This is a genomic window from Pseudomonas fluvialis (genome assembly GCF_014207935.1).
Lineage (GTDB): Bacteria > Pseudomonadota > Gammaproteobacteria > Pseudomonadales > Pseudomonadaceae > Aquipseudomonas > Aquipseudomonas fluvialis_A.
In genome coordinates this window covers 681,622-735,807 of record NZ_JACHLL010000001.1, presented here as the reverse complement: position 1 = coordinate 735,807, position 54,186 = coordinate 681,622, and the positions used below count along the sequence as shown (strand labels likewise).

Below are 54,186 nucleotides of genomic sequence, written 5' to 3'. Positions count from 1 at the left end.
CAAATACAGATTTTTACCGGGCTTAAGGTTGTCCATGATGAGCGAACCAGTAGGCTTTCGACCTATGAGTAACTGGTCTCCAACCTGTAGATGCTGAAGACGTGATGTAAGCGGACCATCTGCAACCTTGATGCTGTAAAACTCAAGGTGATCTTCATAATGCGCGCTAACTACGCTGTAAGCCCGCATCAACGGTTTGCCTGCAACTTCCAGCCCGATCATGACGAACTGACCAGTTTTGAATCTCAGGCCGGGATCACGGGTCGTGGTGAAACTGAACAAGGTGTCATTCCAGTGGTGAACACTGAGCACAGTTTCAGGGGCAACAGATGACATAGCAGGCTCCTTTATACTTACCCACCCGTCATGTTCATGAAACGAACAATTTGGGGGGCTTCATTGAGATCGAAATAATGGCGTTCGGGCTTAAGCAAAATTGCCTCCCGAATTTTTACTTTCAGAGTTTCTAGATCATTAGGGCTTTCACGCACTACACGACGTAAATCGACGGAATTCTCGTTACCCAAACATAACAACAACCGCCCCTCTGCAGTTACGCGAACTCGATTGCAGCTACTACAGAAGTTGTTGCTGTGTGGTGAGATAAAACCGACAGAGATAGGACTGTCATCCATGCGGTGATAGCGCGCAGGACCACCGGTAGTCTCAGTAGTTGGAGTTAGCGGAAACTCTTGCGAGACGATTGCTCTGATTTCATCACTTGAGACAAAACTTAGCTTTCGATCGTGCTCACTGATTGAGCCAAGAGGCATCTCCTCAATAAATGAAATGTCCAATGACTCGCGTCTAGCAAACCTTACAAGGTCTAGAACTTCGTCATCGTTACGCCCACGAAGAACTACCACATTCAGCTTTATACGTTCGAAACCAACTTGCTGTGCAGCGCCGATACCGTCGAGCACGCGTGATAGGCTGCCAGTACGGGTCAATTCTGCGAAACGCTTCGGGTTTAAGCTATCGAGACTAATATTAATACGATCCAGCCCTGCGGCTTTTAACTCATTGGCATAAAGACCTAACCGGTCACCATTGGTAGTCAATGCCAACTGTTCAAGCCCAGGCAGATCGGCAAGTTCCTTAACCACCCAAGGCAGGTTAGGATCTACCAGCGGCTCCCCCCCCGTTAGTCTTACTTTACTAACTCCAAGAGCCACAAATGCAGCACCGATCTGGACCAACTCCTCCTTCCTCAATGTTTTAATTCGAGGAAGAAATTGCATTTTTTCAGGCATGCAATAGACGCAGCGAAAGTTGCAGCGATCCGTCACTGACAGTCGCAGATATGTTATTGGACGGCCAAAGCCGTCCTGCAACAACGCCGCCGAGCCCATGTCAGGCTCCGTTACGATCAAGCTGGGTTAATTTCCCCTTAACACCAGTCCATTGCTCGTGCTGGGCAAGTGCAGGCTTTTTAACGTTGATCTGCTTCCAATTGGGATGGACAGACAGTTGAGCGTTTAGCCGTATAAAGTCCTTCTGATCCTCCGGCACGTCATCTTCCGCGCGGATGGCGTCTACCGGACATTCGGGCTCACATAAAGCGCAGTCAATGCACTCGTCAGGGTTGATTACTAGGAAATTTGGCCCTTCGTAGAAGCAGTCAACAGGACAAACTGCAACGCAGTCTGTGTGCTTGCACTGGATGCACTCCTCCAATACTACAAACGTCACAATTAACCTCCAACACTATGCTTGCTGTTATTAGCCCTTGGTAGACACTCAACTAAAAATGAATAACCCAATGAGCTGTATCTAATACAAATAACTCTCGTACAACTTTGTAGCCTGATGATCAGTTGCACTCTGCATGCGGGGTGACAGCTCTTTGCGAGTAAGCCTCATGCCAAGCACTCCGACATGCTTTCCTCCACTCGATATATGCACCACCCCTTTCGAATGAAGGGGCGCGATGGCTCGGAGATGCTGGCCGCAAGACACATGCTCACCACATAAGTCGCAGCGCATTTCATTGTGCATATCAGGCTGAAAATGATGCTCGCGATACTGCATTACTCGACCTCTATACCCGGTCAATCGACCTTCAAGTCTGCTTAAACAACCCGCGAGACGAGTCTGACTCAACGCATAGTCAAACGATCGTTTGGCGAACGATCGTTAGCCTATAGCTCAAATTTATCCCTGTCAAAGGGTGAAAGTATTTTTTTGCTAAGCCCCGCTACGTGCCGAATGCAGAGAACCAGTGGCCTACCGACCGGGCTGCCTGCTGGCAGCAGTAAAGCATGGGCGCACCTCAGGCGTTCGGGACGATCCGCCCTCAACGACCCACCTGCGTATGAGGATTGACAGGGCGCCAAAAATCAGATTATCGTTTTACCGAACGATCGTTCTGCAAACAAGAAGAGTCACCCAGAGGAGTCATCCCGCATGCACACCGAGAAAACCGCCTGCATACTTTGCTCACGAGTCTGTGGCTTAACCGTGGACATCGAGGATGGCAAATTCGTCAAGATCAAGGGCGATGACGAGCATCCAATTTCGAAGGGCTACATTTGTCAGAAAGCAGCTCGTCTTGAGCATTACCAGAACCACGATGATCGCCTGAAGCATCCACTCAAACGCCAGGCAGATGGGAGCTTTACCCAGGTGACCTGGGATCAGGCCCTTTCTGAGATTGCCGAAAAACTAAATACGATTAATAAAGAATCAGGCGGGGATGCATTTGCCCTTGTTGGGGGTGGCGGTCAAGGCAATCACGTTGGCGTACTTTATGGGCAACAACTGCTTGGGGCTATGGGGAGTCGCTTTGTTTACTCCTCACTGGCTCAAGAAAAAACTCCAGACTTCTGGGTTAATGGACGCTTGTTTGGTGAGCAAACTTGCCACACCACAGAAGACATCGAACACGCTGACTATGTGCTGTTCATCGGCTGCAACCCCTTCCAGTCCCACGGCATCCCTAATGCACGTGACACCCTGAAAGCGATCAAGAAAGACTCAAACCGCACCATGGTGCTGGTTGACCCGCGCAAGTCTGAGACAGCCAAGCAGGCCGATATTCATCTTCAACTTCGTCCAGGAACAGACGCATTTCTGCTTTCTGCGATATTGGCAATCATTGTCCGTGAAGACTTGCATGATCGCGATTTTCTAGCGAAGCATTGCACGGGCTTTGAAGAGCTAAAGAAAGAGTTGCTCACGCTTCCAATTGAGGAGTACGTGCATCGCGCCGACGTGCCGTTAGAGGACGTATATCGAGTTGCTCGCGGCTTTGCTACTGCAAAGACGGCCTGCGTGCGGATCGATCTAGGTCTCCAACAGACTCTGCATTGCACGCTGAACGCGTACCTAGAAAAGTTGCTGTACTTGGTCACAGGCAATTTCGGTAAGAAGGGTGGCAACAATCTGCACACCTATTTGATCCCCCTTCTTGGCAACACTGACGAACGCAAAACCGTCAAGGGTAAAAAACTAAAGCTGACCGCTCATCATAAAATGATTCCCATTGCAGGCCTATATCCGCCAAATATCTTGCCGGATGAGATCGAACACGGTGGTATTCGTGCAGCCTGGGTCGACAGTTCCAATCCATTGATGACCGCAGCTGACACCGCAGCCTATGAGCGTGCGTTCAATAAACTTGATCTTTTGGTTGTCGTCGATATAGCACTAACTGAAACCGCTCGACTAGCTCACTACGTGCTGCCGGCTGCCTCGCAGTTTGAGAAGTGGGAAGCATCCGGCTTCACCCTGGAATTTCCCAACAATTTCTTTCAACTGCGTAAACCACTCTTCGAGCCTCATGGCGAATCACTACCAGAGCCTGAGATCTACACCCGCCTGATGGTGAAGATGGGCTTGATTCCAGATCGCTTCCCAGTCCTTGAACGGATTGCCAAGCTGGAGCCGAAAGCCACTGGCCATCAACTTTTCTTAGCGTCGTTTGCAGCAGCATTGTCTCTTAAGAAATCTTGGATGAGGTATGGCGCATCGATTCTCTACCGCACGCTGGGTAGGGCGCTTCCTGATAAGGCGGCCGCGGCAGCAATTTTCTTCCCATTAGCCTTGGAGTATGCAGCCAAGTACCGTGAAGCCGTACTTCGCGCAGGATTCGAAGGTAATCGATTTACACTAGCGGCGTCTCTGTTTCGGGCTATTCTGAGCCGGAACTCCGGAACCATTATCAGCGAGCATGAGTTCGAGGATGTTTGGACTCTTATCAAAAATAAAGATGGCCTAATCCATTTGCATATCGATGAAATGCTTGCTGACCTGAAGGATTTGAGAGTGGAGGCGCAGCCTTTCACTGATCACCCTTTCATTCTGATGGCCGGCGAACGACGCAGCTATAACGCCAACCAAATATTCCGCGATCCTGATTGGCGCAAGGTAGATAAAGATGGCGCCATGCGTATGCATCCAAGCGACGCTCAAACACTGAATATTACTCATGGTGAACGCGTTATTTGCAAGTCTTTAATAGGACAGATTGAAGTCACAGTCGAGATAGATGATAGTGTTAGGTCGGGAATGGTGACACTGCCCCACGGTTACGGCATGAGGTTCAAAAATAGCGATCCTATCGGCCCTCAACTTAATATTTTGACAAGTGGCGATCACTGCGATCCATTTACAAAAACACCGTACCACAAACACGTTCCAGTAAATATTATTAAGACAAATACTGCTCTTTCCCGCGCAACTGCTTGATTTTGGCAGGCGGAGAGTGGCAGCCCACGACGCAGCCACTTTCCTGCGCTTTTTATTCTCTCATTAAGACATCCTTGATTGTGAATCTGGATGAGACGAGCTTAGGCAGATCCAGCAACATACAAAACATTCAGACCGCAATAATCTGAACGGTTGCGCTTGAGCGATAAAAACAGATACGTCCTGAGGTTTCAACGATGCATGCTGACTTTTGGAAAGACAAACGCCCCTCTGGAATTGCCAACGAGATTGACCCAAGAACTTACAAGTCTCTTTTGGATGTCATATCACTCTCTTGCAGGCACTTTGCCAGCCAGCCAGCCATCAGCAACATGGGAGTTACACTGACCTATGGAGAGCTGGATCGACTATCAGCGGCATTCGCGGCTTATCTTCAGCGATACACAGATCTAAAGCGTGGTGATCGTATCGCCATACAAATGCCCAATCTCCTGCAATACCCCATTGCAGTATATGGAGCGTTACGGGCAGGTTTAATTGTGGTAAACACCAACCCGCTCTACACCGTGCGTGAAATGCGTCATCAGTTCAACGATTCTGGTGCTCGCGCGCTGGTTTACTTGAATATGTACGGAGATCTGGTTGAGCAAGTCTTGGCTGACACTAAAATTGAGTTTTTGATTGAAGCAAAAGTTGGCGATCTGCTTCCTACATGGAAGGGGTGGCTGACCAATGCAGTGCTTAAGTACAGCAAAAATTTAGTGCCGGCTTATAACCTGCCTCAGGCAGTATCCTTTAAATCCGTGCTAGCTCAGGCGAAACATCTCGCAGCCGCTCCTTTTAAAGTAGATTCGGATGATATCGCGATCATCCAGTACACCGGAGGCACTACGGGTGTTGCCAAAGGCGCAATGCTCACTCACGGAAACCTCATTTCGAACATGCTCCAAATGAGTGCTTGGCTTAAGCAGGAAGGGGAGAATGGGATCCCGGTAATGATGGAGGGTCAAGAGGTTATGATCTGTCCGCTCCCCCTTTACCATATCTATGCGTTCACTGCGGGTATGTGCATGATGGTAAATGGTCATCATAGCGTGCTGATTACCAACCCTCGTGATACAAACAAACTAATTAAAGAGATGAGCAAATGGCGTTTTTCGCTGTTCTTGGGCCTCAATACTCTCTTTGTATCACTGCTAGACCACCCCAAGTTCAAGAGGCTGGACTTTTCCAGCCTAAAAATTACCTATTCAGCGGGAACAGCCCTGGTTAAGGACACGGCATTACGGTGGCAGTCGACGACAAACTGCCCGGTAATTGAGGGCTATGGGCTCACTGAAACAGCTCCAGTAGTGTCTTTGAATCCGTACGGCAAAGGTGCTCGGTTGGGGTCAGTAGGGCTGCCAATGCCAAGTACTACATTCAAAATCATTGACGATGATGGTGTCGAACAACCATTAGGCACTCGCGGAGAGCTCTGTATTAAGGGGCCGCAGGTAATGCTCGGCTATTGGCAACGCCCCGAAGCAACTGATGAAGTATTGGACTCAGAGGGTTGGTTTAAGAGCGGGGACGTTGCAGTGATTGACAAAGATGGTTTCGTGCACATCGTAGATCGCATAAAGGACATGATCATCGTTTCAGGTTTCAATGTTTACCCAAATGAGATTGAGGAGGTTGTAATGGCCCACCCCAAAGTATCCAGCTGCGCTGTCATCGGGGTTTCTGACCCAAAATCTGGTGAGGCAGTAAAGCTGTTTGCAGTTCCATGTGACGCCAGCCTCACGAAAGAAGAACTCAACGCCTATTGCCGGGCAAATTTTACTGGCTACAAGGTGCCAAAACACATTGTCATAAAGGATTCTTTGCCACTTTCACCGGTTGGCAAAGTGTTGCGGCGTGAACTAAGAGAGCTAGCGTGAATCAATTAAGCCACCTGGACATACACGGTAATGCCTGCATGGTAGATGTCACGGATAAACCCATGACTTATCGTATAGCCACAGCAGAAGCCTACGTACACATGCAACCAGAGACGCTGAGAATGATTCATAGCGGAGAACATCCTAAAGGTGATGTATTTTCCGTGGCCAGGCTTGCCGGCATACAATCGGCCAAACAGACTCACAACTTGATCCCATTGTGCCATTCACTGCTACTTACCAGTGTGAAGTTGCAGCTTTTGAGTTTCGGCGAGCAATCTGTACGCATCGAAGCTACATGCAAAGTGATGGGTTCAACAGGCGTTGAAATGGAAGCGCTGACCGCTGTAAGTGTTGCAGCGCTCACCATTTACGATATGTGTAAGTCTGTAGATCGGTCCATGACAATAGAAAGAATACGCTTACTTGAAAAAGATGGTGGCGCTTCTGGCCGTTTTGTCGCTTGCTGAGAAGTATTTATGATCCACATCAGTTATTTTGCACGATATCGTGAGCATCTAGGAACTATTGGAGAGGATATCCAATATGCGCCGCACCTGAAAACCATTCAGGATTTACGGGGCACTCTTATTGCTCGAGGAGGGAAATGGAGAGTCCTAGAAGAAAAAAGTCTGATGAATGCCCGTAATAGCGAGCTTTGCACTGACAGTGAACCCATATTTGACGGCGATCAGATTGCCTTCTTCCCGCAAGTAACCGGCGGCTGACATGGCCATCTACGTTCAAAAGGATCCATTTGATCCGAGTTATTGTCTGAATACACTACAAAAGGACTCTGGTGTAGGGGCACTAGTGACATTCGTAGGGTATGTCAGGGACATCAATGAAGGCATGCCCGTACAAAGTATGTACCTCGAACATTATCCTGGAGTGACTGAACAAGCGCTTGGCAAAATTGCCGATCAAGCTCAGACTCAATGGCCACTACTGTCAGTTGACATTTATCATCGTGTGGGAAATATGTCAGCCGGTGAGCCCATCGTGTTCGTAGGTGTTTGTAGCGCACACCGCCAAGCAGCTTTTGATGCTTGTAACTTCATCATGGATTATCTAAAAACCCGAGCACCATTATGGAAACAGGAGCATGGTCCCAGAGGGAGCCATTGGGTTGAAGGGCGCGATTCAGACCTGAACGCTGCTGCACGATGGGACACTCTGCGGCAGTCATGAATAACCTTAATCCGTTCCGGATCATTTTCGCACATTGGATTTCTTAAGATGTCGCACAATTCCAGCCCAACATTTCAACCTTTGAACACGGCACTTTTAACCATTAGTGACACAAGAAGTCTAGAGACTGACAAGTCAGGCAACACGCTAGCTGAGCGTCTCTTGATCGCTGGACACACGCTCTATGAACGAAAAATAGTCAAAGATGATGTTTGGCAAATTCGGGCAACAGTCAGTAACTGGATTGCCGACCCGAAAGTACAGGTAATTCTGCTGTCCGGCGGAACAGGCTTCACTACCCGAGATAATACGCCTCAAGCTATAACACCCCTGTTGGAGAAGATGGTTGATGGATTTGGTGAGTTATTCCGTCAAATATCCTTCGACTCAATCGGGACATCCACTATGCAGTCCCGGGCTCTGGCGGGGATAAGCAACGGAACGCTGATTTGCTGCTTACCAGGATCGCCAAACGCATGCTGCACCGCATGGGATGAAATTCTTAAAGAGCAACTGGATAGTCGTACCAAACCATGCAATTTCTTACCCCATCTCAAGCAACTCATGGCCAACTCAAGCGGCTGCTGTGAAACGCGCGGATGAATTCATTTCTTCTTGGGCATGCTCTAGAAATGCCTCGACTTTGGGTATGCACAGCCCAGTAATTCGTGTGATTAGTGCGGCTACCTCCTAGTAACTGGCTTGCCATAGCTATCGTAGTCTGAAGCCCTTCTGACTGTATTCAGTGGCCGTTGGGACTCGGTAAAAACAGTATTGACGCGGCTGCAAATTTTCTACTATCGTCCCGATATCGAACGATCGTTCGCTAACTGAGGAGGCATAATGCAAAGCAACGAGAAAAAAGTCGTGCTAGTAATCGGGGCGGGCGACGCAACTGGCGGAGCAATTGCGAAGCGATTCGCGAGAGAGGGATACATTGCCTGCGTCACCCGCCGAAGTGCAGACAAGCTGCAGCCGCTTATTGACGATATTCGCGCGGAAGGAGGCGAAGCACATGGCTTTGCCTCGGATGCACGGAAAGAGGATGAAGTGACTGCTTTGGTAGAGCATATAGAAAGCCAGATTGGCCCCATCCAAGTTTTTGTTTTCAATATCGGGGCCAACGTTCCCTGTAGCATCTTGGATGAAACTGCACGCAAGTATTTCAAAATTTGGGAAATGGCCTGCTTCTCTGCCTTTCTCTCCGCCCAAGCGGTGGCTCTGCGCATGGTCAAACGTGGGCGCGGAACAATTCTGTTCACCGGCGCGACTGCAGGACTGCGAGGCGCTTCGCACTTCGCCGCTTTCGCCGGTGCCAAGCATGGTGTACGTGCCTTAGCACAGAGCATGGCGCGCGAGTTGGGGCCGCTGAATATCCATGTTGGTCACGTGGTCGTAGACGGCGCGATAGATACCGCGTTTATCCGCGACAACTTCCCCGATCGCTACGCGTTGAAAGACCAGGACGGCATACTCAGTCCTGAGCACATTGCCGATAACTACTGGTTCTTACATACCCAGCCGCGGGATGCCTGGACATTTGAACTTGATCTGCGGCCATGGATTGAGCGCTGGTGAGCTTTTTTCGCGTCGCAATACCGTATTGCAGACGCCCAACATATCAAAATTAGAGAACCCATGATGAGCAAGACTGTTGAGTTTTTCTTCGACTTTGGAAGTCCCACCACCTACCTCGCTTGGACACAGTTACCGCGCATTTGCGCAAATGCTGGCGCCGCCTTGGTGTATCGACCTATGTTGCTTGGCGGTGTATTCCAGGCCACTGGCAATTCATCCCCAGTCGTCATCCCCAGCAAGGGGCGTTTCATGGTTCAAGATCTTGCGCGTTTCGCAAAACGCTACCGCGTGCCCATGAAATTCAATCCACATTTCCCGATCAACACTCTAGGCCTTATGCGTGGGGCCGTCGCTGTGCAATTGCATCAGCCCGAGCGATTCGATGCTTATGTCTCTGCGATCTTCCGTGCCATGTGGGTAGATGGGCTAAATATGGGCGATGCATCGGTGGTTGGCCGCGTACTAATTGAGGCGGGCTTCGATCCTGAACAGATTATGACGCAATCAACGGAAAGCGATGTCAAAGAGGCACTTAAATCTGCTACTGACGAAGCTGTCCGGCGTGGCGCTTTTGGAGCGCCGAGCATGTTTGTAGGAGATGAGTTGTTCTTTGGTCAGGATCGACTGGACTTCCTTCAGGAAGCCTTGCAGAGCTGATGTAACCTTTCGCTGGCTCAGTTGCTTATTTCGTTGAGAACCCATGCAGCAAGCCTGAAGCCCCAGAGCACTGAGCTGTACTCAGTGCTCTCTATATATATAGATATCCGAGAGACCTCTTGTTAATTCCTTGAGATACTAATTGACCTTTGTAAGGTCATGTCAAACCATTGCTGGGCGATAAAAATCTATATACCCCACATCACTGCAATCGCTTTTTATTGCATTGAGACTTCCAATACATTAACGATTAGACAGCAAGCACTTGATCGATGGTCCACTTGCCATTCGGTGATTTCATCTAAGCTCCTTCATGAACCTTATAATGACATCTAACAAATATAGCGCTAAAGATATTTTTTTAGACTCAGGGCGTCGACTGATGTTTAAAAAAGGTTTCCACGGAATGGGAATCAATGAGCTACTACAGATTTCTGAATTATCTAGAGGTTCCTTTTATCACCACTTCAAATCCAAGGAGGGGTTTGGAGTTGAACTTCTAGAGGATAGCTACCGTGCTTGCTTTTCAGAATTAGAGAATGTATTTCGAGTGCAGTCCGTCGACGCTCGGCGTTCTTGCTTCATGAGGTGGCTTAGCGACCTGCTTGAGGATTCATGCGCGCCACTACGCCTGATTGCGCTATTAAATGCAGAAGTAGATCTTCTCCCAGATAAAATGCGCGAAGATCTACTGCGGAATCACGAGAAAGCCCTTCAGCTTCTTACTGAATGCATAAAGCTAATTTACCCTCGCAACATTGATTGCGATGAGGAATTTCGGCCTTCGGCCAACACTCTCATTAGTCTCTGGATGGGATCAGCAATTACAAAAAATATTAAGGCAGATATTTCGCACTCAAATATCGCTCACCTTTCAGTCGCATCCATATTGATTTGTTCAGCCACATGATTTTGAATTGCCCCCTGTTTCGTAGATACCTTCAAGCCTCAATGGAGGTCTGCTAAGCCACTGAGGACAGTCCGCTTCTGGCCGGGGGCAGCCTGTCGAATGCACCCCAAAAGCGACCATTAGTGATAAGCGGATAACAATCAGGTCTTCTCCAAAGCGATGCGCATCCACCCCGGCATTCTACAGTTCATAAGACAGATGAAATTTTCATGGCTTAGCGCATTCTTGATTGCGCCTACGCACTCTGGAGTAGCCCCTGCCTTGCCGAGATAAAATAATGCACTAATAGCCGCTCCCACCTTGGTCCCGGCATGCTGCATAACCATCGGGGGCGCATGTATCAGTCTGATTTCACCCTTCCCGATAAATACGGAGCGGCTAGCGCCATTGGTGTAAAAGATCAGAATAAGCGGCATCTGGGTGCTCAACCCAAATCGCCTAACAGCATCAGCGCCATGGATCTGTAGAGATAGACGCTTCTCTTTCGCAATAAGATTAATCAACTGCCATGGATCGGGTGGCGCTGAGGCAGAATAACGTCCTGCCTTGGGCCGCATATAGACCCCTCGATACACCCTCTCAAGCTCTCCTCGCTTGATCAGCCGAGCTACTGCCTTCGATACAGCGTTTTTCGTTCCAACACCATCGAAACGCCTGATACTGAATAGCTGCCCCTTTGGAAGGTACCTAACCCGCTGAGCTACATAGGCCGATACAGAACAGGTATGGCCAGTGTGGCCTCGTGATACTTTAGTCACTTGATGCGTCCTGTGGGCATGAACGGTCGAATAGATCAGGTTTCGATTGCTGCCTTCAGTCCATGATGACAATCTGGCTGCAAAGACTGGCAGTACGGCCCCCCCCACTTGGAGTCACTGATGTTCGTCGCGGCCACTCTAAACACCGAGAATGGGCTTGAGTCCAATGGCCAATAATGCGCACGGTCTATCCAAGAGAGAGATGCATGTAGATCATACTGTAGCGTCAGCTCAGCTATCAGGGCTTACTCCATCGCCACACCTTGCAGGCCTGTTGTCTCAATATCGTGCTGGCACTATGTCTTCAGCGCAGCTGATTGAAAGTCTCAAAGCGTACTACCGGCGAGCTGAGTGATCTATGAATCGCCCTGTTTTCCGTAGACACTCGATGACGGCTTTTGGCTTTAGCGGCCCCTTACCCACGCACCCCAATTACCTCATCCCATCGAGTAGTGTACCTCTGACTCAGCATCTCCCTCCGCATTGCCCAAGCAGGTTTCGCCAGTACTCGGCCAATCCGTACGGCGCCTCGACACTCTTTCTGATTGATCTGGTCGACAACCTTCATCAGCTGCTCTGAGCCGGGGCGGGGTTTTGGCGCAAACAGATCCGGCGTCATCTCGCCGCGCTGGCTTAGATCCATCAGCAAGATGGAGCACTTCGACAACGGATATCCAGGTCGGTCGATTTGGCTCAGGCCTCGCTGGGCAAGCGCCAGAATTTCGCGCGTATCGTCGGTAGGTGCAGGTAGAGCCAAGGTCACAGTGTTGGCGTAGCGAGGCCCATCGAGCTGGGCCAACTGTGTCTGAAGGCCGACCTGAATCGTGCTGCAAAGCGAGTTCTGGACGCGCAACTTCTCCGCAGCGCGGCTCACATAAACAGCCAGTGCTTCGCGAATTGGCGGCAGCTCTGTTTGGCGTACACCGAACATCTTGCTGGAGCAAATAGCCTCTTTCGGGGGCGGGCCCTCATTAAATCCGATGCAGCTAACACCGCGTAGCTCCCTCACTGTGCGCTCCATGGTCACCCCGAAGGTTTTGCGTAGGGTACCGATATCGAACTGCGCCAGATCCCAGGCCGTCACGATATTCAGAGTCGAGAGCTTGGCCGCCGAGCGATGCCCTACACCCCACACTTCTGACACTGGCGCCAGGCGAAGTAATTTTTCTTGGCGTACGGGGTTTGTCAGGTCGAGAACACCACCTGTGCCTTTCCATTTCTTCGCGGCCCAGTTCGCCAACTTAGCCAGGGTTTTAGTCGTGCTGATGCCAACGCCAACGGGCATGCCAATCTCACGAGCCAGGCGCTCGCGGATGCTGTGGCCTAACCCAGTTGGGTCAGATACACCGGTCATGTCGCCCCAGGCTTCATCAATCCAATAGACCTCGATACCGGGGAGCATCTCAGCCATCACTCGCATGACTCGGTTGCTGATGTCTGCGTATAAGGGGTAGTTGCTGGAGCGGGCCACCACACCTTGCCGACGCATCTCATCGCGCACTTTGTAGTAGGCGGCGCCCATGCCGATGCCCAGCGCTTTGGCTTCAGTCGAACGAGCGATGATGCAGCCGTCGTTGTTTGAGAGCACGACCACTGGCCGGCGTTTCAGCTCGGGTTGGCAGATGCGCTCACAGCTGCAATAGAACGAGTTGCAGTCGATGAGAGCGAAAACGCGAGCGGGAGTCATGGGGCCACACAGCTGACCACCCTGCTGACCACACCCCAAACCTCGACGATTTGTTGACCATCGAGTTGTAGATCGGGAACGATGGGGTCAGCAGCCTTAAGCCAGCGGCCTCCAAACAAGTCGCGTTGAACTAGCCGCACCCGGTAGCCGTCGCCCAAGTCGACCACCACAAGTTTGTTGTCCAAGTGGCTTGCTGCTCTGTTCACGATCAACCGGTCACCAGGGAATATCCCGAAGCCCAGCAGTGTGTCATCGAGCACTCGACCGCCCCAGATATGCGGCGCCCCCAGACCAGTAAGCCGATCTAAGGAAAGTCCCTCTTCTTTCTCGTCCTCAGCGGGCGATTGGAAGCCGGTGATGCGCAGATCAGCAGCGTCGGCAAGTAGGCGCTCGCGCAGCCTTTCACCGCGAGCCAGTATCGAAAGAGAAGGCATCGGAACATCCAGGCACTGTACATAAAAACAGTATTTGCCAAACCTTGCGATAGGTCAATCAGGGGGGATAGGTGGTCGCTGCTAAAGCGGATCACCACTCAGAATGGCGTACCCTGTGTCGCCTTCACAGCCTGCTTCCGAGCCGGGACTCCACTCTAAGCGAGCCTGCTTGGTGGTCAGATCCACCAGAAGGCGCCGGTCTAGACACCCCATCGATTGGCCAGCTACTGCCTGTATCTGGGCTTCTGTCCATGTTTGCACGACGTAGCTGAAGACCTGAGCTTCAATATCCTCGCCCTCGGTGTGATGCAAGATTGAGGCATACGCTTCAGTGCAGCGGGCGCTAGCTTGATCGCAGCGAATCTCGACGGCGTTGGTGCCGGGAGTGACGTAACCCTTCTTGGTTTCCCAGCCCCCCCAGATGAGAAGTTGCCCATCTTTTTGCTCTACTTTCAACGGGGGGCGTATGACGGAGTGAGGGGATTCAGCAGTGGTTGGCTCCACAAACCAGAGCACTGTGTAAGCGGTGAGCAGCGATGAGGCCAGCACAATGGCGAGGTATCTGAGATAACGCATGTTCGAACTCCATTTCAAAAGGAAATGCCATCCTGGCGTGAGGAGTTTAGAACATGAACTGGCGCTTGCAGGGCCAAGTGCAAAGCATGTGTGAAGGCGACGAGGCCTGATGCGCGCCTGAGCGACATATGCTGGTCAAGACTTGCCTGCGGTGATTGGTGCTATTCGCCTCCAGAACGATTCCAGTGGTCGATCAACTCATCGGTACGATCCGGAATCCGAGGTGTCTTGCTGAGTACAAGGCACCGGACATTGCCGACGTACTCCTCAATCACATAGAGAATGTCGCCAACGTCGACGCCCAACTCCTGAAGAACCTCATCTGGAATGCGGATAGCGCCGTCGCCATCCCAGTCTTCGATAGTCACTTGCATGGGGCCCATTTCCTTTCTCCACCTTTATGATCGCCTTTGGCTCGGCTCATCTTAGGGCACGGTCAGGCCGCTAGCCGAGATCATACGCTGCGGTAGTAGGGCCATTATCATGTGCTCCGCCGGTCAAGTCAGATGCAAATGGCTGGTCAGGTGGATGCAATTACGCAGCAGCAACTGCTGGCATATTTGTAGACATTGAGGATGGCTCTGGGCAACACAGGAGGGTTTGTAGCCTTTATCTGAATCAGACCACGCCCCGACTGCGCGAGTAGCTAAGGTTACTCCCACAAAGCGCGTCGATCCGCTTGTAGGTCTCGAAAATGGACAGAAGGTCGCCCTGCGCCATGATTTCCAGCGGTTTACGACCATTAAAGAAGTCGTTGTAGTTTTCCATGCTCACAAAGCTGTAGACATTATCAGGGTTTTCAAAGGCGAGCCGCAGGCTGGCATGGCAGTTCAATACAATACTCGCTCGCTCCAATTGATCACGGTCGACACGAACGGCTTTGCCCTGCCGAATACGGCAAACGCTACTGCGTGTGATACGAAGGATGCTGCAAACCTGCTGAGTAGTAGCCTTCCATTGCTCTAAGATTTTTAGCGCAGTGCGCAGAATCAGGCTGCCATCACCAAGCGTAAATGCACGGGGGGTGGATTTTGCGTGCATGGCAGTAGCTCCTGTATCTCGGCTTCAAAAATCGTCTTTTGTAGGCAAGCAGTCACGCGATTCTAATGCTGACGGCAGGCCGCGGGCAGTGTTCGTTTCGGCTGGCATCAGTAGCTAGGGTTCTACCCCGTTAACACGGACACTTTCGAGTAAGCTCACGCCGAGCTGAAGGAGTGTTCATGAAGCGCAAGAAGTACAGTCCTGAATTCAAGCGGGAAGCCATCGAGTTGGTTCGTCGTTCAGGCGCGAGCTGTCGACAAGTTGCTCTGGAGATTGGTGTGGCTCCGAACCTGCTCACGCGCTGGGTTCGAGAGGCACAGCCAGGCACAGAAAAGGCCTTTCCCGGAACAGGTAGCCCGCGAGATGAGGAGCTGGCCAGGCTCAAGCGTGAGTTGGCCCGAGTGGTCAAGGAACGTGATTTTTTAAGAGACGCGGCAGCGTACTTTGCCAAGGAGTCATCGAGCGGTACACGGTGATCCAGCGCTGCCGCAACGAGTACCCGGTACGACTGATGTGCCGTTGCTTGGAGGTTTCTGCCAGTGGCTATTACGCCTGGCAGGATCGTGATCCAAGCCCACGTGCTCAAGAGAATGCACGCCTGGTAAGGCGCATTCGAGAGATTCACGACGACAGCCGTGGTGTGATCGGAGCATCCCCGGATGCATGAGGATCTGCTCGACGAGGGCGAAACTGTCAGCCTGAACCGCGTTGCTCGCCTGATGGCAGTTGAGCGAATTCAAGGCTGGCCACGCCCGAAGAGGCGTGGCTTTGGAAGAGTCGCCAGCGGGCGTCCAGCAGGCGTGAAAAACCTGCTGGAGCGCGATTTCACTGCGCAGGAACCGGAGCGCAAGTGGGTCACGGACATCACGGAAATAGCGACACTGGAAGGCAAGCTCTTCCTATGCGTGGTGCTCGACTTGTACAGCAAGCTGGTGATCGGTTGGTCGATGCATCACCGTCAGGATCGGCAGATGGTGATTCGAGCGGTGGAGATGGCGATCTGGCAGCGCCAGGGTGACTGGTCAGTGATCCTGCATTCGGATCGCGGCAGCCAGTTCACCAGTGCTGACTACCAGCGCTTTCTGAATCGCAACACGCTGGTCTGCAGCATGAGTGCAGTCGGGCATTGCGGCGACAACGCTGCCTGTGAAGGCTTCTTCGGTCAGCTCAAACGGGAGTGTGTTGCCCATCAGTCGTATCGAACTCGTGATGAAGCGCGGGCGGATTTATTCGACTACATCGAGCGGTTTCACAATCCACGAATGCGTCGTAGAGTCGCCCGGCAAGATCTGAAGTTTTCAGCCCTTTTCAAACCGTCCGTGGAAATGGGGTCGAACCCGGATGCCGCCCTGCCGGAGAAGGTGCGCAAAGACGCTAAATTCTTCCTGCCCCATCATCCAACATTGGACGACATCATCCTGGCCGGGACGCTCGAGGAGCAAGCTGAGACGATGCCCATTGGGGTGATAGGGCCTGTTTTCAGCACCTTGCTGAAGTGAGCGTGCAAAGGGATCGAATAAAGCAGCGGAATTTCGCGTCAGCGCAGGCGGCGAGATCTGGTCGCTCTTGGTGTCGCTTGAGGTTGGCTGAACAGCCGGCTCAGAAAGTCATCTGCAAACAGTTCCGGATGCTTCCAGTCGATTTGGATTTTATGATTGTGTTTGCATCGGCCCCATTGCAAATTGTACCGAGCTGTTGATTGCATGAGTGCATCGGATCCAGCAGGGTCTGCAAAACCCAGTAAAAGTTCGTAGATAAGCCCTTCTGGGATTTCATCTTCTGACTCTGTCCAAATAATTCCAGTTGAAATAGCTTGGCTCAAACGCATCTGTAGCTCGAATACGTATCGGACCTTACCATCGAACTCGATCCTAGCTATGACAGCTACACGTTTCCGTACTTTAAGTTCGTCGCTGTAAAGCCAGGCTTTATCCTTTCCATCGTACTTAGAGGGAAGTAAGCAAAGCGGGAGTCGATTATTCTTATCAATAGCTAGTTCTTTAGTCTGAAATCCCTCGGTGAGAAAGCAGACCTCCGCCAGCTTGTGCTCATGCGCTTTGGACAAAATTATCGCTGTTGCGATGCTTTGATTCTGTACATCATTCGGAGTTAGCTGAAAGTTTTCGAGCTCCTTATCTTCCTCTGTGGTGCCTGTCGGATTTTTTGCTTTTCCTCTGAATTCAGCTTTACGTTTCTTTTCTGAGTCGGGGCCGCCAGGTGCAGTAGTGGCCACTTCAACAGGTACATTTTTTCTGACGTATTTTCCGCTTTCCTTCTCAGTCGGATCTGGCTTCGGCGAGCGTTTGACGGGAATTTTCTTTAGGCCTGGAAAGCGCTGGTCAATGTGTGGTGCATACACCGGGCTTCGGGACTTCCTGCGATCCACGCCTTCGTCAGTGATCTGCTCGGCTGGCTCAATGTTGTTCAGTGCTAAGGGGGCCATCTCAGAGCCCCCCCCTGTTGACGTCGTGCTAGATCTCTCATCCCGGTCCCATTCTAGGGAACCAATAGGGGGCGCCCAGTCACAGCTAATTATTTGAGTAACTAGAAGTCGATTTTTGCCAATATTCCTGCCGAGAAGTTTAAAGCCGACTTTGCCTTCCGTTGGAGGAATCGCCCGAATAGGCCATCGCTTAGAAGATCGGCCGTTAGGTCCCCTGTCTGTGAAAATGCCTTTTGCTGCTTCGAGGGCATATTCATCGAAGAGAAACGCCGCCAAAAAGCCCACAATCTGCTCAGGTACACCCTTCTTTAGCCAGATTTTTTTATGCAAGCCAGTTGTAACGGATTTCTCGCTGTCATAAATGCTGAGCTCTGGATTCAGAATGTGCTCACTAAGTAAAAGTTGCGTCAGGAATGTTGAGTTCGCATAGAAGAAGAGAAAAATATCCACGGATGGGATAATGACGCCGTAACGGTCGCCGTTATGGCCGATGCCCACATAAAGCGTTTCGTTATCTTCCTCTACGCTTGATTTTGTTCTTGGAATTATTGCCTCTGAGTTTTCTTCATCAAAGCGATTGAAAAAAGTCAGATTTGCGCGAGAGAGATCAAGGATGAGGCGTTTCTTTCTGGCCTCCACCAACTGGTAGTCGGTGCTAAGCAGGAACCCATCGCGTATGAGCCCATTTCGCCTCAGCGACGGCAGGTCGCCTATTGGCACAGGGACGATCTCATCCGCCTCCTGCCACGGTTGCTCACCGGGCTCCGTTACCTTTCCGATGACGACTTCGAGCCGCAGATCTTCCACGGCTGCATAACTCTGCTTCACCAAGTACCTAAAGTTCTTAATGCGCCAGAGGCCGTCTCTGTGGAGTTGTTCGTGGTAGACCCCACGGGTCATCTGAGCATTCCATTCTCATAAAAAGAGCAGGATATTCTCAGATGCAAAAGACGCTATCAAATATTAAAACATCTTAGACTTGGGCAGATCGGCGGGGGCGAGGCTTAGGGTGATGCGGCGCGGCGGGAAGTCGAAGCCGGCATTGAGGATGGCGCTGCGCACGCGGTCCTTGCTTTCCTTCACCGCCGTTTCCGGCAGGCCCACCAGTGCCAGGCTGGGCAGGCCATTGGCCAGGTGCGCTTCGACGCTGACCGCCGGGGCTTCAATGCCGACCTGGGCGCGGCTGTGTACAAGAGCCAGGGACATCGATCACTCCTTGATCGTCAGTCGCCGGCGCCGGAGAGCTTACTCGGCGTTGGGCGTGGGCTTTTCTGCCAGGCGTGTTTCCAGTTCGGCGACCTTGGCCTCGAGGCTTTCCAGGCGCGCGCGGGTACGGGCAAGCACCACCATCTGGCTGTCGAATTCGTCGCGGCTGACCAGGTCGAGCTTGCTGAAGGCGCTCTGCATGAGCATTTTCAGCTGGGCTTCCACCTCGGCGCGCGGCAGCGGCGTATCGGCACTGAACAGGCGGGCGGCCTGCTGGCCAAGGACATCAAAAAGGGCTTTGGGCGGCAGCATCATGGGACTCCGGGTATCTGCGCCGCAGTGTAGCACGCGACTGCTGGGCCTCGGCTCCGGGCGGCCTGACTGCAACTGCACGTTTTTCGAGCGCTGCCGCCCGTGCATGTGCGTTGTTTTGGTGCGTATGCCGTCGGTCGGGATGGGTGTAAGGCTTGGGTTTTCGCCTAACTGGCTGAATAAATGAATTTTTTCAGAACTGGCAAGCTTTCTGCTTTATCCCTTTCGACGCGTGCACCGATGCAGTTCCGGTGCAACAGGCGAGGCAAGCCCCGAGTCACGAGCGAGGGGTGTGGCGTGTCGCAGCGGTTGGAGAGGTCGCTCCGGCGCGTTTCCAAAGCCAGACACTGCGCTTAGACTTGTCGCGGGTTCACCTGGGGCACGTCAACCAACACGGGAGAGAGTTTCATGAAGTTAGTCACTGCCATCATCAAGCCGTTCAAGCTGGACGACGTGCGCGAATCACTGTCGGAGATCGGCGTGCAGGGCATCACTGTCACTGAAGTCAAAGGCTTCGGTCGTCAGAAAGGCCACACCGAGCTGTATCGCGGTGCCGAGTACGTCGTTGATTTCCTGCCGAAGGTAAAAATCGACGTGGCCATCGCCGATGACCAGCTCGATCGCGTTATCGAGGCGATCACCAAGGCGGCCAACACCGGCAAGATCGGTGACGGCAAGATCTTCGTGGTCAACCTGGAACAAGCCATCCGCATCCGTACCGGCGAAACCGGCACCGACGCGGTTTAAGACCCAGTCTCCGAACGAACCCCTCGCCCCAGGAGAAACACTATGACTCTGCGTAAATTCGCAGGGCTTGGAGCCCTTTTGTCCCTCGTTACCCCCGGCATCGCCATGGCTGACGAGGTTGTACTGAATACTGGCGATACCGCATGGATGCTGGTCGCTTCCCTGCTCGTGCTGTTCATGACCATCCCCGGTCTGGCGCTGTTCTACGGCGGCATGGTGCGTTCTAAAAACGTGCTGTCGGTGCTGATGCAGTGCTTTGCCATCACCGGCCTGGTGACCCTGCTGTGGGTGATCTACGGCTACAGCATCGCCTTCGATACCACGGGTATGGAACAGGGCGTAGTCAACTTCAATTCCTTCGTTGGCGGCCTGTCCAAGGCCTTCCTCAGCGGTGTGACGACCAGCAGCCTGGTCTATGCCGTGCCGGAAAGCGTGTTCATCGTCTTCCAGATGACCTTCGCCATCATCACCCCGGCCCTGATCGTCGGTGCCTTCGCCGAGCGCATGAAGTTCTCCGCGATGCTGATCTTCATGGGCGTGTGGTTCACCCTGGTCTACGCACCGATCGCCCACATGGTCTGGGCCGGTAACGGTGGCCTGATGTGGGACTGGGGCGTGCTGGACTTCGCCGGAGGCACCGTGGTGCACATCAACGCGGGTATTGCCGGCCTGGTAGCCTGCCTGGTACTCGGCAAGCGCAAGGGCTTCCCGACCACCGCCATGGCCCCGCACAACCTGGGCTACACCCTGATGGGCGCCGCCATGCTGTGGGTGGGCTGGTTCGGCTTCAACGCAGGTTCCGCCGTGGCTGCCAACGGCACCGCCGGTATGGCCATGCTGGTCACCCAGATCGCCACCGCTGCTGCAGCTCTGGGCTGGATGTTCGCCGAGTGGCTGACCCATGGTAAGCCGAGTGCCCTGGGCATCGCTTCCGGTGTGGTTGCCGGTCTGGTCGCCATCACCCCGGCCGCCGGCACCGCTGGCCCGATGGGCGCCATCGTGATCGGTCTGTCGGCAGGCGTGATCTGCTTCTTCTGCGCCACCAGCCTCAAGCGCAAGCTGGGCTACGACGACTCCCTGGACGCCTTCGGTGTACACGGTATCGGCGGTATCGTCGGTGCCATCCTCACCGGTGTATTCGCGGCTCCTGCCTTGGGTGGCTTCGGTACTGTGGAAGACATCGGCGCGCAAGTGATCACCCAGATCAAGGGTGTTGGCTTTACCGTCCTCTACACCGCGATCGTCACCTACGTGATCCTCAAGGTGCTGGACCTGGTCATGGGCCTGCGCGTCAGCGAAGAAGCCGAGACTGTTGGTCTCGACCTCTCCGAGCACAACGAGCGCGGCTACAACCTGTAAGCCTCACGCAGTACCCAACGCCCGGCTTGCCGGGCGTTGTTCTTTCTGCGCCAACGATGGCGCGATGTGATCCGGTACAAAGGAGTACCCCATGGACAGTACGGCTCTGATTCCCCTGCAGTATGCGCTGGATACCTTCTATTTCCTGATCTGTGGTGCCCTGGTGATGTGGATGGCGGCTGGTTTCGCCATGCTCGAGTCCGGCCTGGTACGGGCAAAGAACACCACCGAGATTCTCACCAAGAACATCGTGCTCTACGGGCTGGCCTGCGTGATGTATCTGCTCTGCGGCTATGCCCTGATGTACGGCAGCGCGGCGGGCGGTGTGCTGCCGACCCTGGGCGCGCTGATTGGTGACGAGCATGCCGCCGAGGTGGTGGCGGCCGGTGGCGAGGGTGCGCCCTACTACGCCAAGCGGGCCGACTTCTTCTTCCAGGTGGTCTTCACCGCGACCTGCATGTCGATCGTTTCCGGTGCCGTGGCCGAGCGCATGAAACTCTGGGCCTTCCTCGCCTTTGCCGTGGTGATGTGTGCCGTGATCTATCCGGTCGAGGGCTACTGGGCCTGGGGCGGCGGTTTCCTCAAGGCAGCCGGGTTCAAGGATTTTGCCGGCTCCGGCGTGGTGCACCTGGCGGGTGCGACGGCGGCACTGGCCGGGGTCATCCTGCTCGGTGCGCGCAAGGGCAAGTACGCCGCCAACGGCCAGATCAACGCCTTTCCTGGGGCCAACCTGCCGCTGGCGACCCTGGGCTGCTTCATCCTCTGGTTCGGCTGGTTCGGTTTCAACGGTGGTTCGCAGCTGAAGATCAGCACCATCAGCGACGCCAACGCCGTGGCTAGCGTATTCGTCAACACCAACCTGGCGGCCTGCGGTGGTCTGCTCGCCGCTCTGGTGGTGGCGCGCATCCTGTTCGGCAAGGCTGACCTGACCATGGTCCTCAATGGTGCCCTGGCCGGTCTGGTGGCCATCACCGCCGAGCCCTCCACGCCGACTGCGGTACAGGCCAGCCTGATCGGGGCGGTGGCCGGTGTGCTGGTGGTGTTCTGCATCCTGGCCCTGGACAAGCTGCACCTGGATGACCCGGTCGGCGCCATCTCGGTACACGGCGTGTCCGGCATCTGGGGCCTGCTGGCGGTTCCGCTGAGCAATCCGGCGGCCAGCTTCGGCGCGCAGCTGCTCGGCGTGGCCTGCATCTTCACCTGGGTGTTCCTGGCCAGCCTGCTGGTCTGGGGGCTGATCAAGCTGGTCATGGGCCTGCGCGTCAGCGAGGAGGATGAGTACGAGGGCGTCGATATTGTCGAGTGCGGCATGGAGGCTTACCCCGAGTTCACCCGCAAATAACCCTCGACCTTGGTCGCAGAGGGCGCTTCGGCGCCCTTTGCTTTTTCTGTGGCCGCGCTAGAATGCGCGCGCTAAGGCTCCTGCACGGGAATCACGGATGGGCGGCATGTTCTGGCAGCAAACCCTGATCAGCCTCAAGCCACGCCCGCGTGGTTTTCACCTGATCAGTGCCGAGGTCGAGCAGGCGTTGCCCGAACTGGCGCGCTGTCGTGTCGGCCTGCTGCACCTGTGGCTGCAGCACACCTCGGCCTCGCTGACGGTCAACGAGAATGCCGACCCGGCTGTGCGACGTGACTTCGAGCGCTTCTTCAACCGTCTCGTACCGCAGGAAATGGCGGGCTACGAGCACAATGATGAAGGGCCGGATGATCTGCCTGCGCACTTCAAGTCCAGCCTGCTTGGCGTTAGCCTGCAGCTGCCGGTACGCGAGGGACGCCTGGCGCTGGGCGCCTGGCAGGGCATTTACCTGGGCGAGCACCGCGACCACGCTGGAGCACGCCGGCTGGTGGCGACCCTGCAGGGCGAGCCTTTCTGAATTTTTTCTGGCAACGCGAAGATTGCGCGCGGCTGGTCTATAACTAACCTGCTTTTCGCTAGGCAAGAGGTTGAACATGAGCGACGAAGAACTGGAACAGGACGAACTGGAAGGCACCGAGGACGAGGACGGCGAGGAGCTGGGCGCCGCTGCCGACGAGGACGAGGCTGATGACAGCGATGGCGAAGCCACGCCTGCCTCTTCCGGCAAGAAAGCCAAGGTGGTGGTAGAGGAGGAAGAACTGCCTTCCGTCGAAGCCAAGCAGAAGGATCGCGATGCCCTGGCCCGGGCCATGGAAGAGTTCCTTGCCCGTGGTGGCAAGGTGCAGGAAGTGGAGGCCAATGTGGTCGCCGATCCGCCCAAGAAGCCGGACAGCAAATACGGCAGCCGCCCCATCTGAGGTGGCGCCATGAAAAAGCCCGCCAATCGGCGGGCTTTTTCATGGCCGCGTTTCAGCGCCAGTTATGCAGCAGGGCGGGCAGCTCGGCGAGGGCGCGAACTTCGGCGTGGGCCGGCGGAGCATCGTTCCAGGCATTGCCCTGGGGGTTGAACCAGATCGCCCGGAAGCCTGCAGCCAGGGCGCCGGCAATGTCATCACCCGGGTGGTCGCCGATATGGGCGGCCTGCGCGGCCTCGACGCCGGCATGGGCGAGGGCGGCGGCGAACGGCTCGTTGGCCGGTTTGCCGATGCCCAGTTGTTCGGCGCTGACGGCAAAGCGAAAGTAGTCGGCCAGGCCCAGGCGCTGCACGTCGGCATTGCCGTTGGTGATAACGCCGAGGATGAACTGATTGGCCAAGCGCTCCAGGGTGGCATGCACGTCGGGAAAGAAGTCCACCTCATGGCGGGCGGCGAGGAAGACCTGAAAGCCGCCCTCGGCCAGGTGCGCCGCCTCGGCGCTCGGGTAGCCGGATTCCAGCAGGGCCTGCAGGAGGATGCGTCGGCGCAGTTCGCTGAGGCGGTGCTTGAGTGCCGGCTCCGCCGCCAGCAGGCGAGCGCGGATCGCCCACAGCTGTTCGATGGGCACCGCGCCCAGGCGGGGGGCCTCGCGCGCCAGCCAGTCGCGCAGGCGCGCTTCGGCGTTGTGCATCACCGGGGCGACGTCCCACAGGGTGTCATCGAGGTCGAAGGTGACCAGCTTGAGGCTCATTCGCTGTCGCTCCCGCTGCGGCGTTTGGCCCGAGGGTGGGCGCTGTCGTAAACCTTGGCCAGATGCTGGAAATCGAGGTGGGTATAGATCTGCGTGGTGGCGATGTCGGCGTGGCCGAGCAGCTCCTGTACCGCGCGCAGGTCCTGGGACGACTCCAGCATATGGCTGGCGAAACTGTGCCGCAGCATGTGCGGGTGCAGGTGCTGGCCCAGCTCGCGCACACCGGCGGCACGCACTCGCAGCTGGATGGCACGGGGCGTCAGGCGCTTGCCCTGGCGGCTGATGAACAGGGCCAGATCCTGTGGATTGGCCTGGGCGCGCAGCGGCAGCCAGGCATGGATGGCCTCCCGCGCCTGGCGCCCGACCGGCACCTCGCGGGTCTTGCTGCCCTTGCCGAGCACCCGTACCAGGCCGGCAGCCAGGTCGAGAGCGGGCAGATCGAGGTTGACCAGCTCGGCCAGGCGCAGGCCGGAGGAATAGAACAGTTCCAGCAGCGCCTGATCGCGGCGGGCAATGAATTCATCCTCGACGCCGCCATCGAGCAGCTGCTGCGCGCGGTCGGCATCCAGGGCGCGGGGCAGCTTTCGTGCGCTCTTGGGGGGCGAAAGGCCGTTGGCCGGGTCGTGACGGCACAGGCCTTCGCGCAGCAGGTACTGGTACAGGCCGCGCACAGCCGAAAGCAGGCGGCCCAGGCTGCGCCCGGAGAGGCCCTGCTGATGCAGGCGCGCGATCATTCGGCGCAGGCGCGCGCTGTCCAGCTCGTTCCAGCTGCGCAGGCCATCCTGCTCGGCCAGCGGCAGCAGCTTGAGCAGGTCGCGCTGGTAGGCGGCCAGGGTGTGCGGGGAAACCTGCCGTTCGCGGCGCAGGTGTTCGAGGTAGGCGTCGAGGGCTTCGCGCACGGCGCGTTAGCGCACCGAACGCAGCGGACTGGCGAAACGCGGCAGAACGCGGGCGATGACCTCGGCCAGGTAGGCGAGGAACAGGGTGCCCAGGCTGCTCTTGTAGTGCTGCGGATCGCTGCTGCCGATCGCCAGCACGCCATGCAGGCCCTGGTGGGTCAGGCTGACCACGGCGGCCGAGCCGATCTGTGCGGCCTCGTCCTCGCCAAACAGGAAACTCAGTTCGTTGGGGCGTAGCACGCCGCACACGGTCTTGCCGCCGGCGAGGAGCCCGCCGATGGCCTGATGGGCTTCCGCGCTGCTGACACAGCGGCCGACGGGCAGGCCGTTGTCGCTGAACAGGATCAGGCTGACGAAGGGCACCTGGAACTCATGGCGCAGGCTGTCCTCCACCGCGCTGACCACTTCGTCGAGGCCGTTGGCGTCGAGCAGGGCCAGCACCAGACGACGGGTCTTGTCGAACAGGCGGTCGTTGTCGCGGGCCACGTCCATCAGCTGCGACAGGCGATGGCGCATCTCGATGTTGCGCTCGCGCAGCAGTTTGACCTGGCGCTCCACCAGAGACACCGCCTCGCCGGGCTGGTGCGGGATGCGCAGCTCGGTGATCAGTTCTTCGTGATCGACGAAGAATTCCGGATGGCGACGCAGGTAGGCAGCGACCTGTTCGCTATCCAGCTCGGCGGGTTCCTGGTGGTGTTCGCTCATAGACGGATCTGACCTTCGTACACGCGGACGGCGGGTCCGGTCATCATAACCGGCTGCCCTGCGCCTGCCCACTCGATGGACAGCTTGCCACCGGGCAGCTCCAGTTGCACGGGTGAATCCATCCAGCCCTGGCGAATCGCCGCCACGGCGGCGGCGCAGGCGCCGGTGCCGCAGGCCTGGGTTTCGCCGGCACCACGTTCCCACACACGCAGACGGGCCTGATGGCGGTCGAGCACCTGGAGGAAACCGACATTGACCCGCTGCGGGAAGCGCGGATGGTGCTCCAGCTTCGGCCCCAGGCTGTGCACGGGCGCGCTGTCGACGTTGTCGACACGCAGCACGGCGTGTGGGTTACCCATGGATATCGCAGCCAGCTCAACCAGCTGACCGTCGACCTCCACCGGGTAGCTCAGGGCTTCGGAATCGGCCTGGAAGGGGATGACGGCCGGCGTCAGGCGCGGAGCACCCATGTCCACGCAGACCTGTCCGTCCGGGCGCAGGTTGAGCTCGATCACGCCGCTCTTGGTTTCCACGCGGATGCATTTCTTGGTGGTCAGGCGCTTGTCCATGACGAAGCGCGCAAAGCAGCGGGCGCCGTTGCCGCATTGCTCCACTTCCGAGCCGTCGGCGTTGAAGATGCGGTAGCGGAAGTCCACGTCCGGGCTGGTCGGCGCCTCGACGATCAGCAGCTGGTCGAAACCGACGCCGGTGTGCCGGTCGCCCCACTGCTTGGCATGCTTGGGCTGGATATGCGCGTGCTGGCTGATCAGGTCGAGGACCATGAAGTCGTTGCCCAGGCCGTGCATCTTGGTAAAACGCAGCAGCATGGTCGCTTACTCCGGCAGCAGGCTTTCGCCGGCATAGAGTTCCTCGAGCGTCTCGCGACGGCGTACTTCGAAAGCCTGTTCGCCATCCACCAGCACCTCTGCGGCGCGGCCGCGGGTGTTGTAGTTGGAACTCATAACGAAGCCGTAGGCGCCGGCTGAGCATACGGCCAGCAGGTCGCCTTCTTCGAGCACCAGCTCGCGGTTCTTGGCCAGGAAGTCGCCGGTCTCGCAGATCGGGCCGACCAGATCGTAGGCGCGGGCTTCACCTTCGCGCGGGCTGACCGGCACCACGTCCATCCAGGCCTGGTACAGGGCTGGGCGGATCAGGTCGTTCATCGCCGCATCGATGATGGCGAAGTCCTTGTGTTCGGTGTGCTTGAGGTATTCCACGCGGGTCAGCAGCACGCCGGCATTGGCCACGATGGAGCGGCCCGGCTCGAACACCAGCGCCAGATTGCGACCGGCAATGCGCTCGCGCACGGCGGCGATGTAGTCACCGGCCAGCGGCGGGGTTTCGTCCTTGTAGCGCACGCCGAGGCCGCCACCGAGGTCGAGGTGCTCGATGCGGATGCCGCGGGCGGCCAGACGGTCGATCAGCGCCAGCAGGCGGTCGAGGGCATCGAGGAAGGGCGGCAGGCTGGTCAGCTGCGAGCCGATATGGCAGTCGACACCGACCACCTTGAGGTTCGGCAGCTCGGCGGCGCGGGCATAAACGGCTTCCGCGTCGGCGATGGCGATGCCGAACTTGTTTTCCTTGAGGCCGGTGGAGATGTACGGGTGGGTGCCAGCATCGACGTCCGGATTGACCCGCAGGGAGATCGCGGCAACCTTGCCCAGCTCGGCGGCGACGACCTGCAGGCGCTCCAACTCGACGGTGGATTCGACGTTGAAGCAGTGCACGCCGACGTCCAGCGCGCGGCGCATGTCGTCACGGCTCTTGCCGACACCGGAGAAGACGATCTTGTCGGCCTTGCCGCCGGCGGCCAGTACTCGCTCCAGCTCGCCACGCGAGACGATATCGAAACCGGCACCCAGACGGGCCAGCACATTCAGCACGCCGAGGTTGGAGTTGGCCTTGACGGCAAAGCACACCAGATGCGGCATGCCAGTCAGGGCATCGGCATAGGCGCGGTACTGCGCTTCGATATGGGCGCGCGAGTAGACGTAGGTCGGCGTGCCAAAGCGCTCGGCAACGGCGGACAGGGCCACGCCTTCCGCGAACAGCTGGCCGTCGCGGCGGGAGAAAGCTTCCATGATTACCCCTTAGAGAAAGACGTCTTTGTCGCGTTCTTTGACTGCGTCTTGGTCATCCGGATGGTACAGCGGACCTTTCTGGCCGCAGCCCGTCAGGGCACCGGCGAGGACGACGAGGGCGAGGAAGGGAAGCAGCAGGCGCTTCATGGCGGAATCCTTTGCAAAATCGTGAATGGCCCGGAGTATACCGACCCCCCGGCGCCTTGCCTATGCGCTGTCAAGCCCGTCTGGCGGGCCTTTCGCGGGGTATCACTGCCCAGAGCGGGCGTGCTTGTGGCAGGCTGTCGGCGCGTGAATCATCAAGGAGTGGATATGCAGCCGTTGGCGACACTGGCCAGCTCGGTTTCCGTGGCGTACCTGCAGGGGCTGGTCGACTATCTCGCGCGCCTAGGCATCGAGCCGGCGCAGTTGCTGGCGCGGGCCCAACTGAGCCCGGAAATTCTGGCCCAGCGCGACCAGCGCATAGCCGCCAGCACCTACCTGGAGCTGCTGGGGCAGGGCGTGCGCCTGAGTGGCGACGACTGTCTCGGCCTGCACCTGGGCGAAGCCATCCGTCCCGGCTACTACGGCGTGCTCGGCTACCTGATCATGAGCTGCCCGACGCTGGCCGATGCACTGCACCGGCAGGCCCGCTACGCCGCGCTGGTGGGCAATCTGGGGCATATCGAGCTGGAGGACTGGCCCCAGGGCGACAGCCCCGAGCCGCTGGTGGTGCATCGCTGGACGCCGCTGCTGCCGCAGCAACAACGGCAGATCGCCGAAGAGACGCTGGCTGGCTGGGTGACTTTCGGCCGCTGGGTCACCGGGCTCGAGGAGCCGCCTTTGGAAGTGCACTTCCAGCATCCGGTTCCGGCCGATACCCGTGAGCACCAGCGTCTGTTCCGCTGCCCGGTGAAATTTTCCCAGACGCAGAATGCCCTGATTTTCCCCAAGCGCCTGCTGAGCCTGCCGCTGGGCCAGGCCGATGCGCAGGTACGCCTGATGCTGGATGCCTACGCGGACCGCCGGCTGAGTGAGATCGAGCAGGGTCACAGCGTGCTCGACCGCGCCCGCGCGCTGCTGGCGCGGCAGTTGCCGGAGCAGGGTATTGAACTGGAGCAACTGGCGGCGCAGCTGGCCTTGAGTCCGCGCACTTTGCAGCGGCGCCTGCGCGAGGCGGGGCTGTCGTTCAGCCAGTTGGTCGATGAAACCCGCCAGCAACTGGTGTTGCACTACCTGCGCGACCCGGCGCTGGAGCTGGCCGATATCGCCTTTCTGGTCGGTTTCAGCGAGGCCGGCTCGCTGGCCCGAGCCTTCCGCCGTTGGACCGGGCAGACGCCGGCCGAATACCGCCGCCAGCACAATTGAACGTGCCAAAGCGCCCCGGCTTGGGGATACTGAGCAGCTCATCAACCTGCGGATGCAGGCAACATTTTTTGAGGGTGCGGTAATGAGTTTGAGTGAAGCGCGGTTCCATGATCTGGTCGATGCCACCCAGCAGGCGATCGAGGATGTGCTGGATGACTGCGATCTGGATATCGACCTAGAGAACAGTGCTGGCGTGCTCACCGTGCGCTTCGAGAATGGCAGCCAGTTGATCTTCAGCCGTCAGGAGCCACTGCGTCAGCTGTGGGTGGCGGCGCGCTCCGGTGGCTTCCATTTCGACTACGACGCCGAGAGCCAGCGCTGGCTGTGCGACAGCAATGACGAGCCGCTGGGCGAGCTGCTGCTGCGCGTCACCGCCGAGCAGGCCGGTGAAGCCATTGAGTTCGAAGACCTCTGATCCCGCCAGCGGGCCGCCTTCTGCCGGCCCTGCTTCGCCCTGCGTGCGCCAGTGTTGCCTGGATGCGCAGGACATCTGCCTCGGTTGCGGTCGCAGCCTTAGCGAAATCCTCGAATGGGGTCCGGCCGATGCGGCGCGGCGCCAGGCCATCTGCGCTGTGGCGCAGGCCCGGCGGCAGGCACGCGCGGCGCGCTGACCCAGCGGTCTTGCTTATTCCCCCGCCTGTGGTACGGTCGGTTTTATCTGACCAGTCGTTCAGCAAACCCCGCCTTCGGGCGGGGTTTTCTTTTTTGTCATGAGGAGCGCCGTACACACCATGAGTCTCAACCCGCCGATCACCATCACCCGTCTCGATCTGCAGCGCCTGGAGCGCCTGCTCGACAGCCTGGAGGACTTCGGCCCGAGTGCCCGTGCTCTGGAAACAGAGCTGGCGCGGGCCCAGGTGGTGGGGCATGACGAGGTGCCGGCTGGTGTGGTGACGATGAATTCGCGGGTGCATTGCCGCGAGGAAAGCAGCGGCAAGGATTACCACCTGACCCTGGTATTTCCCGAGGACGCCGGCGCCGAGGGGCGTGTGTCGATCCTCGCGCCGGTCGGCTGTGCCCTGCTTGGTCTGTCGGTGGGCCAGCAGATCGACTGGCCGGGGCCGGCCGGTAAGCCGTTGCGCCTGACCCTGCTGGCCGTGGAGTATCAGCCCGAAGCCGCCGGTGCTTACCAGCACTGAGCCTTGTCAGGCCTCCTGCAGGGCCTGATTCAGCGCCTGCTCCAACTCGGCCTTGTAGCGCAGGTAGTGCAGGGTCTCCACCGCGGCTCCGCCAGGGGTGGCGGAGAGATCGAGGTCGGTGATGTAGCAGGGGTAACGCTGACCGCCCTCGCGCTGGGCGAGAATGTGCCGGGCCACCGCCGGGAACAGCCCGGTGCCGTACTCCAGCTCGGAAAACTCACGGTGGTTGCAGTACAGGGTGACATGCCGGCGGTTGCCGGCACTCTGTTCGATGATCGCCTGCACCGGGTAGTAGGGCTGGCGCTCTGCCTGTTGCGGGGCACCGCGACGCTCCAGGCTCTGGGCGCGACCCGGCAGGGGCGGCAGCAGTTCGTAGTAGCGCAGCTCCAGCGGCTGGCCGGGCAGGTCGCTGAGTGATTTCAGCGCACTCTGGCGCTGCTGCACCGAGCTGAGGAAGCGCTGCAGCGGAGTCAGCAGACTCTGTTCGTCACGAAACGGCAGGCGCTGGCGCCACAGCGCGTTGCGTTCATCCAGCACGTGCAGTTCGGCTGCCTCGCCATCGCGGCGGTAGAACACCTGCACGCAGCCAGGCTTGCCCTGCGGCAGGATCAGCGCCAGGTCCTCGCCCTCCAGGGCATGGCGGTCCAGGGCCAGTGGGCTGAAGTCGCTCTGTTCCTCGCCCAGCAGGCTGATCAGGGCGGCGATGCCGTTGACCGCTTGGTAGCTGACCTGGCCGGGAGTCAGATCGAACAGGTAGAAACGCTGCTGGATCTGCAGGAGGAAACGACTGCGCCCGCTGTTCTGGCAGGCAATGACTTCCTGGAACAGCTCCTCGACCCGGCGGGCAATGGCCGGCGCGCGGTTGCGGCAGAAACAGCGCACTTGCAGGCGCGGTGCCGGGCCGCTGGCTGGCAGGGCATTGAGGTAGTCGCGCAGGCTGTCGAGCAGGGCGTTGGCGCTGTCGTAGCGACTGACCTGCAGCTCGTTCCAGCTGTTCAGGCAGACCTGATCCAGGCTCAGTACCAGATTCTCGCGCAGGCCGGCGTAGCCCAGCGAGTCAGTGCGTTCGCTGGTCATGTGGATGTTCTGCTGGCTGTGCTGGCGCAGCGGGTCGAGGCCGACGTTGACCAGCAGCAGCACCTCGCTCGGCCGGCTCGGTTCGAGCAGGGCCTGGTCGTCCACCTCCGGCAGTGGCAGGGCGAAGCTGTGCTGCAGGCTGCCGAGCAGGTTGGACAGTTCGAAATCGTTGAGGTCGCTCTCGCCGGGCTGGATGGCGATCCGCGAACTGTTGTCGATCACGCCGTTGCGCTGCGCCCAGGCCAGCAGTTCGATCAGGTGGCGGCTGCGCTTGAGCGGCGAGTGATCCTGCCATTCGCTGCCGGCCAGGCTGCCGGCAAACAGCGCCCACTGCTGCTCCTGGTCATCCTCGGGGCTCGGGCATTGCACCAGGCTGAGCAGCTCCTCGGCCAGGTCAGGGGCGATGCCGGGGTTGATGAATTCGACCTTGCCGGCCTTGCGCTCGAAAGCGGCGTACAGGCGCCGGCCGAGGATGCCCATGTCGCGGCCGCTCAGCGGGCTGGCAACTTGCAGTTGGCGGGCGAACTGGGCAAGGAATCGGTAGGTGTAGGTCAGCTCGTTGACCAGGGCGCGGCGTTCGCTCTGGACCTGGCGGACCTTCCAGCTGTCGCGGGCATCCAGGCGCTCCCACTGGCGCTGGTCCCAGTGCCAGTCGGCGGTCAGGCGTTCCAGCAGCAGGCGCTGCCAGCTCTTCCTGCGGTTGCGCGGCGGCTTGCTGAGCTTCTTGCCGACCTTCAGGTACAGACAGCGGCGCACCAGTTCCAGACGCTCCTGCTCGTCGCGCTGGCCGAGGTATTCCTCCAGACGGCGGTAAATGACCATGTACGGATCGAGCTCGTCGGCATCCAGCTGGTTGGCGAATACCGCCTCCTTGAAACGCAGCGACAGGCAGCGGGTGTTGGGGTGCTCGCTGGCGTAGACCTCGGTGAGCAGCAGCTTGAGCACCGACTTGAACGGCGAGTGGATGCCCTTGAACAGTTGCCACATGCCGGCACCGATGAACTCGCTGGGCGGGATGTGGGCGAGGTGGCCGAGGTCGATGACCTCGTCGGCGCGGACGAAGCGCTTGCTCAGCAGGGCCTGGGTGAACTCGGCGTAGCGCGCCTCGTCCTTGACCGGCACCAGCCACCACAGCGGAGTGCGTCCGCCCAGCCAGATCGCCGTGCGGTAGAACTCGTCGAGCAGCAGGTAGTGCTGGGTGGTGCCGCAGTCGTCGGAGGTCAGCCTGGCTTCGCGATCCTCGCGGCTGAAGGTGCCGGGGTTGATCAGGAAGCAGTGCAGCTCGGTGCCCTGGCTGGAGGCCCAGGCCTCCAGCAGCTGGCACTTGCGTTGCAGTTCGGTGACTTCCGCGGTGGACAATTCCGGCGAGTGGCACACCCATAGGTCGAGGTCGCTTTCCTCGGCCTGGGCCACGGTGCCCAGGCTGCCCATGAGGAAGAGTGCCTGGATAGGCTGTGGCGGGTTGCCGCGGCGGGGCTTGTAGCTGAACGAGCGGGTCAGGCGCTGGGCTTCGGCGAGCAGATCGTCGTCCGGCTCGAAACCGCTGAGGCCCGCAGGGGTGCTGGCCGAGACATAGCCCGGCAGCAGCGGATGGTTGACGTGGAACAGCAGCGGCAGCAGGCGCAGGACCAGCTGTTGGCGGGTCGACAGGGCGCTGCTGGCGCGCTGCAGGCGGGTCTGGTTGAGGCTGAGGAAGCGCCCGCGCAGGCGCGCCAGCTCCTTGCGGTCAATGCCTTCGTCGATATCCAGATGGATGTGCGGTTGGCGGATCATGGACTGCATTCCATCCGGCGCGGGTTGGGTTCCGCTATATCGTCTGCCTGGCCCGGCGCTTTAGGGTTTGGAGTTGAGGATGGTCAGCAGGGCCTGGGCGTGCTCGGCGGCATCCAGGCCGAGGCTGGTCAGGTAGCCACCATCGGCGGCGCTGATCAGACCTTTCTGATGCAGGCGGGTGACGGCGCCGATCGCCTTGGAGTTGGCATTGTTATGCACCTTGATGCCTTCCTGGTGGTTGTCCAGGTTGTACAGGGCCAGCAGTTCCAGTTCGGCGATCATATCGGGAGTAAACGTCATGGGTGCCTCCACGGCAGGGGAAGGGGGCTGCCTTCGCACGGGCAGCTGACTGCAGTCTAGGTGTTCGGCAAGACTCGCGCCTAGTGACGGGTGTCAGCTTTCAGTAGTGTCGGCCGCTGATGCTGCCATTGGCTGAGAATCTGCTGGTAGCGCCCGTTTTTGGCAATGATCTGCATGCCCCGCTCGAACTGTTGCAGCAGGCGGCGGGCGTCGCGATGCTCGCGGGAAAAGCTGAGGAACAGCTCGGCCTGGTGCGCCGTGTACACGGGTTGAAAGAGCCCCTGCAGGCTGGGGTTGTCGCGGAACAACTGCTCGCTGGTGCCGCGGAAGGCGATGCTGTAATCGACCCTGCCGCGTTCGAGCATGCGGAAGCCGTTGATGTCCTGGCGCACGGCAATGCGCTGCACGCCGCTGTAGCCATCGAAGCTCGGGCCGTACTCATAACCAAGGGTGACGGCGATGCGCCGGCCGCTGAGATCTGCCAGCTGGGTCAGTGGCGTTGCCTGGCTGCGACGTGTCCAGATCAGGATGTCGTCGTTGAACAGTGCTTGCCGAGGCAGGCGGAAATCATGCCGGACTTGCTCGTCTGGAGTGGTATTGAAGCAGCCGGCCAGCTTGCCGATGCGTGCCAGATACATGCAGCGTGCATAGGGGTAGGCGATCAGTTCGACAGGCGTGTCGGCGGCGGCGAAGGCCGCGCGCACAATGTCGGCGGACATGCCGCGAATCTCGCCATCGCGCAGCGCGGTGTAGGGATACCAATCGTCTTCGGCGCCGATCTGCGGCAGTGGCGCGGCCAGCGTCAGACGGCCCAGCAGTGCGAGCAGCAGGGGGCTCAGGTGGCGCAGCCGGCCCCACCTGATCATGTCGCTACGCCTCGTCCGGCAGCGTCGGCAGGGCGCGCAATGCCTGTTCGTACCAGGGCAGGTCGAAGGGGCGATCGGCGTCGAGCATGGCGCTGACCTCATGGGCCAGCACCTGAGCCATTAGCTCCAGGGCTTCTTCGGCCGGATAGCCAACCAGCGTCAGCTTGTTGAAGGTGGCGCGGGCTGCGGGCGGGCTGTCGGCGTCGATCTGGTTCTGCACGGCTTCCAGCAGGCGCTCGGCGGCGAAGTCTTCATCATCTTCGGCATTGTTTTGTACGGGGTCGTTCATGTCGATTTTTCCCTCGTCGAGTTGGCACCGGCAGCACTGAGCTGGTAGCGCGGACGTTCATGATCAGGCATGGCGGTCCCCATGGGCTGCAGCAATAACCTTGTGCCCAGTGTGGCATAGCCCTGCGTTCAAGTGCAGGGGGCTGGGTTGTCAGGGTGCCGGCGTATCCAGGTAGTAACGGTCGGTCAGAGGTTTGCCGTGGCGACGGGTCAGCAGCTCGCGCAGGGTGCCGTCATCGAGCATGCTCTGGATATGCTGCTGCAGGTGGGCGAGTTCCTCCGGCCCCAGGCTCAGGCGCGACAGGTAGGCGCCGGTGGCAAAGGCATCGGCTTCGGCGATACGGATCAGCTGCAGCTGATCGTGCAGGGCGAGATCGTCGACCTCCTTCTGGTACAGCCCGGCCGGCATGATGGTGCCCTGGATGCGTCCGGCCTGCAGGCGCAGGAACACATTGTGCGGGTCGGCCGCGTACTGCACGCGGTTGCCATCCAGCAGGGCGATCTGGTCGTCCAGCGCCGGACCGTTGGAGTGGCCGCGTACCAGTCCCAGCTGCAGGGTCGGTTGGGCGAGGAAGTCGCTCAGCGAGTGGATCTGCGGCGCTAGTTCGCGGCGGATCAGCAGATCGCTGTGGCCGCGGAAGTACTCGATGAACACGCCGAGGTGATCGCGCTCGGGGGTGCGGATGGTCGGGGTGATCAGGTCGACTTCCTGGTTTTCCAGGAGGTACCAGGAGCGTGCGCGCGGCACGGCCGTCAGATTGAAACGACAGCCGGAGCGGCGGCTCAGTTCGGCATAGAAATCGAAGGACGAACCGGTGGGCTGGCCCTGGGCGTCGAGGTAATAGCTGTAGCCGATCGGCGATACGCCGACGCGGTAATCGCGCGGACAGTCATGTGCCAGGCAGGGGCCGGCGACGATCAGCAGCAGGCCCGCTAGCAGGCGACGTAGGTTTGGCATGCAGGCGGTGATAGCCTCACGCGCTGCCGGTCGTGTGAGCGACAGCGCGTGCAGCAATCAGCGGCTGGCCAGCAGTTGCTGGCCGCGGGTCACGGCGGCGCGTACCTGGTTCGGCGCGGTGCCGCCGATATGGTCGCGGGCGTTGACCGAGCCTTCCAGGGTCAGCACGGCGAACACGTCGCCTTCGATCTTGTCACTGAACTGGCGCAGCTCGTCCAGGCTCATCTCGGCCAGGTCCTTGCCTGTTTGCACGCCGTACTTCACCGCGTGGCCGACGATCTCGTGACAGTCGCGGAAGGGCAGACCCTTGCGCACCAGATAGTCGGCGAGGTCGGTGGCGGTGGAGAAGCCGCGGCGGGCCGCCTCGCGCATGATGTCCTTCTTCGGCTTGATCGCCGGGACCATGTCGGCGAAGGCGCGCAGGCTGTCGCGCAGGGTGTCGGCGGCGTCGAACAGCGGTTCCTTGTCTTCTTGGTTGTCCTTGTTATAGGCCAGCGGCTGGCCTTTCATCAGGGTCAGCAGGCCGGTCAGGGCGCCGAATACGCGGCCGGATTTGCCACGTACCAGTTCCGGCACGTCCGGGTTCTTCTTCTGCGGCATGATCGAGGAACCGGTGCAGAAGCGGTCGGGCAGGTCGATGAACTGGAACTGCGCGGAGGTCCACAGCACCAGCTCTTCGGAGAAGCGCGACAGGTGCATCATCGCCAGGGATGCGGCAGCGCAGAATTCGATGGCGAAGTCGCGGTCCGAAACGCCGTCCAGCGAGTTTCCACCGACCTGATCGAAGCCGAGCAGCTCGGCGGTGATCTCGCGGGCAATCGGGTAGGTGGTGCCGGCCAGCGCAGCCGAGCCCAGCGGCATGCGGTTGACCCGCTTGCGGCAGTCGACCAGGCGTTCGTAGTCGCGCGACAGCATCTCGAACCAGGCCAGCAGATGGTGGCCGAAGGTCACCGGCTGGGCGGTCTGCAGGTGGGTAAAACCGGGCATGATGGTGTCCGCTTCGGCTGCGGCCAGACCCAGCAGACCCTGCTGCAGGCGGGTGATCTCGGCGAGGATGAGGTCGATCTCGTCGCGCAGCCACAGGCGGATATCGGTGGCCACCTGGTCGTTGCGGCTACGTCCGGTGTGCAGCTTCTTGCCGGTGATGCCGATGCGGTCGGTCAGACGTGCTTCGATGTTCATGTGCACGTCTTCCAGGTCGACGCGCCAGTCGAACTGGCCGGCTTCGATCTCGGCCTGGATCTGCTTCAGGCCCGCTTCGATGGCGTCACGTTCCTCGGCGGTCAGTACGCCGACCTTGGCCAGCATGGTGGCGTGGGCGATCGAGCCCATGATGTCGTGGCGGTACAGGCGCTTGTCGAAATCGACGGAAGCGGTGAAGCGGGCAACGAAGGCGTCGACGGGCTCGCTGAAGCGGCCGCCCCAGGACTGGTTGGTTTTTTCAGTGCTCATGGCTGGCTCGTAGTGGGGCAGGCTGGCGCCTGCAGAACGACAAATTGTGTCGATAATAACAGGGTCGTGGCCTTGCCTGCTGCCTTTGCCTGGCAGCGTGGGGACGGGGTCGGCGTCACACTTTGCCGGTATGGGCTGCCGTTCACCGGTGGTTTTTGCCCGATCGGCACTCATACCGCTTGTCGGCCGGCTGTGTGCCGGGGAAACTCCATCCATGTTCAATCCAAGGCTCAAGCCGGCGTCTAGGCCGGCGATCGACGACGATTTCTTCCTTCCCGAGCTGTGCGAGTCGGAGGCGTTGTTCGCCCTGATTCTGCTGGCCGAGCTGCTGGTGCTGGTGCTGGTGCTGGCCGAGCCGATGCTGCCGGACTTCGACTGGGTGCGCCTGGCGCTGACCTCGCTGTTCGTGCAGTGGATCGTGCTGCTCTCGGCCGCCTGCATGTGCCGGCTGCGCCCGCTGCTGGCCCAGCTCCGGCCCTGGCTGGCGGGCTGCCTGTGCAGCGCGCTGGTGGTGGTTCTGACCCTTGCCTGCACCCTGGTGGCCGATTACTACGATCTGGGCGGGCAACTGCCGCGCAGTGGCGAGGTCAACCTGTACCTGCGCCATGCCCTGATCGCGCTGATCATGTCGGCGTTGCTGCTGCGCTATTTCTACCTGCAGAGCCAGTGGCGCCGTCAGGAACAGGCCGAGCTGCGGGCGCGCATCGAGTCGCTGCAGGCGCGCATCCGCCCGCATTTTCTGTTCAATAGCCTGAACAGCATCGCCAGTCTGGTGGCGGTGGACCCATACAAGGCCGAGCAGGCCGTGCTCGATCTGTCCGATCTGTTCCGCGCCAGCCTGGCGAAGCCCGGCACCCTGGTGCCCTGGTGCGACGAATTGGCGCTGGCCCGGCGTTATCTGTCGATCGAGCAGTACCGCCTGGGTGATCGCTTGCAACTGGAGTGGCAGGTGGAGGGTGTGCCCGATGACCTGCCGATTCCCCAATTGACCCTGCAGCCCTTGCTGGAAAATGCCCTGATCTACGGCATCCAGCCGCGTATCGAGGGCGGCCTGGTGCGGGTCGAAGGGGATTACCGCAATGGCGTGTTCAGCCTCTGCGTGAGCAATCCGTATGACGAGACCGGCGATGGTCAGCCCTCGCGCGGGACGCATCAGGCGTTGGGGAATATTGAAGCGCGACTGACGGCACTTTTCGGCGCGGCAGCTACTCTGAGTGCAGAGCGCCGTGACGGACGGCACTTCACCTGTCTACGCTATCCTTGTGAAAGACTCTCGCAGGAAGCCCGAGCGTTATGAATGTCCTGATAGTCGATGACGAACCATTAGCCCGTGAGCGCCTGGCACGCATGGTGGCCGAGCTCGAGGGTTGCCGCGTGCTCGAGCCCTCGGCCAGCAACGGCGAAGAAGCGCTGGCGCTGATCGACAGCCTCAAGCCCGATGTGGTGTTGCTGGATATCCGCATGCCGGGGCTGGATGGCCTGCAGGTGGCTGCCAAGCTGTGCGAGCGCGATGCACCGCCGGCGGTGATCTTCTGCACCGCCCACGACGAATTTGCCCTGGAAGCCTTCCAGGTCAGTGCCGTGGGCTATCTGGTCAAGCCGGTACGCCCGGAGGCGCTGCGCGAGGCACTGAAAAAGGCCGAGCGACCCAACCGGGTACAGCTGGCCGCGCTGACCAAGCCGCCCACCACCGGTGGCAGCGGGCCGCGCAGCCATATCAGTGCCCGCACGCGCAAAGGCATCGAGCTGATTCCACTGGATCAGGTGATGTTCTTCATCGCCGATCACAAGTACGTCACCCTGCGCCATGAAGGCGGAGAGGTGCTGCTGGATGAGCCGCTGAAGGCGCTGGAGGATGAGTTCGGTGAGCGCTTCGTGCGCATTCACCGCAATGCGCTGGTTTCGCGCGAGCGCATCGAGCGGCTGCAGCGTACCCCGCTGGGGCATTTCCAGTTGTTCCTGCGGGGCATGGAGACTGAGGCTCTGACGGTCAGCCGCCGGCATGTGGCGGGTGTGCGCAAGTTGATGCATCACCTCTGACTATTTCTTCAGCGTCTTTTCATTGACTTCCGGCGGGTGCACCACCCGCCGGGCTGTCTTATCATGCCGGCGTTCATTCGTATCGAGAGCCGTCATGTCTTCCCGCGAAATCCGCATTGCTACCCGCAAGAGTGCCCTGGCCCTGTGGCAGGCCGAATACGTCAAGGCTTGCCTGGAACAGGCCCACCCCGGCCTGCGCGTGAGCCTGGTGCCGATGGTCAGTCGCGGCGACAAGCTGCTCGATGCGCCGCTGGCGAAAATCGGCGGCAAGGGTCTGTTCGTCAAAGAGCTGGAAACTGCTCTGCTGGAGAACGAAGCCGACATCGCCGTGCATTCGATGAAGGATGTGCCGATGGACTTCCCCGACGGGCTTGGTCTGTTCTGCATCTGCGAGCGCGAAGACCCGCGCGATGCCTTTGTCTCCAACACCTTCGCCAGCCTCGACGAGCTGCCGGCCGGCAGCGTGGTCGGTACTTCCAGTCTGCGCCGTCAGGCCCAACTGCTGGCGCGGCGTCCGGATCTGAAAATCCAGTTCCTGCGCGGCAACGTCAATACCCGCCTTGCCAAGCTGGATGCCGGCGAGTACGACGCCATCATCCTCGCGGCCGCCGGTCTGATTCGCCTGGGTTTTGCCGAGCGCATCCGCTCCTCGATCAGCGTCGATGACAGCCTGCCGGCCGGTGGTCAGGGTGCCGTTGGCATTGAGTGCCGCACGGCCGATGCCGAGATTCATGCCCTGCTGGCACCCTTGCACCACCGTGAGACCGCTCTGCGGGTGACCGCCGAGCGCGCGCTGAATAAGCACCTCAACGGCGGCTGCCAGGTGCCGATCGCTTGCTACGCGATTCTGGAAAACGAGCAGCTGTGGCTGCGCGGTCTGGTTGGCCAGCCAGATGGTGGCTGCCTGCTGCGGGCCGAAGCTCGGGCGGCGTCGGCGGATGCTGAAACCCTGGGTGTGCAGGTGGCCGAGGCGCTGCTGGCGCAGGGCGCCGACGATATCCTGCGTGCGGTCTATGGCGAGGCCGGACATCCGTGACCTGGCGGCTGCTGATCACCCGACCGGTCGAGGAGTGTGCGGCGCTGGCCGCCACTCTGGCCGAACGGGGGGTGTTCAGCAGCGCCATGCCATTGCTGGCGATCGAGCCGCTGGCCGAGACGGCCGAGGCGCACACCACCTTCCGTGAGCTGCCACGCTACAGCGCGGTGATCGTGGTCAGCAAACCGGCCGCGCGTTTGGGGCTGGAGCTGCTGGGCCGCTACTGGGCAGAGCCGCCGGCCTTGCGCTGGTTTGCCGTCGGCGCGGCCACCGGCCAACTGCTGCACAACTATGGTGTGGATGCCTTCTGGCCGGCGAGCGGCGACGATAGCGAGGCATTGCTGGCCCTGCCTGAACTGCAGCAAGCGCTGCAGGTGTCTGATCCCCATGTACTGATTCTGCGCGGCGAGACTGGCCGAGACTTCCTCGCCGAGTGCTTGCGCGGCCAAGGCGTCACGGTTGACTATCTGCCACTCTATCGCCGTGTGCAGCCGTTCTATGCGCCCGGCGCGGTGCTGGCGCGGGTGCGTGAGCAGCGCCTCAATGGCCTGCTGGTCAGCAGTGGCGAAGGGCTGGAGCGTCTGCGCGAACTGGCCGCCGCTGACTGGCGCGAGCTACAGCACATGCCGCTGTTCGTGCCCAGCCCGCGGGTCGCCGAGCTGGCCCGACAGGCCGGCGCCACTGATGTGATTGATTGCCGGGGCGCGAGTGCGCCGGCCCTGCTGGCGGTGCTCGATTCCCGGCCCGCCCCCTAGGGCAGTTCTAAACAAGCAGCTCTCGACGAGCAAAGGATGGATACGTGAGCGACGCAGTTTCTACCTCTCTCGAACAACCGGCTGCTGCCGCGCCCAGCGAGAAACCCCAGCCGGCTCCTGCACCTGCCGCAGCAGCCAAACGGGGTAACGGCCTTGCTCTGCTCTCCCTGCTGGTGGCTGCAGCGGCGGGTGGCGTGGCGGGCTGGTCGCTCCTGCAGCAGCAGGCGCAGCAGGCCCGTGAGCAGCTGCTGATCAAGCAGCTCAACGAGGCGACTGGGGCCACTCAGAGCCTGGCGCAACGTGACCAGCAGCTGCAGGCCCGCCTGGCCGAGCTGCCGACCCCTGCTCAGTTGGAGGAACGTCAGCGTCTGCTGGCCACTGTGCAGGGCGAGCAGCAGGTGCTGGCCGAGCGCCTCGACCGCCTGCTGGGCGAGAGCCGCGAACACTGGCGTCTGGCCGAGGCCGAGCATCTACTGCGTCTGGCTACCCTGCGTCTTAAGGCCCTGCAGGACATCAACAGCGCCGAAGCACTGGTCAAGGCGGCCGACGATATTCTCCGCGAGCAGGATGATCCGGCCTCGTTCGCCGCCCGCGAGCAACTGGCACTGAGTCTGGAGGCGCTGCGCAGCCTGCCCAAGCCCGACCGCACGGGGCTGTTCCTGCAACTGGCGGCCCTGCGCGAGCAGGTGGGGGGCGTACAGAGCCTGCGCCCGCAGTTCGAAAAGGGCGCCGCGGATAACCTCAACCTGTTGTCTGAAGGGGATGGGCAGAGCTGGTGGGCGGATGTCTGGGAAACCGTCTCGCCGTATTTTCGCATCGAATTCAATGCGGCCCAGAGTGTGCGCCCGCAACTCACTGGCCAGGGGCTGGCTCAGGTTCAGCTGAGCATTTCGCTGGCGCTGGAGCAGGCGCAGTGGGCGGCGTTGAACGCCCAGCAGGACATCTATGCCAATGCCCTGAAACAGGCCGAGCAGAACCTGACTACCTACTTCAACCTGGATACCCCTCAGAGCCAGGCCCTGCTGGCGCGCATCCAGGCCCTGGGTACTCAGCCGGTCGCCGTGGCGGTGCCTGATCTCGACCCGGCCCTGGCCGCCCTGCAGACCTACCTGCGCCGGCATGACAGCATCAATGCCCAGCCTCTGCCGGAAACGCCCGCCGCGGCAGTGCAAGAGGAACCGGCGCCATGATCCTGCGTGTTGTGTTGTTGCTGGTTTTGCTGGGTGCCGCCGGGTCCTGGCTGTATTTCTTCGTCGAGGCTCCCGAGCCCGGCTATGTGCTGATTGCCTTCGAGGGCTTTCGTTTCGAATCGAGCCTGTGGTTCACCCTGGTGCTGTTGGTTTCGCTGTGGCTGTTGTGGCGGCTGAGCTGGTGGTTGGTGAGTCTGCTCGGTGCTTCCGGGCGGGTTATCAATCCCTGGTCGCGTCGCAACAATCAGCGCCGCGTGCAGCTGGCGGCCGAGCAGGGCATGCTCGATCTGGCCGAGGGGCGCTGGGCGCGGGCCCTGCGTCACCTGCAACGCGCGGCCGAAGGCGAGGCGCGTCCGCTGATGCATTACCTGGGCGCGGCGCGCGCCGCGCACAAGCTGGGGCAGGTCGAGGAGAGCGAGCGTCTGCTGGAGCGGGCGCTGGATCGTCAGCCCAAGGCGGAGCTTGCCATTGCTCTGGCGCATGCCGAGATGCAGCAGTCCCGTGGCGAGTTGCAGGGCGCTCTGGAGACTCTGGAAGTCATGGCCAAGCGTCACCCGCTGCATCGTCAGGTGTTGCGCCACCTGCTGCGGGTGCAGCAGCAGCGGGGTGACTGGTCCGCGCTGCTCGGTCTGCTGCCTGAATTGCGTAAGGCCAAGGTGCTGGCGGCAGAAGAGCTGGACCGTCTGGAACTGCAGGTTTGGCAGGGGCGTCTGCGTGCCGCCGGCAGCGAGGGACTGGCCAGTCGCGACAGCCAGGCGCTGCAGCGTACTTGGCAGCAGTTGAGCAAAGTCCAGCGCGAGCAGGCCGAGCTGGTGGTGGTGTATGCCGAGCAGCTGCAGCAACTAGGGGCCGAGGCTGAGGCCGAAGAAGCCCTGCGCGCGGTACTCAAACGTGGTTTCCGGCGCGACCTGCTGGGGCTGTTCGGCAGCCTGCGTGGTCGCGATCCGGCGCGCCAGCTGCAGCTGGCCGAAGGCTGGCTCAAGGATAATCCCGGCGATGCTGCTCTGTTGCTCTGCCTCGGCCGTCTGTGCCTGCAGTGCCAGCTGTGGGGCAAGGCGCGTGAGTACTTCGAGAGCAGCCTGAGCTTTGCCCGCACGGCCGAGACTTGTGCCGAGCTGGGTCGCCTGCTGGCCCACCTGGGGGACCCCGAACGCAGTAACCAGCTGCTTCAGGAAAGCGTGCAACTGCTGGAACAGCGCCTGCCCGCCCTGCCCATGCCCGGGCAGCACGGCTGAAACTCTGGCGACACAAGGCGGTCTATCAGCGACTAACGCCCGCGCCCTTGCTTGAAAGGGGCGGGCGCTTTCCTCTACCGTAGCCGCCTCTCTTACCCACAGGTGTTGTCATGCCGCTGGCCAGTCCCCGCAATCTGTTCGCTCTCGCCTTTCTTGCCTGTGTCGCCATGATGGGCGCGGCGCTGTATCTGGAGCATGTGCTGGGTCAGGAACCCTGCCCGCTGTGCATCGTGCAGCGAATCCTGCTGATTGCCTTCGGCCTGGTCTGCCTGTTGGCAGCTGTACACAATCCGGGGCGTGGCGGTCGCATGGGCTATGCCGGCGTGGCCGGACTGTTTGCTCTGGGCGGCGCCGCCACTGCCGGCCGGCAGATCTGGCTGCAGACCGTGCCGGCTGATCAGTTGCCCGCCTGCTTGCCAAGCCTGGACTACATGCTGCAGGCCTTTCCGTTTCAGGAAATCATCCGCGTGGTACTGCATGGCAGTGCCGACTGCGCCGAGGTCAACTGGACCCTGTTCGGCCTCAGTATTCCCGAGCTGAGCCTGCTTGGCTTCGTCGTCTGCATCGGTCTGGCGCTCTATCAGGGGCTGCGCCGCAGCTGAAGCGGAAGCGGCGCATGGTCTGGCCTCCAGGCTCATGCGTCGTGCCTTGCCGCCGGGGGATTAAGCTCTGCCCCGCCGCGCCGGGCGCTGCCGCTAGCGTCTCCGGCAATTAAACGCCCGTATGAAAGCCGCGCTTGCTGGCGTTATGCCACGGGCATAATCTGGCTTTGCGCGCCGCGGGCCTCACCCCTGCCAACATAAAAAACTATCCGCAGCGCCTTCCCATCCGCAGTGCCGTGACAGGAGTGTTCACGGCGGGGATCAATAACGAGAACTTCATAGGGAAGAGAATCGTCATGCTTGAGAGTTGTCAAAGTGCCCAGGAACGCTGGGGTGGTGTGCACCTGCTGATCGATCGCTGGCTGCGTGAGCGCCATGAGCTGATCAAGGCCTTCGAGGCGTTGCATGCGGAGGTGCCGGCCCCCAAGGCACACAGTGCCGAGTTGCTGGGTTTCTGCCAGATCCTCGTCGATTACGTGTCGGCCGGGCATTTCGAGGTGTACGAGCAACTGATGGCCGAGGCCCGCGCCTTTGGTGATCAGCGAGGGTTGGAACTGGCCAAACAGATCTACCCGCGCATCGAGGCCATCACTGAGGCCGCGCTGGCTTTCAACGATGGTTGCGACAACGGCGACAGCCGTGAAGGCGAATGTCTGAGCAGTGAGCTGAAGCGCCTGGGCCAGCTGCTCCATGAACGCTTTGAGCTGGAAGACTGCCTGATTGAAGTGCTGCATACCGCGCACAGCAGCCAGGTCGCCCAGCCGGTGTGATGGTTCTGCTCGGCGTTTGCCGGGCCCTCACGATGCACCCCGCGAAAGCCGCTGCTGGTCAGCGGCTTTCCAGCAACTCCACTTCGAAAACCAGCGGCGCGTGCGGCGGAATCAGGTCGCCGGCGCCTTCTGCGCCATAGGCCTGCGCCGACGGAATCACCAGCTGCCAGCGCGCACCAGCCGGCATGGCCAGCAGCGCGCTGCGCCAGCCAGCGATCAGGCTGTCCAGGTGAAACCACTGCGGCTCCCGGCTTTCATCGAATAGCGTGCCATCGGCCAAGCGACCGCTGTAGCGCACGCTCACCTGCTGGTTTGCCTTGGGCTTGGCGCCCTGGCCCGCGCGCAGCTCACGCCAGAGCACGCCACCTGGCAGCTCATGGGTGCCGGGCTTGGCCTTTTCCCGAGCCAGAAAGCGACGTTCGGCCTGCAGCGCAGGACTGCCATCCGTTGAACTGGCCAGTCTGGCTTCATGGGCGGCGAGCAAGGCTTCGATCTTGTCTTCAGGCAGCTCCAGTTTCTCTCCGCGATAAGCCTGCTGCAGACCTTTGAGCAGCGCCTTCAGCTGCAGCTCCGGCACTTCATCACGCAGGCGTTCACCCAGGCGCACGCCGAGGCTGTAGGACAGCTCCTCTGGATTGTCGGGCTTGGCCAGGACGGGCGATGGCAGGATGAGGGCGACGAGCAGCAAGGGCAGACAGCGCATGGGGAATCTCCGGCCGGACAGGCGAACGATTATGCCAGTGCGCTGGTGACGGGTGTTGGCGTCTCCACTTCGGGCCGTCTAGTATGGGCGCTTAATCATCGCCAGGAGGCTCAATCATGCCGGCCAAGAAGAAGTCAGTGACCACTCCGCTGCATCTGCTCCAGCAACTTTCCCACAGCCTGCTTGAGCACCTCGAGGATGCCTGTGCCAAGGCCCTGGCGGATGCCGAGAAACTGCTGACCAAACTGGAGAAGCAGCGCGGCAAGGCTCAGGCCAAACTGCACGAAGCGCGCAGCAAGCTGGAACACGCTGCCGTTGAAGGCAAAGCCAAGGCGCAGGCCAAGGCCAAGAACGCCATCACCGAACTCGAAGAGCTGCTGGAAACGTTGGCCAAGCGCCAGGGCGAGACCCGTCAGTACATCCAGCAACTGAAGAAAGATGCCCAGGACAGCCTCAAACTGGCTCAGGGCGTCGGCAAGGTGCGCGAGGCTGCGGCCAAGGCGCTGGGTCTGCGTGAGGCCAAGCCGGCGGTTGCCGCTAAGGCACCAGCCAAAGCAGCGGCAAAACCGGCTGCTCGCAAGCCGGCCGCTGCCAAGCCTGCCAGCAAGCCGGTAGCCAAGACGGTGGCAAGCAAGCCTGTTGCGGCCAAGCCGGCAGCCGCCAAGAAACCCGTAGCAGCGGCGAAACCGGTAGCGGCGAAGAAGCCGGTCGCCAGCAAGCCGGTGGTGGCTAAACCTGCGGCCAAAGCACCGGCGGCCAAGCCCGCTGCAAAACCGGCCGCCAAGCCGGCTGTAAAAAAGCCGGCAACCGCTAAGCCAGCCGCCAAACCGGTAGCGGCCAAGCCGGCTGCGGCGCCTGCTGTTGCTCCTGCCGCCGCGCCAGCGGCCGAAGCCAAGCCGCAGGCTTAAGCTTCGTGCAGCGCACGGCGTAACTGCCGCTGCGCATCCTCCAACTGGGCGGCCTGCGGGCCGCCCAGTGCATTCAGCCAGTCATCCAGTGTTTCGCTCTGAGTGGTGGGCCAGTGCTCGCTGAGTTGCTGCAGGCGCTCCAGCAGGTAGCGTTCAGCCTGCAGTTCCAGTTGCTTGAGGGTTTCGCGCAGTTCTTGCAGCCGGGCATCCTGCTGCGCGGCCTGGCGCCAGCGCTGACGCTGTTCCCGCAGCGGCACGATGACCTCCTGCTGCCAGGTCCTGGCCTGTTGCTGCAGGGCTTCGGCACGCTCCGGCGTGCAGGCTACGCCGCGCCTGCCCAGCCAGCCGGCGGTCAGCAGCAGGCAGACATCCGCGCCCTGGGCCTGCAGTTGCAGGCAGGCGCTTTCCACACCCGGACGGGCGTAGCGGTCGCAGGCAAAACTCCACAGGTCGCTTGGCATCGCTGGCTCCGTGGCGATGAGTGGTAGACTGCGCGCTTTCGTAGAGAACCCGGAAGCTGGCCATGCGGTGGCCGCTCGGGTCTATCCATTTTCGCTAAATTGCGCTTTTTCGCCTGTCGCGCTGCTTGCGGCGCGCGCGAGGGAGCGAACAGGCTGTCATGATCAAGATACAGAATCTTACCCTGCAACGCGGCCCGCAACGTCTCCTCGAAGGCGCCGAGCTGACCCTGCATCCCGGCCAGAAAGCCGGTCTGATTGGCGCCAACGGTGCGGGCAAGTCCAGCCTGTTCGCCCTGCTGCGTGGCGAACTGGGCCCGGATGCCGGCGACTGCCAGTTGCCGCCGGACTGGCGCATTGCCCACATGCGTCAGGAAGTCGATAACCTCGAGCGCCTGGCGGTGGACTATGTGCTGGACGGCGATGAGCCGCTGCGGCGCATTCAGCAGCAGCTCAGTCAGGCCGAGGAGACGCACGACGGCACCGCCATTGCCCGTCTGCACATCGAGCTGGATAACGCCCAGGGCTATACCGCCGATGCCCGCGCGCGCAAGTTGCTGGCCGGCCTGGGCTTCTCCAGTGAGCAGATGGAGCGCCGGGTCGGCGACTTCTCCGGTGGCTGGCGCATGCGCCTGAACCTGGCGCAGGCGCTGATGTGTCCGTCCGACCTGTTGCTGCTCGACGAACCGACCAACCACCTCGATCTTGATGCCATCCTCTGGCTGGAAGACTGGCTCAAGAGCTACCCCGGCACCCTGCTGCTGATCTCCCACGATCGCGATTTTCTCGACGCGGTGGTCGACCATATCGCGCACCTCGAACAGCAGAAGCTGACGCTGTACCGCGGCGGCTACTCGGCCTTCGAGCGCACCCGCGCCGAGCGCCTGGCGCAGCAGCAGCAGGCGTTCGACAAGCAGCAGGCGCAGCGCGCGCACATGGAAAAGTACATCGCCCGCTTCAAGGCGCAGGCGACCAAGGCGCGCCAGGCGCAGAGCCGGATCAAGGCGCTGGAGCGCCTGGAAGAGCTGGCGCCGGCCCATGTCGATTCGCCGTTCGAGTTCAGCTTCCGCGAGGCGGACAAGATTTCCAGCCCGCTGCTAGACCTCAGCGAAGGGCAGTTGGGCTATGGCGACAAGGCGGTGCTGCAGCAGGTCAAACTGCAGCTGGTGCCGGGTGCGCGCATCGGTCTGCTGGGCCCCAATGGTGCGGGCAAGTCGACCCTGATCAAGACCCTGGCCGGCGAGCTGCAGCCGCTGGGCGGGCGACTGGCGCGCGGCGAAAACCTGGCCATCGGCTATTTCGCCCAGCATCAGTTGGACGGCCTGGACGCCAAGGCCAGCCCGCTGCTGCACCTGCAGCGCATTGCCCCGGGTGAGCGCGAGCAGACCCTGCGCGATTTTCTCGGCGGCTTCGACTTCCGCGGTCCGCGCTGTGACGAGGTGGTGGTGAACTTCTCCGGCGGCGAGAAGGCGCGCCTGGCCCTGGCCCTGATCGCCTGGCAGAAGCCCAACCTGCTGCTGCTCGACGAACCGACCAACCACCTCGACCTGGAAATGCGCCTGGCCCTGACCCTGGCTCTGCAGGAATTTGCCGGTGCGGTGCTGGTGGTCTCCCACGATCGTCATCTACTGAAAAGCACCACCGACGAGTTTCTGCTGGTCGCCGATGGCCGCGTGCAGCCCTTCGATGGCGACCTGGACGATTACAGCCGCTGGCTGGTGGACTACCGCGCGCGGCAGGCGGCCACTAATGCGCCGGCATCGGCAGCCGGTACACCCGACAAGACCGACAAGCGCGCCCAGCGCCAGGCCGCCGCCGCGTTGCGCCAGCAACTGGCACCGCACAAGAAGGCCGCCGACAAGCTGGAGAAGGAGTTGTCTACCCTGCATGAGCAGCTGGCCCAAGTTGAAGCCAGTCTCGGTGACAGTGCGCTGTACGAGGCGGCGCGCAAGGATGAGCTGCGCGACCTGCTGGCCCGCCAGACCCAGCTCAAGAGCCGCGAGGCCGAGCTGGAGGAGGCCTGGATGGCGGCGCTGGAGGAGCTGGAAAGCCTGGAACAGCAACTGGCCCAGGCCGAGTGACTCTGTGCCGCGAGCCCCGGGCTTTCCCGGCGCCGGCGGCAGCATTACGCTGAACCGTCGTTGATTGAAGTGAGGATGCCATGAGCCTGGATACCTGGATTGCCCTGTTCATCGCCTGCTGGGTGATCAGCCTGTCGCCGGGTGCCGGTGCCATTGCCTCGATGAGCGCCGGCCTGCACTACGGCTTCTGGCGCGGCTACTGGAACGCCATAGGCTTGCAGCTGGCCTTGCTGCTGCAGATCGCCATCGTCGCCGCTGGCCTTGGTGCGGTGCTGGCCACCTCCGAGCTGGCGTTCGGGCTGATCAAGTGGTTCGGCGTCGCCTACCTCGTCTACCTCGGCTGGAAACAGTGGGTGGCGCCGCCCAGCGAGATAGTTGCCGCCACCGGCGAGCGCCCGCTTGGCCGCCCGCTGACGCTGGTGCTGCGCGGTTTTCTGGTCAACGCCAGCAACCCCAAGGCCATCGTCTTCATCCTCGCGGTGCTGCCGCAGTTTCTCGACACCCGGCAGCCGCTGCTCGGTCAGTACCTGCTGATGGCCCTGACCATGGTGGCCGTCGATCTGGTGGTGATGGCCGGCTACACCGGACTGGCGGCTCGGGTGCTGCGGACCTTGCGCGAGCCGCACCAGCAGCGTCTGCTCAACCGCACCTTCGGCGGCCTTTTTATCGCTGCGGCCGGTCTGTTGGCCACCGTTCGCCGCACCGCCTGAGGCGGGCTAAGCGGCATTTCGCCGCAGGTCAGCCGGCGCAGGTGGATTGTTGGAACTCTGCAGGAAGAGGACAATCCAACCTGTTCCCATTCTCATTTGGCTGTTGCGAATGAATCCTCTGTGTCGTTTCGCTGTTTTCCTGTTGCCGCTGCTGCTCGCCTGCACGGCTCCCGTCATGGCCCAGGAGGAGTCCTCTGCCGCGGCCGCCAAGGCCCTGCATCTGCTGAGCTACTTGGCGGCGGATTACCCGGCCACCGTGTCTGCGGGTGAAATTCGCGATGCCAGCGAGTACCGCGAGCAGCAGGAGTTCGCCAAGCTCCTGCCGACTCTGGTGCAGAGCCTGCCGGCCAGCGCGGCTCAGGCCTCTCTGCTCGCCGGTCTGGCGCAACTGGGGCAGGCCATCGAGCAGCGTCAGGATGGCGCCGCGGTCAGCCTGCAGGCGCGCAGCCTGGCTCAGCAACTGGCCAAGGCCTACGCGGTCAGCCAGAGCCCGGCCATCACCCCGGATGCCAAGCGCGGCGCCCAGCTGTTCGCCCAGCAGTGCAGCGTGTGTCACGGCGTCGGCGGTCAGGGCGATGGTCCGGCCAGCATCGGCATGCAACCGGCGCCGACCAACCTGACCAATACCGCGCGGTTGGATCAGCTGAGTCTGTATGACCTGTTCAACACCTTGACACTGGGCGTGGACGGCACCGATATGGCCGCCTTCGCCGATCAGCTGGATGAGCGTCAGCGCTGGGATCTGGCCGTCTATGTCGCCAGCCTCAGCGTGCCGGCGGGTAGCCCGGCGCCGGCCTCGACATTCAGCTTGCAGCAGCTCAGCGGCCTGACACCGGCGGCGATTGCGGCTAGCGAGGGCAGCGAACAGGCCGCCGCGTTCCGTGCGGCGAGGGCGCAACCGCAGTTGCCGCAGCGCTCTTCGACGCAACTGATCGAGTTCACCCGTGAGACCCTGCAGGCCAGCCTGAAGGCCTATCGCGAGGGTGCCAGCGAGCAGGCCTACGACCTGTCCGTGGCGGCCTATCTGGAAGGCTTCGAGCTGGTCGAAGGGGCGCTGAACAACGTCGATCCGGCCCAGCGCAAACGCACCGAACAGGCTCTGATGGCCTACCGTCAGGCCCTGCAGGAGCAACTGCCGGCCAGCGAGGCCGAGTCTCGGCTGCAGGCGGCGGGCGAGCAGCTGCAGCGCTGTGTCGAAGTGCTGGGCAGTGACGGTCTGAGTCAGTCGCTGAGCTTCTTCTCCAGCCTGCTGATCCTGCTGCGCGAGGGCCTGGAAGCGATTCTGGTGCTGGCGGCCATCCTCGCCTTCCTCAACAAGACCGGTCAGCAGCATGCGACCCGCAGTGTGCATGTCGGCTGGGGCCTGGCACTGGTTGCCGGCTTCGCCACCTGGGCCGTGGCGGCCCTGTTGCTGGATATCAGCGGCGCCCAGCGCGAGCTGCTCGAAGGCGGCACGGCGCTGTTCGCCAGCGTGATGCTGCTGTGGCTTGGGGTGTGGATGCATGGCCGGCGTCAGGCCGATGCCTGGCAGGCCTACCTGCGCCAGTCGATGCTGGGCAGTGGCGGTCGTTTCGGCTTCGCCCTGCTGGCCTTCATCGCGGTGTACCGCGAGCTGTTCGAGGTCATCCTGTTCTATGAAACCCTCTGGCTGCAGGCCGGCGCTGCGGGTCAGCCCTGGGTGATCGCCGGTGCGCTGGCTGCGCTGGTGCTGCTGCTCGGTCTGGCCTGGGTCATTCTGCGCGGCGCCGCGCGGTTGCCGCTGGGCGCCTTCTTCAGCGCCAATGCGCTGCTGATGTGCGCGCTGGCCGTGGTGTTCGCCGGGCATGGCGTAGCCGCCCTGCAGGAAGCCGGGCGCCTGCCACTGGCGCCGGTGCCGTTCTTCGAGCTGGACTGGCTGGGCGTGCATCCGGATGCCTATGGGCTGGCCGCGCAGGGGCTGGTGCTGGCCCTGATCGCGCTGTTCTACGGGCGTGACTGGTGGCGCAGCCGCCAACTGCGCCTGGCCGTGGAGGGCTGATCGGTGCGGGTGTGGATCGATGCCGATGCCTGTCCGCGTCTGGCTCGCGATCAGGTGGTCAAGTTCGCCCTCAAGCGCGGCTTCGAGGTGGTGCTGGTGGCGGGCCAGGCCGTGGCGCGGCCCAACTTCGCCTGTGTCCGGCTGATCGTGGTGCCCAGCGGCCCCGATGCGGCCGACGATCATCTGGTCGAACACGCCGAGCCGGGCGATCTGGTGATCTGCAGCGATGTGCCGCTGGCCGACCGTCTGGTGAAGAAGGGTGTGGCCGCCCTCGATCCCCGTGGCCGTGAGTTCGACGAGCGCAACATGGGTGAGCGGCTGGCGGTGCGTAACCTGTTTACCGACCTGCGCGAACAGGGGCAGGTGGGTGGCGGTCAGGCAGCCTATGGCGAGAAGGATCGCCAGGCCTTTGCCAATTCACTCGACCGTCTGCTGACCCGTCTGCTGCGCTAACCCGTCAGATAGGTGCCGGTGCCGACGGCGACCAGAGTGCCGTCTTCGCTGTGCAGCTCGCTACGCACCACCGCCACCTTGTTGCCGGAACGCAACAATACGGCCGTGGCGGTAAAGCGCTGACCGCGGCCAGGGCGAAGATAGTCGACGCGCAGGTCGATGGTGCCAAGCTTGGACAAGCGCGTCATGCGTTCCTGGCTGGACAGGTGCTGGTGCTTGTCGAAGGCACCGATCAGCGCCATGGCGCCGCCGCAGACATCCAGCAGGGTCGAGATCACCCCGCCGTGGAGAATGCCCTGGACGAAGTTGCCGATCAGCTCGGGCTTCATCGGCAGGTGCATGGTGACCCGTTCGGCACTCAGCTCATCCAGCTCGATGCCCAGCAGCCGGTTGAACGGAATGCGCTCGAAGAAGCTGGCGACAGCCGCGCGCAGCTCGTCGGTGAGAACGAAGGGGGTGTGGCTCATGACGCGGCTCCGGGTCCGTGGACGGTTCTGCACGCTGCCGCAAATGCAGTCTGGCGGCCAGAGGCGCGGCGTTTGTGCCCGCGACTCTGGCCGGATGGCGGCAGGGTTTTCCCGCTATGGGCTCAGCCCGGGGTGTGGCTGAGTTCCAGCACGGCATCGACCAGCTTGTTGATGCCGGCCGCCGCCTGGCTGATCGATTGGGCCAGCATGTAGGCCGGGGTGGTGACCAGCTTGTGCTGGGTGTCGATGACGATGTCATCCACGGCGCACTCGGCATGCACGGCGCCCATGGCTGTCATGGCCTGGGCGGTTTCATGGTCGGTGCCGATGGTGCAGGTGACGCCGGCGCCGAAGATCTTGGCTGCCAGAGCCGGGGCGATGCAGATCAGGCCGACCGGCTTGCCGGCCTTGACGAAGGCCTGGGTGGCGGCCAGCACATCGGGCTGTACCGTGCAGCGTGCGCCGAGCAGGGCGAAGTCGGAAAGGTTCTTGGCCACGCCGAAACCGCCCGGCAGGATCACCGCGTCGAAGTCGGCCACATGCAGCTCGTGCAGGTCCTTGATGTTGCCGCGGGCGATGCGCGCCGACTCTTCCAGCACGTTGCGCTGCTGGTCCATCTCGTCGCCGCGGTAGTGGTCGATCACATGCATCTGGGGGATGTTCGGGGCAAAGCACTGCACCTGCGCGCCACGCTGGTCGAGGCGCAGCAGGGTGAGCACGCTTTCGTGGATTTCGGCGCCGTCGTACACACCGCAACCGGAGAGGATCACCGCGACTTTCTGCTTCATTGCTAGCTCCTGAATTCAGCGGCCCGCAGGCCATGGCTTATGGCGTCAGTTTTACTCGCTGGCGGGGGCAGGCGTCGAGCCTGAGTTTGTCGCCAAATGCCGCTCTACCTGTCATCCGCCGCTGCCTGCACCTTGTGGCCGGGCGACTAGGATGAACAGGAAGCCCTTGAGTGGGTATGGCATTCCAATATGGCATCGAGGCAAGGCGGCGGCATGAATTACGTTCTGTATGCGATTCCCTTCTTCTTTCTGCTGATCGCGCTGGAGCTGGGCGCCGATCACTGGCGCGGTGTGCGCACCTATCGCCTGGCGGACGCGATCAACAGTCTCAGCGCCGGGGTGCTGTCGCAGGCGCTGGGCCTGCTGACCAAGGCCCTGGGCATTCTGGTGTACGCCGTGGCGTTCGAGCAGCTGGCGCTGTTCCAGCTGGACGCCAATGCGCTCTGGGTGTGGCTGCTGGCGTTTGTCTTCTACGACTTCTGCTACTACTGGAACCACCGCATCGGCCACGAGCGCAATGTGTTCTGGGCGGCCCACGTGGTGCATCACCAGAGCGAGGAGTACAACCTCTCCACCGCCCTGCGCCAGACCA

General features: G+C 60.5%; 59 protein-coding genes and 3 pseudogenes (2 of these 62 cut by a window edge). 34 read left to right on the top strand and 28 right to left on the bottom strand.

Features of this window, described 5'->3' with window-relative positions; all coding sequences use genetic code 11:
* The 3 genes in view from HNP49_RS03370 to fdxA are tightly spaced (at most 17 nt apart) and all read right to left on the bottom strand, a layout consistent with a single transcriptional unit that may run on beyond the window.
* Positions 1-336, bottom strand: partial view of a ferredoxin--NADP reductase gene (locus HNP49_RS03370; RefSeq protein WP_184680593.1) — the beginning only. Its footprint begins 438 nt before the window's first position; the window shows 336 of its 774 coding nt (coding positions 1-336); the start codon lies at positions 334-336; its stop codon lies beyond the left edge, outside the window.
* 17 nt (positions 337-353) lie between these two features.
* The gene (moaA, locus tag HNP49_RS03365) at positions 354-1,352 is read right to left on the bottom strand and encodes a GTP 3',8-cyclase MoaA (RefSeq protein WP_184680591.1); all 999 of its coding nucleotides are present in this window, start codon (positions 1,350-1,352) and stop codon (positions 354-356) included.
* A 1-nt stretch (position 1,353) separates the two neighbouring features.
* Positions 1,354-1,692, bottom strand: a complete 339-nt coding sequence (gene fdxA / locus HNP49_RS03360) for a ferredoxin FdxA (protein ID WP_184680589.1) — start codon at positions 1,690-1,692, stop codon at positions 1,354-1,356.
* 714 nt (positions 1,693-2,406) lie between these two features.
* On the opposite strand from fdxA, the gene HNP49_RS03355 reads away from it, so the two are divergent.
* The 9 genes from HNP49_RS03355 to HNP49_RS03315 all read left to right on the top strand — a co-directional run bounded on the left by HNP49_RS03355 (position 2,407) and on the right by HNP49_RS03315 (position 10,908).
* Positions 2,407-4,689, top strand: a complete 2,283-nt coding sequence (locus HNP49_RS03355; protein ID WP_184680587.1) for a molybdopterin-dependent oxidoreductase — start codon at positions 2,407-2,409, stop codon at positions 4,687-4,689.
* Positions 4,690-4,886: 197 nt separating this feature from the next.
* Positions 4,887-6,572: an AMP-binding protein gene (locus tag HNP49_RS03350; protein ID WP_184680586.1), complete on the top strand. Its 1,686-nt coding sequence runs from the start codon at positions 4,887-4,889 to the stop codon at positions 6,570-6,572.
* A complete protein-coding gene (moaC, locus tag HNP49_RS03345) occupies positions 6,569-7,042 on the top strand; it encodes a cyclic pyranopterin monophosphate synthase MoaC (RefSeq protein WP_311772060.1) in 474 nt (157 codons plus the stop codon). Before HNP49_RS03350 ends, moaC begins: the two co-directional genes overlap by 4 nt.
* A 9-nt stretch (positions 7,043-7,051) precedes the next feature.
* Positions 7,052-7,300 carry a MoaD/ThiS family protein gene (locus HNP49_RS03340; RefSeq protein WP_184680584.1) on the top strand — a complete coding sequence of 83 codons (249 nt, stop codon included), beginning with the start codon at positions 7,052-7,054 and terminating at the stop codon, positions 7,298-7,300.
* Between the two features lies 1 nt (position 7,301).
* Positions 7,302-7,763 (top strand): molybdenum cofactor biosynthesis protein MoaE, encoded by a 462-nt coding sequence (locus tag HNP49_RS03335; RefSeq protein WP_184680582.1) that lies wholly within the window; start codon positions 7,302-7,304, stop codon positions 7,761-7,763.
* 48 nt (positions 7,764-7,811) lie between these two features.
* Positions 7,812-8,366, top strand: a complete 555-nt coding sequence (gene moaB, locus HNP49_RS03330) for a molybdenum cofactor biosynthesis protein B (RefSeq protein ID WP_184680580.1) — start codon at positions 7,812-7,814, stop codon at positions 8,364-8,366.
* Positions 8,367-8,606: 240 nt separating this feature from the next.
* The gene (locus HNP49_RS03325; protein ID WP_184680578.1) at positions 8,607-9,341 is read left to right on the top strand and encodes an SDR family oxidoreductase; all 735 of its coding nucleotides are present in this window, start codon (positions 8,607-8,609) and stop codon (positions 9,339-9,341) included.
* A gap of 63 nt (positions 9,342-9,404) precedes the next feature.
* Entirely contained in the window at positions 9,405-9,998 is a 594-nt protein-coding gene (locus tag HNP49_RS03320) for a 2-hydroxychromene-2-carboxylate isomerase (RefSeq protein ID WP_184680577.1), read from the top strand.
* Positions 9,999-10,323: 325 nt separating this feature from the next.
* Entirely contained in the window at positions 10,324-10,908 is a 585-nt protein-coding gene (locus HNP49_RS03315; RefSeq protein ID WP_184680576.1) for a TetR/AcrR family transcriptional regulator, read from the top strand.
* 140 nt (positions 10,909-11,048) lie between these two features.
* Here HNP49_RS03315 and HNP49_RS18520 read toward each other — a convergent pair whose 3' ends face one another.
* Entirely contained in the window at positions 11,049-11,666 is a 618-nt protein-coding gene (locus HNP49_RS18520) for a DUF6088 family protein (protein ID WP_311772059.1), read from the bottom strand.
* A gap of 151 nt (positions 11,667-11,817) precedes the next feature.
* Between HNP49_RS18520 and HNP49_RS18920 the strand changes: the two genes are divergently transcribed.
* A complete protein-coding gene (locus HNP49_RS18920) occupies positions 11,818-12,021 on the top strand; it encodes a hypothetical protein (protein WP_409372516.1) in 204 nt (67 codons plus the stop codon).
* A gap of 60 nt (positions 12,022-12,081) precedes the next feature.
* On the opposite strand, the gene umuC is transcribed toward HNP49_RS18920, so the two are convergent.
* The 5 genes from umuC to HNP49_RS03285 all read right to left on the bottom strand — a co-directional run bounded on the left by umuC (position 12,082) and on the right by HNP49_RS03285 (position 15,404).
* Complete coding sequence (umuC, locus tag HNP49_RS03305; RefSeq protein WP_184680574.1) at positions 12,082-13,353, bottom strand: translesion error-prone DNA polymerase V subunit UmuC; 1,272 nt, start codon at positions 13,351-13,353, stop codon at positions 12,082-12,084.
* The gene (locus HNP49_RS03300; protein WP_184680570.1) at positions 13,350-13,787 is read right to left on the bottom strand and encodes a LexA family transcriptional regulator; all 438 of its coding nucleotides are present in this window, start codon (positions 13,785-13,787) and stop codon (positions 13,350-13,352) included. The genes umuC and HNP49_RS03300 overlap by 4 nt, the downstream gene beginning before the upstream one ends.
* An 81-nt stretch (positions 13,788-13,868) precedes the next feature.
* Positions 13,869-14,363 (bottom strand): hypothetical protein, encoded by a 495-nt coding sequence (locus tag HNP49_RS03295; protein WP_260407033.1) that lies wholly within the window; start codon positions 14,361-14,363, stop codon positions 13,869-13,871.
* 161 nt (positions 14,364-14,524) lie between these two features.
* Complete coding sequence (locus HNP49_RS03290; RefSeq protein ID WP_409372515.1) at positions 14,525-14,746, bottom strand: AbrB/MazE/SpoVT family DNA-binding domain-containing protein; 222 nt, start codon at positions 14,744-14,746, stop codon at positions 14,525-14,527.
* Between the two features lie 235 nt (positions 14,747-14,981).
* Positions 14,982-15,404, bottom strand: coding sequence for an antitoxin Xre-like helix-turn-helix domain-containing protein (locus HNP49_RS03285; RefSeq protein WP_184680566.1), 423 nt, complete (start codon positions 15,402-15,404; stop codon positions 14,982-14,984).
* A 179-nt stretch (positions 15,405-15,583) separates the two neighbouring features.
* Here HNP49_RS03285 and HNP49_RS18590 point away from each other — a divergent pair.
* Positions 15,584-16,735, top strand: a pseudogene (locus HNP49_RS18590) (IS3 family transposase); the annotation flags it as partial.
* Between the two features lie 206 nt (positions 16,736-16,941).
* Here HNP49_RS18590 and HNP49_RS03275 read toward each other — a convergent pair.
* The 3 genes and pseudogenes from HNP49_RS03275 to HNP49_RS03265 form a co-directional block, all read right to left on the bottom strand.
* Positions 16,942-18,747, bottom strand: coding sequence for a hypothetical protein (locus HNP49_RS03275; protein WP_184680564.1), 1,806 nt, complete (start codon positions 18,745-18,747; stop codon positions 16,942-16,944).
* 78 nt (positions 18,748-18,825) lie between these two features.
* Positions 18,826-19,053: pseudogene (locus tag HNP49_RS03270) on the bottom strand (magnesium chelatase domain-containing protein); the annotation flags it as partial.
* A 39-nt stretch (positions 19,054-19,092) separates the two neighbouring features.
* Positions 19,093-19,365 (bottom strand): accessory factor UbiK family protein, encoded by a 273-nt coding sequence (locus HNP49_RS03265; protein ID WP_184680562.1) that lies wholly within the window; start codon positions 19,363-19,365, stop codon positions 19,093-19,095.
* A gap of 408 nt (positions 19,366-19,773) precedes the next feature.
* On the opposite strand from HNP49_RS03265, the gene glnK reads away from it, so the two are divergent.
* The 5 genes from glnK to sutA all read left to right on the top strand — a co-directional run bounded on the left by glnK (position 19,774) and on the right by sutA (position 23,748).
* Positions 19,774-20,112 (top strand): P-II family nitrogen regulator, encoded by a 339-nt coding sequence (gene glnK / locus HNP49_RS03260; protein WP_021700071.1) that lies wholly within the window; start codon positions 19,774-19,776, stop codon positions 20,110-20,112.
* A 42-nt stretch (positions 20,113-20,154) separates the two neighbouring features.
* Complete coding sequence (locus tag HNP49_RS03255; protein WP_184680560.1) at positions 20,155-21,471, top strand: ammonium transporter; 1,317 nt, start codon at positions 20,155-20,157, stop codon at positions 21,469-21,471.
* Between the two features lie 91 nt (positions 21,472-21,562).
* The gene (locus tag HNP49_RS03250; protein ID WP_184680558.1) at positions 21,563-22,813 is read left to right on the top strand and encodes an ammonium transporter; all 1,251 of its coding nucleotides are present in this window, start codon (positions 21,563-21,565) and stop codon (positions 22,811-22,813) included.
* Between the two features lie 106 nt (positions 22,814-22,919).
* Positions 22,920-23,348 (top strand): secondary thiamine-phosphate synthase enzyme YjbQ, encoded by a 429-nt coding sequence (locus tag HNP49_RS03245; RefSeq protein WP_184680556.1) that lies wholly within the window; start codon positions 22,920-22,922, stop codon positions 23,346-23,348.
* Between the two features lie 76 nt (positions 23,349-23,424).
* Positions 23,425-23,748, top strand: coding sequence for a transcriptional regulator SutA (sutA, locus tag HNP49_RS03240; protein ID WP_184680554.1), 324 nt, complete (start codon positions 23,425-23,427; stop codon positions 23,746-23,748).
* Between the two features lie 52 nt (positions 23,749-23,800).
* Here the strand turns inward: sutA and HNP49_RS03235 are convergent, their stop codons facing one another.
* Genes HNP49_RS03235 through lptM form a run of 6 tightly spaced genes read right to left on the bottom strand, consistent with a single transcriptional unit; the run spans position 23,801 to position 28,328 of the window.
* Positions 23,801-24,496, bottom strand: coding sequence for an HAD family hydrolase (locus HNP49_RS03235; protein WP_184680552.1), 696 nt, complete (start codon positions 24,494-24,496; stop codon positions 23,801-23,803).
* Complete coding sequence (gene xerC, locus HNP49_RS03230; protein WP_184680550.1) at positions 24,493-25,395, bottom strand: tyrosine recombinase XerC; 903 nt, start codon at positions 25,393-25,395, stop codon at positions 24,493-24,495. Before xerC ends, HNP49_RS03235 begins: the two co-directional genes overlap by 4 nt.
* A gap of 6 nt (positions 25,396-25,401) precedes the next feature.
* On the bottom strand, positions 25,402-26,100 hold the full coding sequence (locus tag HNP49_RS03225) for a DUF484 family protein (protein ID WP_184680548.1): 699 nt from the start codon (positions 26,098-26,100) through the stop codon (positions 25,402-25,404).
* The gene (gene dapF, locus HNP49_RS03220; RefSeq protein ID WP_184680546.1) at positions 26,097-26,927 is read right to left on the bottom strand and encodes a diaminopimelate epimerase; all 831 of its coding nucleotides are present in this window, start codon (positions 26,925-26,927) and stop codon (positions 26,097-26,099) included. Before dapF ends, HNP49_RS03225 begins: the two co-directional genes overlap by 4 nt.
* 6 nt (positions 26,928-26,933) lie before the next feature.
* Entirely contained in the window at positions 26,934-28,181 is a 1,248-nt protein-coding gene (gene lysA / locus HNP49_RS03215) for a diaminopimelate decarboxylase (protein WP_184680544.1), read from the bottom strand.
* Between the two features lie 9 nt (positions 28,182-28,190).
* Positions 28,191-28,328 (bottom strand): LPS translocon maturation chaperone LptM, encoded by a 138-nt coding sequence (lptM, locus tag HNP49_RS03210; RefSeq protein ID WP_095939696.1) that lies wholly within the window; start codon positions 28,326-28,328, stop codon positions 28,191-28,193.
* Positions 28,329-28,493: 165 nt separating this feature from the next.
* Here lptM and HNP49_RS03205 point away from each other — a divergent pair, with 165 nt between their 5' ends.
* The 4 genes from HNP49_RS03205 (at position 28,494) to rnk (ending at position 30,667) form a co-directional block, all read left to right on the top strand.
* Complete coding sequence (locus HNP49_RS03205; protein ID WP_184680542.1) at positions 28,494-29,528, top strand: AraC family transcriptional regulator; 1,035 nt, start codon at positions 28,494-28,496, stop codon at positions 29,526-29,528.
* Positions 29,529-29,610: 82 nt separating this feature from the next.
* Positions 29,611-29,943, top strand: a complete 333-nt coding sequence (gene cyaY / locus HNP49_RS03200; protein WP_184680541.1) for an iron donor protein CyaY — start codon at positions 29,611-29,613, stop codon at positions 29,941-29,943.
* Positions 29,864-30,139 (top strand): DUF1289 domain-containing protein, encoded by a 276-nt coding sequence (locus HNP49_RS03195; RefSeq protein WP_184680539.1) that lies wholly within the window; start codon positions 29,864-29,866, stop codon positions 30,137-30,139. The genes cyaY and HNP49_RS03195 overlap by 80 nt, the downstream gene beginning before the upstream one ends.
* A 120-nt stretch (positions 30,140-30,259) precedes the next feature.
* Complete coding sequence (rnk, locus tag HNP49_RS03190; protein ID WP_184680537.1) at positions 30,260-30,667, top strand: nucleoside diphosphate kinase regulator; 408 nt, start codon at positions 30,260-30,262, stop codon at positions 30,665-30,667.
* A gap of 6 nt (positions 30,668-30,673) precedes the next feature.
* Here rnk and HNP49_RS03185 read toward each other — a convergent pair whose 3' ends face one another.
* From HNP49_RS03185 to argH, 6 genes are all read right to left on the bottom strand, one after another.
* A complete protein-coding gene (locus HNP49_RS03185; protein WP_184680536.1) occupies positions 30,674-33,517 on the bottom strand; it encodes a class I adenylate cyclase in 2,844 nt (947 codons plus the stop codon).
* A gap of 60 nt (positions 33,518-33,577) precedes the next feature.
* A complete protein-coding gene (locus HNP49_RS03180; RefSeq protein ID WP_184680534.1) occupies positions 33,578-33,817 on the bottom strand; it encodes a TIGR02647 family protein in 240 nt (79 codons plus the stop codon).
* Between the two features lie 80 nt (positions 33,818-33,897).
* Positions 33,898-34,683: an ABC transporter substrate-binding protein gene (locus HNP49_RS03175; protein ID WP_184680533.1), complete on the bottom strand. Its 786-nt coding sequence runs from the start codon at positions 34,681-34,683 to the stop codon at positions 33,898-33,900.
* A 4-nt stretch (positions 34,684-34,687) separates the two neighbouring features.
* A complete protein-coding gene (locus HNP49_RS03170) occupies positions 34,688-34,972 on the bottom strand; it encodes a hypothetical protein (protein ID WP_184680532.1) in 285 nt (94 codons plus the stop codon).
* 150 nt (positions 34,973-35,122) lie between these two features.
* The gene (locus HNP49_RS03165) at positions 35,123-35,929 is read right to left on the bottom strand and encodes an ABC transporter substrate-binding protein (RefSeq protein ID WP_184680531.1); all 807 of its coding nucleotides are present in this window, start codon (positions 35,927-35,929) and stop codon (positions 35,123-35,125) included.
* A gap of 57 nt (positions 35,930-35,986) precedes the next feature.
* Positions 35,987-37,381, bottom strand: a complete 1,395-nt coding sequence (argH, locus tag HNP49_RS03160) for an argininosuccinate lyase (RefSeq protein WP_184680530.1) — start codon at positions 37,379-37,381, stop codon at positions 35,987-35,989.
* Positions 37,382-37,595: 214 nt separating this feature from the next.
* Here argH and HNP49_RS03155 point away from each other — a divergent pair, with 214 nt between their 5' ends.
* The 8 genes from HNP49_RS03155 (at position 37,596) to rsd (ending at position 45,009) form a co-directional block, all read left to right on the top strand.
* Positions 37,596-38,678, top strand: coding sequence for a sensor histidine kinase (locus HNP49_RS03155; RefSeq protein ID WP_184680529.1), 1,083 nt, complete (start codon positions 37,596-37,598; stop codon positions 38,676-38,678).
* Complete coding sequence (locus HNP49_RS03150) at positions 38,675-39,421, top strand: LytTR family DNA-binding domain-containing protein (protein WP_184680528.1); 747 nt, start codon at positions 38,675-38,677, stop codon at positions 39,419-39,421. Before HNP49_RS03155 ends, HNP49_RS03150 begins: the two co-directional genes overlap by 4 nt.
* A gap of 94 nt (positions 39,422-39,515) precedes the next feature.
* Positions 39,516-40,457: a hydroxymethylbilane synthase gene (gene hemC / locus HNP49_RS03145; protein ID WP_184680527.1), complete on the top strand. Its 942-nt coding sequence runs from the start codon at positions 39,516-39,518 to the stop codon at positions 40,455-40,457.
* Complete coding sequence (locus HNP49_RS03140; RefSeq protein WP_311772058.1) at positions 40,454-41,212, top strand: uroporphyrinogen-III synthase; 759 nt, start codon at positions 40,454-40,456, stop codon at positions 41,210-41,212. The genes hemC and HNP49_RS03140 overlap by 4 nt, the downstream gene beginning before the upstream one ends.
* Positions 41,213-41,256: 44 nt before the next feature.
* Positions 41,257-42,402 carry a uroporphyrinogen-III C-methyltransferase gene (locus HNP49_RS03135; protein WP_184680526.1) on the top strand — a complete coding sequence of 382 codons (1,146 nt, stop codon included), beginning with the start codon at positions 41,257-41,259 and terminating at the stop codon, positions 42,400-42,402.
* Positions 42,399-43,637, top strand: a complete 1,239-nt coding sequence (locus HNP49_RS03130) for a heme biosynthesis HemY N-terminal domain-containing protein (protein ID WP_184680524.1) — start codon at positions 42,399-42,401, stop codon at positions 43,635-43,637. Before HNP49_RS03135 ends, HNP49_RS03130 begins: the two co-directional genes overlap by 4 nt.
* Positions 43,638-43,747: 110 nt before the next feature.
* Complete coding sequence (locus HNP49_RS03125; RefSeq protein WP_184680523.1) at positions 43,748-44,239, top strand: disulfide bond formation protein B; 492 nt, start codon at positions 43,748-43,750, stop codon at positions 44,237-44,239.
* 296 nt (positions 44,240-44,535) lie between these two features.
* Positions 44,536-45,009, top strand: coding sequence for a sigma D regulator (gene rsd / locus HNP49_RS03120; protein WP_184680521.1), 474 nt, complete (start codon positions 44,536-44,538; stop codon positions 45,007-45,009).
* 58 nt (positions 45,010-45,067) lie between these two features.
* Here the strand turns inward: rsd and HNP49_RS03115 are convergent, their stop codons facing one another.
* Complete coding sequence (locus HNP49_RS03115; RefSeq protein WP_184680520.1) at positions 45,068-45,712, bottom strand: FKBP-type peptidyl-prolyl cis-trans isomerase; 645 nt, start codon at positions 45,710-45,712, stop codon at positions 45,068-45,070.
* Between the two features lie 116 nt (positions 45,713-45,828).
* On the opposite strand from HNP49_RS03115, the pseudogene HNP49_RS03110 reads away from it, so the two are divergent.
* Positions 45,829-46,617 (top strand): annotated as a pseudogene (locus HNP49_RS03110) (AlgP family protein); the annotation flags it as partial.
* Here the strand turns inward: HNP49_RS03110 and HNP49_RS03105 are convergent.
* Positions 46,617-47,081 carry a TIGR02444 family protein gene (locus tag HNP49_RS03105; RefSeq protein ID WP_184680519.1) on the bottom strand — a complete coding sequence of 155 codons (465 nt, stop codon included), beginning with the start codon at positions 47,079-47,081 and terminating at the stop codon, positions 46,617-46,619. The pseudogene HNP49_RS03110 and the gene HNP49_RS03105 overlap by 1 nt on opposite strands.
* Positions 47,082-47,239: 158 nt before the next feature.
* Between HNP49_RS03105 and abc-f the strand changes: the two genes are divergently transcribed.
* The 4 genes from abc-f to HNP49_RS03085 all read left to right on the top strand — a co-directional run bounded on the left by abc-f (position 47,240) and on the right by HNP49_RS03085 (position 52,339).
* Positions 47,240-49,159: a ribosomal protection-like ABC-F family protein gene (gene abc-f / locus HNP49_RS03100; protein WP_184680517.1), complete on the top strand. Its 1,920-nt coding sequence runs from the start codon at positions 47,240-47,242 to the stop codon at positions 49,157-49,159.
* Positions 49,160-49,239: 80 nt separating this feature from the next.
* Positions 49,240-49,869, top strand: a complete 630-nt coding sequence (locus HNP49_RS03095; protein ID WP_184680515.1) for a LysE family transporter — start codon at positions 49,240-49,242, stop codon at positions 49,867-49,869.
* 109 nt (positions 49,870-49,978) lie between these two features.
* Entirely contained in the window at positions 49,979-51,886 is a 1,908-nt protein-coding gene (locus HNP49_RS03090; protein WP_184680513.1) for a cytochrome c/FTR1 family iron permease, read from the top strand.
* Positions 51,887-51,889: 3 nt separating this feature from the next.
* A complete protein-coding gene (locus HNP49_RS03085; protein WP_184680511.1) occupies positions 51,890-52,339 on the top strand; it encodes a YaiI/YqxD family protein in 450 nt (149 codons plus the stop codon).
* On the opposite strand, the gene HNP49_RS03080 is transcribed toward HNP49_RS03085, so the two are convergent.
* Both HNP49_RS03080 and elbB read right to left on the bottom strand, forming a co-directional pair.
* Positions 52,336-52,806, bottom strand: a complete 471-nt coding sequence (locus tag HNP49_RS03080) for a thioesterase family protein (RefSeq protein ID WP_184680509.1) — start codon at positions 52,804-52,806, stop codon at positions 52,336-52,338. The two genes, HNP49_RS03085 and HNP49_RS03080, sit on opposite strands and share 4 nt — an antisense overlap.
* A gap of 122 nt (positions 52,807-52,928) precedes the next feature.
* Positions 52,929-53,594 carry an isoprenoid biosynthesis glyoxalase ElbB gene (elbB, locus tag HNP49_RS03075; protein WP_184680508.1) on the bottom strand — a complete coding sequence of 222 codons (666 nt, stop codon included), beginning with the start codon at positions 53,592-53,594 and terminating at the stop codon, positions 52,929-52,931.
* Positions 53,595-53,807: 213 nt separating this feature from the next.
* Here elbB and HNP49_RS03070 point away from each other — a divergent pair, with 213 nt between their 5' ends.
* Positions 53,808-54,186: the beginning of a sterol desaturase family protein gene (locus tag HNP49_RS03070; protein ID WP_184680507.1), read on the top strand. Its footprint extends 860 nt past the window's final position; the window shows 379 of its 1,239 coding nt (coding positions 1-379); the start codon lies at positions 53,808-53,810; its stop codon lies off the right edge, out of view.

What these genes read in the sequence shown, in the direction of transcription:
- HNP49_RS03245 (WP_184680556.1), top strand. Translation starts at nt 22,920, where the DNA reads ATGTTCTGGCAGCAAACCCTGATCAGCCTCAAGCCACGCCCGCGTGGT.
- HNP49_RS03155 (WP_184680529.1), top strand. Translation starts at nt 37,596, where the DNA reads ATGTTCAATCCAAGGCTCAAGCCGGCGTCTAGGCCGGCGATCGACGAC.
- argH (WP_184680530.1), bottom strand. Translation starts at nt 37,381, where the DNA reads ATGAGCACTGAAAAAACCAACCAGTCCTGGGGCGGCCGCTTCAGCGAG.
- HNP49_RS18920 (WP_409372516.1), top strand. Translation starts at nt 11,818, where the DNA reads ATGGGCTTGAGTCCAATGGCCAATAATGCGCACGGTCTATCCAAGAGA.
- HNP49_RS03250 (WP_184680558.1), top strand. Translation starts at nt 21,563, where the DNA reads ATGGACAGTACGGCTCTGATTCCCCTGCAGTATGCGCTGGATACCTTC.
- HNP49_RS03315 (WP_184680576.1), top strand. Translation starts at nt 10,324, where the DNA reads ATGACATCTAACAAATATAGCGCTAAAGATATTTTTTTAGACTCAGGG.
- HNP49_RS03285 (WP_184680566.1), bottom strand. Translation starts at nt 15,404, where the DNA reads ATGCACGCAAAATCCACCCCCCGTGCATTTACGCTTGGTGATGGCAGC.
- HNP49_RS03350 (WP_184680586.1), top strand. Translation starts at nt 4,887, where the DNA reads ATGCATGCTGACTTTTGGAAAGACAAACGCCCCTCTGGAATTGCCAAC.
- HNP49_RS03080 (WP_184680509.1), bottom strand. Translation starts at nt 52,806, where the DNA reads ATGAGCCACACCCCCTTCGTTCTCACCGACGAGCTGCGCGCGGCTGTC.
- abc-f (WP_184680517.1), top strand. Translation starts at nt 47,240, where the DNA reads ATGATCAAGATACAGAATCTTACCCTGCAACGCGGCCCGCAACGTCTC.
- HNP49_RS03295 (WP_260407033.1), bottom strand. Translation starts at nt 14,363, where the DNA reads ATGCGTTATCTCAGATACCTCGCCATTGTGCTGGCCTCATCGCTGCTC.
- HNP49_RS03225 (WP_184680548.1), bottom strand. Translation starts at nt 26,100, where the DNA reads ATGAGCGAACACCACCAGGAACCCGCCGAGCTGGATAGCGAACAGGTC.
- HNP49_RS03355 (WP_184680587.1), top strand. Translation starts at nt 2,407, where the DNA reads ATGCACACCGAGAAAACCGCCTGCATACTTTGCTCACGAGTCTGTGGC.
- hemC (WP_184680527.1), top strand. Translation starts at nt 39,516, where the DNA reads ATGTCTTCCCGCGAAATCCGCATTGCTACCCGCAAGAGTGCCCTGGCC.
- HNP49_RS03125 (WP_184680523.1), top strand. Translation starts at nt 43,748, where the DNA reads ATGCCGCTGGCCAGTCCCCGCAATCTGTTCGCTCTCGCCTTTCTTGCC.
- HNP49_RS03325 (WP_184680578.1), top strand. Translation starts at nt 8,607, where the DNA reads ATGCAAAGCAACGAGAAAAAAGTCGTGCTAGTAATCGGGGCGGGCGAC.
- HNP49_RS03095 (WP_184680515.1), top strand. Translation starts at nt 49,240, where the DNA reads ATGAGCCTGGATACCTGGATTGCCCTGTTCATCGCCTGCTGGGTGATC.
- umuC (WP_184680574.1), bottom strand. Translation starts at nt 13,353, where the DNA reads ATGACTCCCGCTCGCGTTTTCGCTCTCATCGACTGCAACTCGTTCTAT.
- rsd (WP_184680521.1), top strand. Translation starts at nt 44,536, where the DNA reads ATGCTTGAGAGTTGTCAAAGTGCCCAGGAACGCTGGGGTGGTGTGCAC.
- rnk (WP_184680537.1), top strand. Translation starts at nt 30,260, where the DNA reads ATGAGTCTCAACCCGCCGATCACCATCACCCGTCTCGATCTGCAGCGC.
- lptM (WP_095939696.1), bottom strand. Translation starts at nt 28,328, where the DNA reads ATGAAGCGCCTGCTGCTTCCCTTCCTCGCCCTCGTCGTCCTCGCCGGT.
- HNP49_RS03180 (WP_184680534.1), bottom strand. Translation starts at nt 33,817, where the DNA reads ATGACGTTTACTCCCGATATGATCGCCGAACTGGAACTGCTGGCCCTG.
- cyaY (WP_184680541.1), top strand. Translation starts at nt 29,611, where the DNA reads ATGAGTTTGAGTGAAGCGCGGTTCCATGATCTGGTCGATGCCACCCAG.
- HNP49_RS03205 (WP_184680542.1), top strand. Translation starts at nt 28,494, where the DNA reads ATGCAGCCGTTGGCGACACTGGCCAGCTCGGTTTCCGTGGCGTACCTG.
- HNP49_RS03320 (WP_184680577.1), top strand. Translation starts at nt 9,405, where the DNA reads ATGAGCAAGACTGTTGAGTTTTTCTTCGACTTTGGAAGTCCCACCACC.
- sutA (WP_184680554.1), top strand. Translation starts at nt 23,425, where the DNA reads ATGAGCGACGAAGAACTGGAACAGGACGAACTGGAAGGCACCGAGGAC.
- HNP49_RS03340 (WP_184680584.1), top strand. Translation starts at nt 7,052, where the DNA reads ATGATCCACATCAGTTATTTTGCACGATATCGTGAGCATCTAGGAACT.
- HNP49_RS03170 (WP_184680532.1), bottom strand. Translation starts at nt 34,972, where the DNA reads ATGAACGACCCCGTACAAAACAATGCCGAAGATGATGAAGACTTCGCC.
- moaB (WP_184680580.1), top strand. Translation starts at nt 7,812, where the DNA reads ATGTCGCACAATTCCAGCCCAACATTTCAACCTTTGAACACGGCACTT.
- HNP49_RS03275 (WP_184680564.1), bottom strand. Translation starts at nt 18,747, where the DNA reads ATGACCCGTGGGGTCTACCACGAACAACTCCACAGAGACGGCCTCTGG.
- HNP49_RS03300 (WP_184680570.1), bottom strand. Translation starts at nt 13,787, where the DNA reads ATGCCTTCTCTTTCGATACTGGCTCGCGGTGAAAGGCTGCGCGAGCGC.
- HNP49_RS03165 (WP_184680531.1), bottom strand. Translation starts at nt 35,929, where the DNA reads ATGCCAAACCTACGTCGCCTGCTAGCGGGCCTGCTGCTGATCGTCGCC.
- lysA (WP_184680544.1), bottom strand. Translation starts at nt 28,181, where the DNA reads ATGGAAGCTTTCTCCCGCCGCGACGGCCAGCTGTTCGCGGAAGGCGTG.
- dapF (WP_184680546.1), bottom strand. Translation starts at nt 26,927, where the DNA reads ATGCTGCTGCGTTTTACCAAGATGCACGGCCTGGGCAACGACTTCATG.
- HNP49_RS03265 (WP_184680562.1), bottom strand. Translation starts at nt 19,365, where the DNA reads ATGCTGCCGCCCAAAGCCCTTTTTGATGTCCTTGGCCAGCAGGCCGCC.
- HNP49_RS03185 (WP_184680536.1), bottom strand. Translation starts at nt 33,517, where the DNA reads ATGATCCGCCAACCGCACATCCATCTGGATATCGACGAAGGCATTGAC.
- HNP49_RS03255 (WP_184680560.1), top strand. Translation starts at nt 20,155, where the DNA reads ATGACTCTGCGTAAATTCGCAGGGCTTGGAGCCCTTTTGTCCCTCGTT.
- HNP49_RS03090 (WP_184680513.1), top strand. Translation starts at nt 49,979, where the DNA reads ATGAATCCTCTGTGTCGTTTCGCTGTTTTCCTGTTGCCGCTGCTGCTC.
- moaA (WP_184680591.1), bottom strand. Translation starts at nt 1,352, where the DNA reads ATGGGCTCGGCGGCGTTGTTGCAGGACGGCTTTGGCCGTCCAATAACA.
- HNP49_RS03335 (WP_184680582.1), top strand. Translation starts at nt 7,302, where the DNA reads ATGGCCATCTACGTTCAAAAGGATCCATTTGATCCGAGTTATTGTCTG.
- HNP49_RS03130 (WP_184680524.1), top strand. Translation starts at nt 42,399, where the DNA reads ATGATCCTGCGTGTTGTGTTGTTGCTGGTTTTGCTGGGTGCCGCCGGG.
- HNP49_RS03175 (WP_184680533.1), bottom strand. Translation starts at nt 34,683, where the DNA reads ATGATCAGGTGGGGCCGGCTGCGCCACCTGAGCCCCCTGCTGCTCGCA.
- HNP49_RS03195 (WP_184680539.1), top strand. Translation starts at nt 29,864, where the DNA reads ATGACGAGCCGCTGGGCGAGCTGCTGCTGCGCGTCACCGCCGAGCAGG.
- HNP49_RS03290 (WP_409372515.1), bottom strand. Translation starts at nt 14,746, where the DNA reads ATGGGCCCCATGCAAGTGACTATCGAAGACTGGGATGGCGACGGCGCT.
- glnK (WP_021700071.1), top strand. Translation starts at nt 19,774, where the DNA reads ATGAAGTTAGTCACTGCCATCATCAAGCCGTTCAAGCTGGACGACGTG.
- HNP49_RS03235 (WP_184680552.1), bottom strand. Translation starts at nt 24,496, where the DNA reads ATGAGCCTCAAGCTGGTCACCTTCGACCTCGATGACACCCTGTGGGAC.
- HNP49_RS03150 (WP_184680528.1), top strand. Translation starts at nt 38,675, where the DNA reads ATGAATGTCCTGATAGTCGATGACGAACCATTAGCCCGTGAGCGCCTG.
- HNP49_RS03105 (WP_184680519.1), bottom strand. Translation starts at nt 47,081, where the DNA reads ATGCCAAGCGACCTGTGGAGTTTTGCCTGCGACCGCTACGCCCGTCCG.
- elbB (WP_184680508.1), bottom strand. Translation starts at nt 53,594, where the DNA reads ATGAAGCAGAAAGTCGCGGTGATCCTCTCCGGTTGCGGTGTGTACGAC.
- HNP49_RS03115 (WP_184680520.1), bottom strand. Translation starts at nt 45,712, where the DNA reads ATGCGCTGTCTGCCCTTGCTGCTCGTCGCCCTCATCCTGCCATCGCCC.